The sequence below is a fragment of the Dyella acidiphila genome (genome assembly GCF_014863405.1).
GTDB lineage: Bacteria > Pseudomonadota > Gammaproteobacteria > Xanthomonadales > Rhodanobacteraceae > Dyella_B > Dyella_B acidiphila.
This window is the reverse complement of the sequence record NZ_JACZZA010000010.1, coordinates 1-57,671: the sequence shown is the minus strand read 5'-3', so window position 1 is coordinate 57,671 and position 57,671 is coordinate 1. Positions and strand designations below refer to the sequence as shown.

At 61.8% G+C, this 57,671-nt stretch carries 41 protein-coding genes and 1 pseudogene (1 of these 42 running past the window's edge); 23 read left to right on the top strand and 19 right to left on the bottom strand.

Annotation, left to right across the window (positions count from 1 at the left end):
• From IGX34_RS15655 to glgA, 9 genes are all read right to left on the bottom strand, one after another.
• Positions 1-217, bottom strand: the 5' end (the start) of a protein-coding gene (locus IGX34_RS15655) for a potassium transporter Kup (protein WP_192556662.1). Its footprint begins 1,679 nt before the window's first position; only the first 217 of its 1,896 coding nucleotides appear in the window; the start codon lies at positions 215-217; its stop codon lies beyond the left edge, outside the window.
• Positions 218-391: 174 nt separating this feature from the next.
• Entirely contained in the window at positions 392-1,213 is an 822-nt protein-coding gene (locus tag IGX34_RS15650; protein WP_192556661.1) for a YihY/virulence factor BrkB family protein, read from the bottom strand.
• Between the two features lie 20 nt (positions 1,214-1,233).
• Positions 1,234-3,375, bottom strand: coding sequence for a glycogen debranching protein GlgX (gene glgX / locus IGX34_RS15645; protein ID WP_192556660.1), 2,142 nt, complete (start codon positions 3,373-3,375; stop codon positions 1,234-1,236).
• Positions 3,376-3,407: 32 nt separating this feature from the next.
• Positions 3,408-3,602, bottom strand: a complete 195-nt coding sequence (locus IGX34_RS15640) for a DUF2934 domain-containing protein (protein WP_192556659.1) — start codon at positions 3,600-3,602, stop codon at positions 3,408-3,410.
• Complete coding sequence (treY, locus tag IGX34_RS15635) at positions 3,556-6,294, bottom strand: malto-oligosyltrehalose synthase (protein ID WP_192556658.1); 2,739 nt, start codon at positions 6,292-6,294, stop codon at positions 3,556-3,558. Before treY ends, IGX34_RS15640 begins: the two co-directional genes overlap by 47 nt.
• The gene (gene malQ, locus IGX34_RS15630; protein ID WP_192556657.1) at positions 6,291-8,258 is read right to left on the bottom strand and encodes a 4-alpha-glucanotransferase; all 1,968 of its coding nucleotides are present in this window, start codon (positions 8,256-8,258) and stop codon (positions 6,291-6,293) included. Before malQ ends, treY begins: the two co-directional genes overlap by 4 nt.
• The gene (treZ, locus tag IGX34_RS15625) at positions 8,242-10,008 is read right to left on the bottom strand and encodes a malto-oligosyltrehalose trehalohydrolase (protein ID WP_192556656.1); all 1,767 of its coding nucleotides are present in this window, start codon (positions 10,006-10,008) and stop codon (positions 8,242-8,244) included. The genes malQ and treZ overlap by 17 nt, the downstream gene beginning before the upstream one ends.
• 53 nt (positions 10,009-10,061) lie before the next feature.
• Positions 10,062-12,296, bottom strand: a complete 2,235-nt coding sequence (glgB, locus tag IGX34_RS15620; protein ID WP_338015491.1) for a 1,4-alpha-glucan branching protein GlgB — start codon at positions 12,294-12,296, stop codon at positions 10,062-10,064.
• Complete coding sequence (glgA, locus tag IGX34_RS15615) at positions 12,293-13,843, bottom strand: glycogen synthase GlgA (protein WP_192556655.1); 1,551 nt, start codon at positions 13,841-13,843, stop codon at positions 12,293-12,295. Before glgA ends, glgB begins: the two co-directional genes overlap by 4 nt.
• Before the next feature lie 453 nt (positions 13,844-14,296).
• On the opposite strand from glgA, the gene IGX34_RS22450 reads away from it, so the two are divergent.
• Genes IGX34_RS22450 through IGX34_RS15600 form a run of 3 tightly spaced genes read left to right on the top strand, consistent with a single transcriptional unit; the run spans position 14,297 to position 17,815 of the window.
• Entirely contained in the window at positions 14,297-16,663 is a 2,367-nt protein-coding gene (locus IGX34_RS22450) for a mechanosensitive ion channel family protein (protein WP_338015490.1), read from the top strand.
• Between the two features lie 34 nt (positions 16,664-16,697).
• On the top strand, positions 16,698-17,567 hold the full coding sequence (locus tag IGX34_RS15605) for an alpha/beta fold hydrolase (RefSeq protein WP_192556653.1): 870 nt from the start codon (positions 16,698-16,700) through the stop codon (positions 17,565-17,567).
• A gap of 5 nt (positions 17,568-17,572) precedes the next feature.
• Positions 17,573-17,815, top strand: a complete 243-nt coding sequence (locus IGX34_RS15600) for a hypothetical protein (RefSeq protein WP_192556652.1) — start codon at positions 17,573-17,575, stop codon at positions 17,813-17,815.
• 29 nt (positions 17,816-17,844) lie between these two features.
• Here the strand turns inward: IGX34_RS15600 and IGX34_RS15595 are convergent, their stop codons facing one another.
• Entirely contained in the window at positions 17,845-18,699 is an 855-nt protein-coding gene (locus IGX34_RS15595) for an SDR family oxidoreductase (protein ID WP_192556651.1), read from the bottom strand.
• Between the two features lie 84 nt (positions 18,700-18,783).
• A complete protein-coding gene (gene treF / locus IGX34_RS15590) occupies positions 18,784-20,409 on the bottom strand; it encodes an alpha,alpha-trehalase TreF (protein WP_338015493.1) in 1,626 nt (541 codons plus the stop codon).
• 146 nt (positions 20,410-20,555) lie between these two features.
• Here treF and IGX34_RS15585 point away from each other — a divergent pair, with 146 nt between their 5' ends.
• The 7 genes and pseudogenes from IGX34_RS15585 to IGX34_RS15555 all read left to right on the top strand — a co-directional run bounded on the left by IGX34_RS15585 (position 20,556) and on the right by IGX34_RS15555 (position 27,112).
• The gene (locus IGX34_RS15585; protein ID WP_192556649.1) at positions 20,556-20,729 is read left to right on the top strand and encodes a DUF1328 family protein; all 174 of its coding nucleotides are present in this window, start codon (positions 20,556-20,558) and stop codon (positions 20,727-20,729) included.
• Positions 20,730-20,742: 13 nt separating this feature from the next.
• Complete coding sequence (locus IGX34_RS15580; protein WP_192556648.1) at positions 20,743-21,051, top strand: DUF3247 family protein; 309 nt, start codon at positions 20,743-20,745, stop codon at positions 21,049-21,051.
• A 3-nt stretch (positions 21,052-21,054) separates the two neighbouring features.
• Positions 21,055-21,135, top strand: a pseudogene (locus tag IGX34_RS22515) (catalase); the annotation flags it as partial.
• A gap of 226 nt (positions 21,136-21,361) precedes the next feature.
• A complete protein-coding gene (locus tag IGX34_RS15570; RefSeq protein WP_192556647.1) occupies positions 21,362-25,882 on the top strand; it encodes a DUF6531 domain-containing protein in 4,521 nt (1,506 codons plus the stop codon).
• A complete protein-coding gene (locus IGX34_RS15565) occupies positions 25,879-26,166 on the top strand; it encodes a hypothetical protein (protein WP_192556646.1) in 288 nt (95 codons plus the stop codon). The genes IGX34_RS15570 and IGX34_RS15565 overlap by 4 nt, the downstream gene beginning before the upstream one ends.
• 54 nt (positions 26,167-26,220) lie before the next feature.
• Entirely contained in the window at positions 26,221-26,517 is a 297-nt protein-coding gene (locus IGX34_RS22510) for an RHS repeat domain-containing protein (protein WP_192556645.1), read from the top strand.
• A 217-nt stretch (positions 26,518-26,734) separates the two neighbouring features.
• Entirely contained in the window at positions 26,735-27,112 is a 378-nt protein-coding gene (locus IGX34_RS15555) for a hypothetical protein (RefSeq protein ID WP_225737509.1), read from the top strand.
• A gap of 147 nt (positions 27,113-27,259) precedes the next feature.
• On the opposite strand, the gene IGX34_RS15550 is transcribed toward IGX34_RS15555, so the two are convergent.
• Positions 27,260-28,255 carry a YVTN family beta-propeller repeat protein gene (locus IGX34_RS15550; RefSeq protein WP_192556644.1) on the bottom strand — a complete coding sequence of 332 codons (996 nt, stop codon included), beginning with the start codon at positions 28,253-28,255 and terminating at the stop codon, positions 27,260-27,262.
• Positions 28,256-29,093: 838 nt separating this feature from the next.
• Here IGX34_RS15550 and IGX34_RS15545 point away from each other — a divergent pair.
• The 3 genes from IGX34_RS15545 to IGX34_RS15535 all read left to right on the top strand — a co-directional run bounded on the left by IGX34_RS15545 (position 29,094) and on the right by IGX34_RS15535 (position 34,652).
• On the top strand, positions 29,094-31,136 hold the full coding sequence (locus IGX34_RS15545) for a putative bifunctional diguanylate cyclase/phosphodiesterase (protein WP_192556643.1): 2,043 nt from the start codon (positions 29,094-29,096) through the stop codon (positions 31,134-31,136).
• Between the two features lie 167 nt (positions 31,137-31,303).
• Positions 31,304-33,844 carry a beta-galactosidase GalA gene (gene galA / locus IGX34_RS15540; protein ID WP_192556642.1) on the top strand — a complete coding sequence of 847 codons (2,541 nt, stop codon included), beginning with the start codon at positions 31,304-31,306 and terminating at the stop codon, positions 33,842-33,844.
• Positions 33,845-33,962: 118 nt separating this feature from the next.
• Positions 33,963-34,652, top strand: coding sequence for a hypothetical protein (locus IGX34_RS15535; RefSeq protein ID WP_192556641.1), 690 nt, complete (start codon positions 33,963-33,965; stop codon positions 34,650-34,652).
• 83 nt (positions 34,653-34,735) lie between these two features.
• Here the strand turns inward: IGX34_RS15535 and IGX34_RS15530 are convergent, their stop codons facing one another.
• Entirely contained in the window at positions 34,736-35,734 is a 999-nt protein-coding gene (locus IGX34_RS15530; RefSeq protein WP_225737508.1) for a VOC family protein, read from the bottom strand.
• Positions 35,735-36,273: 539 nt separating this feature from the next.
• Between IGX34_RS15530 and IGX34_RS15525 the strand changes: the two genes are divergently transcribed.
• The 6 genes from IGX34_RS15525 to IGX34_RS15500 all read left to right on the top strand — a co-directional run bounded on the left by IGX34_RS15525 (position 36,274) and on the right by IGX34_RS15500 (position 47,324).
• Positions 36,274-37,338: a glucokinase gene (locus IGX34_RS15525; protein WP_338015489.1), complete on the top strand. Its 1,065-nt coding sequence runs from the start codon at positions 36,274-36,276 to the stop codon at positions 37,336-37,338.
• A gap of 254 nt (positions 37,339-37,592) precedes the next feature.
• Entirely contained in the window at positions 37,593-40,820 is a 3,228-nt protein-coding gene (locus tag IGX34_RS15520; RefSeq protein WP_192556639.1) for a TonB-dependent receptor, read from the top strand.
• 424 nt (positions 40,821-41,244) lie between these two features.
• Positions 41,245-42,633 (top strand): APC family permease, encoded by a 1,389-nt coding sequence (locus IGX34_RS15515; protein WP_192556638.1) that lies wholly within the window; start codon positions 41,245-41,247, stop codon positions 42,631-42,633.
• A gap of 37 nt (positions 42,634-42,670) precedes the next feature.
• Complete coding sequence (locus IGX34_RS15510) at positions 42,671-45,367, top strand: glycoside hydrolase family 2 protein (protein ID WP_225737507.1); 2,697 nt, start codon at positions 42,671-42,673, stop codon at positions 45,365-45,367.
• Positions 45,368-45,383: 16 nt separating this feature from the next.
• Positions 45,384-46,397, top strand: coding sequence for a LacI family DNA-binding transcriptional regulator (locus IGX34_RS15505; protein ID WP_192556636.1), 1,014 nt, complete (start codon positions 45,384-45,386; stop codon positions 46,395-46,397).
• 81 nt (positions 46,398-46,478) lie between these two features.
• Positions 46,479-47,324, top strand: a complete 846-nt coding sequence (locus IGX34_RS15500) for a sulfotransferase family protein (protein WP_192556635.1) — start codon at positions 46,479-46,481, stop codon at positions 47,322-47,324.
• Positions 47,325-47,355: 31 nt separating this feature from the next.
• On the opposite strand, the gene IGX34_RS15495 is transcribed toward IGX34_RS15500, so the two are convergent.
• From IGX34_RS15495 to IGX34_RS15480, 4 genes are all read right to left on the bottom strand, one after another.
• A complete protein-coding gene (locus tag IGX34_RS15495) occupies positions 47,356-50,175 on the bottom strand; it encodes a type 2 lanthipeptide synthetase LanM family protein (protein WP_192556634.1) in 2,820 nt (939 codons plus the stop codon).
• A 94-nt stretch (positions 50,176-50,269) separates the two neighbouring features.
• Positions 50,270-50,461 (bottom strand): DUF6229 family protein, encoded by a 192-nt coding sequence (locus IGX34_RS15490; RefSeq protein WP_192556633.1) that lies wholly within the window; start codon positions 50,459-50,461, stop codon positions 50,270-50,272.
• A 77-nt stretch (positions 50,462-50,538) separates the two neighbouring features.
• Positions 50,539-50,733, bottom strand: a complete 195-nt coding sequence (locus IGX34_RS15485; protein WP_192556632.1) for a DUF6229 family protein — start codon at positions 50,731-50,733, stop codon at positions 50,539-50,541.
• Between the two features lie 408 nt (positions 50,734-51,141).
• Complete coding sequence (locus IGX34_RS15480; RefSeq protein ID WP_192556631.1) at positions 51,142-51,645, bottom strand: hypothetical protein; 504 nt, start codon at positions 51,643-51,645, stop codon at positions 51,142-51,144.
• A 354-nt stretch (positions 51,646-51,999) separates the two neighbouring features.
• Between IGX34_RS15480 and IGX34_RS15475 the strand changes: the two genes are divergently transcribed.
• From IGX34_RS15475 to IGX34_RS15460, 4 genes are all read left to right on the top strand, one after another.
• The gene (locus IGX34_RS15475; protein WP_192556630.1) at positions 52,000-52,839 is read left to right on the top strand and encodes an SAM-dependent methyltransferase; all 840 of its coding nucleotides are present in this window, start codon (positions 52,000-52,002) and stop codon (positions 52,837-52,839) included.
• A gap of 189 nt (positions 52,840-53,028) precedes the next feature.
• A complete protein-coding gene (locus IGX34_RS15470) occupies positions 53,029-53,334 on the top strand; it encodes a hypothetical protein (RefSeq protein ID WP_192556629.1) in 306 nt (101 codons plus the stop codon).
• A 56-nt stretch (positions 53,335-53,390) separates the two neighbouring features.
• The gene (locus IGX34_RS15465) at positions 53,391-55,139 is read left to right on the top strand and encodes a sensor domain-containing diguanylate cyclase (protein ID WP_192556628.1); all 1,749 of its coding nucleotides are present in this window, start codon (positions 53,391-53,393) and stop codon (positions 55,137-55,139) included.
• A gap of 421 nt (positions 55,140-55,560) precedes the next feature.
• Positions 55,561-56,439 (top strand): hypothetical protein, encoded by an 879-nt coding sequence (locus IGX34_RS15460; RefSeq protein WP_338015488.1) that lies wholly within the window; start codon positions 55,561-55,563, stop codon positions 56,437-56,439.
• 98 nt (positions 56,440-56,537) lie between these two features.
• On the opposite strand, the gene IGX34_RS15455 is transcribed toward IGX34_RS15460, so the two are convergent.
• Together IGX34_RS15455 and IGX34_RS15450 are read right to left on the bottom strand one after the other, a co-directional pair.
• Complete coding sequence (locus IGX34_RS15455) at positions 56,538-56,816, bottom strand: helix-turn-helix transcriptional regulator (RefSeq protein ID WP_274380832.1); 279 nt, start codon at positions 56,814-56,816, stop codon at positions 56,538-56,540.
• 26 nt (positions 56,817-56,842) lie between these two features.
• Positions 56,843-57,454: a hypothetical protein gene (locus IGX34_RS15450; RefSeq protein WP_192556627.1), complete on the bottom strand. Its 612-nt coding sequence runs from the start codon at positions 57,452-57,454 to the stop codon at positions 56,843-56,845.
• Positions 57,455-57,671: the final 217 nt, after the last annotated feature.

Here is a 57,671-nt window from a genome sequence, read left to right as displayed (position 1 = left end):
TGCCGGTCACCACGATCAGCAGGGCATACAGGCATAGCGACAACAAACCCAGCACGCTGTCGTGATCGGGCTTGATGCCCTGTTCGCCGAAGGCCTGCTGCAATGAATACAGCGGGCTGGTGGCGATATCGCCGAACACCACGCCGGTGGCGGCCAGGGCGAGGGCCGGCAGCGATTTCTTTGGTTTGCCATCTGCTGCTGATGTTTTTTCGACCATGTCGTCGACGCCATCAAGCTCGCACGTGACCGGACACGCCCCGTCTCAGGCATGAAGGTGAGGCGAAAATGGTGTCATCGCGCATGGCCGCAACCTCTCGCACAGCGTGCCCGATGCTAGGCTGAAAATAGGTTGGCAGAAGGTCGAGGAATGGCGAAAGCAGAGTCGATGCATTCAGTTCGGCGATCTGTTCCGCGCCTGCGCCAGCCCATGCGTCAGCTCCGCACCCAGCAGCACCACAAACGAGGCGTAGTACACCCAGGTAAGCATCACCACCAGGCCGCCGGCCGAGCCGTAGGCGCCGCCGATGCTGGCGTGCTGGATATACAGTTCGATGCCGAACTTGCCGAGGATGAACAGCAGCGTGGTCAACAGGCCGCCCCAGCCGGCATCGCTCCAGGCGATATGCGTATCGGGCAGTACGCGGTACATGGCGGCGAAGGCGGTGGCGAAAATCGCCAACGACACCACGTATTCGGCCGAGGCCCAGGCGGCCACGGCACGCGGTATCAATAGATGGATCACCGCGCTGGCGGCGAACGATACGATCATCAGGAAGGCGATGCCGACCAGCAAGCCGAACGCACGCGCACGCGCCTTCAGCCAGTGACTGATCATGTGATGTTCGGCGCTCTGGATATGCCAGATGCGATTGAGCGTGGACTGCAGTTGCGCAAACACCGCCGAGGCGCTGAACAAGGTCACGGCAATGCCGATCAGGCCGGCGATATTGCCGGTTTCCGGCCGCGATTTGGCACTGTTGACCACGCTGACGATGGTGGCGGCAGCCTTGCTGCCCATCATGCCGGTCAGGGCGCCGGCCAGTTCCGGTTGCCATTGCGGGCCCAGCCAGGACAAGCCCCACAGCATCAGCAGCACGATCGGCGCCATCGACAGGGCCGAATAAAACGCGATCGCGGCGGCGTGCGTCGACAAGTCGTCGTCGCCAATGCCGGCGATGGCGAAGCGGAAAGCAGGGCGGAAGGGACGGTCCATGCACGGCAGCCTCACTGCGCTCAGGGCAGTACGGGCGGATGCGCCTTGTACAGCATCAGGCTGCGGCCTTCGAGCGTCACGCTGCTGCGATCCAGCGATGCCGACTTGCGCGAGCCCGCGGCACTGCTCAGCAGCAGTCGCCATTCCGAGCGTGCGGGCAATTTCGGCAGCTGGAACGGCACCGGTTCGTGATGCGAATTGATCAACAGCAGCAAGGTGCTGTCGGCCCCGGGCTTCTTTACGCCGGTTGGCTTGGCGCGCCCGTCCAGCAGCATGCCCAGGCAACGCGCCTGCGGATCGTTCCAGCGCTCCTCGGTGAATTCCTGGCCGTCGGGCGTGACCCAGGTAACGTCCTTGACGCCGGTTTCCTCGTCGGCATGGCCATGCAGGAAGCGATTGCGCCGCAGCAACGAATGGTGCTGGCGCAGGCGGGTCAGGCGCCGCACGAAATCGATCAGCGGACGCCGGTCATTGACCGCTTCCCAGTTGAACCAGGTGACCTCGTTATCCTGGCAATACGCATTGTTGTTGCCGCCCTGGCTGCGCGCGAATTCATCGCCGGCCAGCAGCATCGGCGTGCCTTGCGACAGCAGCAGACTGGCCAGCATGTTGCGCATCTGGCGATTGCGCAGGCTGAGAATATCGGGATTTTCGGTGTCGCCTTCTTCGCCGCAGTTCCAGCTGAGGTTGTTATTGGAGCCGTCGCGGTTGTCTTCGCCGTTGGCTTCGTTGTGCTTGTCGTTGTAGCTGACCAGGTCGTGCAGGGTGAAGCCGTCGTGCGCGGTGACGAAATTGACCGATGCATACGGGCGTCGGCCACGCTGGTCGAAGATATCCGCCGAGCCGTTCAGGCGGGTGGCGAAGTCCGGCAGGCGGCCTTCGTCGCCGCGCCAGAAGGCGCGTGTGGCATCGCGGAAGCGGTCGTTCCATTCAGCCCAGCCGGGCGAAAACTTGCCGGACTGATAGCCGCCCGGTCCGATGTCCCACGGTTCGGCGATCAGCTTTACGCGCCCCAGTACCGGATCCTGCCGGCAGGCATCGAGAAAACCGCCGCCCTGGTCGAAGCCGTGCGATTCGCGGCCGAGGATGGTGGCCAGGTCGAAGCGAAAGCCATCCACGCGCATGTCGGTGGTCCAATAGCGCAGCGAGTCCATCACCGTCTGCAAAACGCGTGAATGACTCAGGTCAAGCGTGTTGCCGGTACCGGTATCGTTGATATACAGACGCGGATTGTCGGCCAGGCGATAGTAAGTGGCGTTGTCGATGCCGCGTAGCGACAGCGTCGGTCCGAGGTGGTTGCCTTCGGCGGTGTGGTTGTAGACCACATCGAGGATCACCTCCAGCCCGGCATCGTGGAAATGCGCCACCATTTCCTTGAACTCTGCCACCGTGTTGCTGGCCATGTAGTGCGGATGCGGCGCGAAGAAGCTCAGCGTGTTGTAGCCCCAGTAATTGCGCAGACCCATGTCAAGCAGGTGCTTGTCATCGATGAACGCGTGCACCGGCATCAGCTCCACCGAGGTGACGCCAAGCGAGCGGATGTAGTCGGCCACCTCCTGATGCGCCAATCCGGCAAAGGTGCCGCGCAAGGCTTGTGGTACGCGCGGATGCAGCATGGTGTAGCCGCGCACGTGCATCTCGTAAAGAATGGTGCGGTCCCACGGTACGCCTGGCCAATAGTGGTTGCCCCAGGTAAAGGCCGGGTCGATGACGCGCGATTTGGGCATGTAGGGCGCGCTGTCGCGTTCGTCGAAACTCAGGTCTTTGTCCGGATGGCCAATGGTGTAGCCGAACAGCGCATCGTTCCATTCCAGCTTGCCGACGATCTGCTTGGCATAGGGGTCGAGCAGCAGCTTGTTCGGGTTGAAGCGATGGCCGGCATCCGGTTCGTACGGGCCGTGCACGCGATAGCCGTACAACTGTCCGGGGCGTGCATCCGGCAGGTAGCCGTGCCAGACCTCGTCGGTGAATTCGGGCAGGGTGATGCGTTCGGTTTCCTGGCAGTGCTCATCGAACAGGCACAGCTCCACGCGCGTGGCGTGCGCGGAAAACAGCGCAAAGTTCACGCCAAGGCCATCCCAGGTGGCGCCCAGCGGGAAGGGCAATCCCTCCCTCAGGCTTGCAGCATGTGATGTGGCGGCGCTTCCACGACTTGCACGCATAGACTTGCTCATCGTTGTTTATGAGTCACACGTTATGGAGAAGGTGGTACGTCTTGCTTTTGCTTGCTGCGGAACGCGGTTTGCCGTTCCTCGGCGATCACTAATTTCTCGGCCATCTGCCAATGCCGCAGCGCCTGGCCCTGCGGACGGCCTTCCGACTCCCAGATACGATGGGCGATCTCACTGATCTTGCGTTGGCGTTCGGCGGGGGAAGGTTGGGCAGTCATCGGCCTGGCTCGCGGGAATCAGCACGGCAAGCGGCCAATCGGCCAGCAGTTCGGCGATGTTCCAGCCCATCGGCTCGAGGCCATGCTTCTTGTATGTAAATAGATCAATGAAGGTGCAGGCGGCGTCATCATCGACCGTCCTCGCACGCGTGTTTTTCCAAAAACTTACATTTGGCAGCGGCAGGCCGCTGCCGTCCATGTGCCGGGCGCACAGGCGCGGCGCTACTACCAATAGCCGCCGCTCGCCGTGCTGCCGCACGAAGGCCACCACGTGCTTGCGCTGCGCTCCAGTCACGGCCACCGGCAGGTAGGCGCCATGGCTGAATAGTTCAGGCCACGCTTTGCGCAGCTGCAGCAGGCGATAGATCAATTGCTGCTTCACGGCGCCGCTGCGGTAATCGCACAGCAGTTCCACCGGCTCGGCAGCCTGTTCCAGGCTGGCTGCGCGCGCGGCGTAATCGGGGGTGTGGCGATTGTCCGGATCCACCAGCGACTGGTCCCAGTATTCGGTGCCCTGGTAGAGATCGGGCACACCCGGTACGGTCAGGCGCAAGGCGGTCGCCACCAGGCCATTCATGGCGCCGGGTGCGTCCAGTTCATGCGCGGCGTGGCGCAGTTTGCGGCGCAATGAAACATAGGGCGCCGACAGCAGCAGATCCTCGACCAGTTCGGCGCAGGCGGCTTCATAGGACGTGTCCGGGCAGGTCCAGCGGGTGTGCAGCTTGGCTTCGCGCTGCGCCTTGCGCAGCCACTCGGTGATGCGGTCGGCGAACTGGCGCATCGCCGGCAGATCGTCCTCGGCCAGTTCCAAGGGCCACGCGGCGAGCACCGTCTGCAGCAGCATCCATAGCACCCCATAGGGCAGCCGCGAGCGTTCGCCCAGTTCGTTCGACCAGGCGTGCACTCGGTCGGCGAATTCGCGCGGCTTTTCACCCAGTGCCTGCAGCCGCGCGCGCACATCTTCGCCGCGCTTGTGATCGTGCGTCGCCGTGGCCAGCAGGGAACGTGGCCAGCGGATCGCCCGCTGGCGCATGGCGGCATGCCAGCTCATCGGCTCCGGCTGTTTGTGCCCTGGCGCACCACCCACTTCATTGCGCGAAAGCAAAGGACCGTAGCGATAGAACGCCGTATCTTCCACCGCCTTGGCGGCCAGTACGGTGGAAAGCTGCTCGAAGCGCTGGCGTGCGAGATGCAAGTGTTCCGCCTGCGCCGGTGGCAGGCTGTGCTCGTCGGCATCCAGCAATGGCTGCTGTAGCAGGGCGCGTATCGGTGCGTAATGCGGCTCGCCATCCAGTTCGGCCTGCGCAAACGCATGTTGCAGCACGCGGCGGTCGATGCCGGTGAAGTGGCCGTCGCCCAGATAGCTGCGATACACCGGCATGCCGGCCAGCACATCGGTCAGCGCATAGTGGAGTGCCTGCGCCGTGATGTCGCCGTGCGCAGCGGTGTCAGCGAAATAGCGGCAGAAGGCACGCGTGCAGCGCGCCAGTTCGCTGACCAGCGAAGTACGCAGCAATTGGCGCCGCGCTGCGTTTTCTTCGGCGGCGAAGTCGGCCGGCCGACCGGTGCTGCGTGCCCATGCGCGGCACAGCACGGCATAGCTGCCGGGATCGAGCTGCAGGCTTTCCACCTGGCGCATGAAGTCGTAGCCGGTGCTGCCGTCCACCGGCCAGTCCAGCGGCAGGCTTTCGTCGGCCGCCAGGATTTTTTCCACGTACAGGCTGACGTGCCGCTGAGGACCGTGCTGCGCAGCCTGGTCCATGCGTTCGCGCAGCCGTCGCAAATAGTGGCCGGGCTGGCTGAGGCCGTCGATATGATCGATGCGCAGTCCGTCGATGGAGCCGTTTTCGATCAGGCGCAGCGGCAATGCATGCACTGCCTCGAATACCTCGTCACGTTCCATGCGCAAGGCCGCCAGACCGTCGATATCGAAGAAGCGGCGATAGTTGAGCAACTGATCGCCGCTGCGCCACCAGGCCAGCCGGTAGTGTTGCTGCTCGAGCAGCTGATGCATCAGCGCAGGGTCGTGATCGACTTCGCGCAGCGCGCGATCGAAGGCATGTTGTGCGGCTGCATTCTGCAGGGCGTGGCGTATGCGCTCGAAACGGGTGTGCCCGGCATCCGGCGGCGGCAGCGCGATACCGCCGCGCTGGCATAGCCATTCGAGGCTGCCGGCGGAGAGCGGCAACACGTTGCCATCCAGCGCCACGCCCGCAGCATTGCCGTCTACGCGCCGCTCCAGCGTCAGGCGCCGGTGGTCGAGCGCCTGTTGCAGCGGCTGCTCCAGCCACGGCAGCCACAGCTTGCCGCCGGTATCGGGCGCATCCCATTCGATATCGAAATACGTGGCATAGGCGCTGCTTTCGCCGTTGGCCAGCACATCCGCCCACCAGACATTGCCGAGATCGGCGGCCATATGATTGGGCACGATATCCAGGATCGCTCCCATAGCGTGCGCATGCAGAGCATCCACCAGCGCAGCCAGGCCGGTTTCGCCGCCCAACTCCGGATTAACCGTGAGCGGATCGATGACGTCATAGCCATGGGTGGAGCCGGGCCGGGCGGTGGCGATCGGCGACATATAGATGTGGCTGAGGCCGAGTGCAGCGAAGTAGGGCACTTGCGCCGTTGCCGCGGCGAAATCGAATTCGCGCCGCAATTGCAGGCGCACGGTGGCGCGCAGTGCCGTCATGGCAGCGTCGTCCCGTGCTGCTGGCGATTCATCTGGCGCAGGATCGGCGACAAGCCGGCAACGCCGCTGGCCGGCAGGCGATGCCGCCAGTTCGGATAACCCTGCACCGTGCCGGGCAGGTTGGGTTGTTCCTGGCGATCCAGCGCATCTTCCAGCGGTATCAGCACCAGCTGGGCAGGGCTGTCGAACACGTAGTCGACACTGAGTTGGTTGGCATAGGCCGGCGCAACACCGGCTTCCGGTCGATCCGCATGCCAGCGCGCCAGGGCCTGATCGAGTTTTTCCACGCTGGCCCGGCGCTCTTGTTGCTGTTCGCTGCGCAGGTGTTCCGGCCACGCCTGCACCTGCGCGCGCTGCTGGATATCCAGCGCGGCGCGCCAGCCCAGCAGGGGCGGCAGATCGTGTGTGGTGGTGGTGGCGACCGCCTCGCGACGCCATTGCGCAGGTGGCAGGAATTGGCCCTGCGCATCGCGCATGAACAGCAATACGTCGGTGCCGAGCACGCCGCGCGCAGTCAGCCGCTCGCGCATGCCCGCCGGTACGGTGCCGAGGTCTTCGCCGATCACGATGCAGCGATGGCGCCACGATTCCAGCGCCAGGATGCGCAACAGGTCGTCGCAGGGATAATGCAGATAGCCGCCCTGTTGCGCCGATTCACCCTGCGGCACCACCCACAGGCGATACAAGCCCATCACGTGATCGATGCGCAGACCGCCGCCGCGACTCATATTGGCGCGCAGCAGGTCGATGTAATGGCGAAAGCCGGTGGCCTGCAGGCCCCATGGCGACCAGGTGGTGATGCCCCAGCACTGGCCGTCGGCATTGAAGGCATCCGGCGGTGCGCCCAGTTCCAGCCCTTTCAATACGCTGTCGCGATAGCTCCACGCTTCACTGCCGCCGGCATCGCAGCCTACGGCGAGGTCGTTGATCAGGCCGATGCGCTGCCCGGCATCCAGTGCCATGTTCTGCGTATCGCGCCAGCAGCGTGCGGCCAGCCACTGCGCGAAAATTTCAAATTCCAGCTCCACGCGAAAGGCTTCCGGCACGTCGCTGCGCGGGGTGGCCTGCGTCTGCAGGATGTCGCGCGCCACCATGCGCGCATGCGTACGCAGCGACTCGCCATGATGCTGGGCGAACGCAAGCAGGTCGTCGTGCAATTGCCCGGGATGCCGCAGAAAGCGCGTATGCAGTTGCTGCCACAGCGTACGTCGCAGCGCATAGGCCTGCGGCCAGTCGACCAGGCTGTCGCATTGCGCCTGTTCCCATCCCGCGCCGATACCGGCATCGGCCAGTGCTGCACGCACTGCCTCGGCGCCCAGCACTTGTGCCGGATCGGCATACATCCAGTCCAGCCAGCCGCGATGCCAGGGCGTATAGGGGCTATAGATCGCCGCCGTGCGGCGTGCCGCATGCAAGGGACTCAGCGCCACGGCGTCGCCGCCGGCCTGCGCCAGCGACCTGGCCAGTTCGGCTACCGCGCCGCTATCGCCCATGCCGCCGTCGCCAGCGCGCCGCAACGAGTACACCTGCGCGCTGAGGCCCCAGCTGGGCGGCAGCTCGGGCTCGAGGCGATCGGCCACGCTGTAGCAGCGCGCCGGCGCTACGGCGAGCCGCCATTGTTCGGCGCCGCAATGCAGCTCGTAGTAGCCATGTCGTTGCGGCGCCTGAAAGCGGCCATCCGCATCGATGCGCAGGGACTGTTCCGCGCCGGCTTCGTCGCGCAGCTTGGCCGGCATGGCGCGACGGTCCGTTACAGCAAGCTGCACCGTGCCGCCGGCATCGACCGTAATCAGCGGAACATTCGCACGCTTGCCGCGACCCTGCCGCGGTGATTGCGGCCATGGCAGCCGTTCCAGCAGCTGCTGCAAGTTGCGTTCGGCCAGCCGGCGCGGCTGGCCATAGGCATCGATCCAGTCCAGCTCGATACCGGCTGCGCGCGCGCTATCCTCAAGCGTCGAACGCATGATCGCGGTCGCGTGCCGTGCTGGCCGATACGATCACCGAATGCGCGGGCAGGATGTCCGGATGCTGGATCGCATCCGGCGGCTCGGACCAGATCGTCTCAGCTTCCGGGTCGCGGCTCCAGGCCACGTCGCGCGGCGACACATTCAAGGCAATTTCCCAGATACAGCCATCAGCCAGGCGCCAGCGTGCCAGCAAGGCGCGTTCGGCCAGCACCGTACAGCCCATCGCATGGCACTGTTGCATGCGGCTGCTCAACTGGGTCTTGCGCAGATACAGCAGATGGCTGAACCAGCTTTTCCAGATGCGCGCCAGGGCCGGGTTGTCCACGCGCGGGATCGAGGCTTCGAAGGTATCTTCGGCATTCGGATCGGGAATGCGCTGGCGGCTGGCCGGATCGGTAAAGCCGGAAAAATGCGCGAATTCCTTGCTCCGGCCCTCGCGCACTTTTTCGGCGAGTTCGTCCTGGTAGTCAGTGAAATAGTAGAACGGGGTCTGGCAGCCCCATTCTTCGCCCATGAAGAACAGCGGAATCATCGGACACAGCGCCACCAGCACCTGCACCGCACGCAGGTCCGCTTCCGGCACCAGGCTGGCCAGCCGTTCGCCCAGTGGGCGGTTTCCAATTTGATCGTGATTCTGCAAAAACAGTACGAACGAGGTCGGCGGCAGACCATGGCCCGGCTCGCCGCGCCGGATGCCGCGCCGGTCGGGCTGGCCCTGGAAGATAAAGCCTTCGCACAGCATGCCGGCCACCTTGGCCGTAGGATCGTCGATGAAATCGGCGTAGTAGCCCTCGTGTTCATGGGTCAGCATGACGTGCAAGGCGTTGTGGCCGTCGTCGTTCCACTGCGCGTCATAGTCGCCGCGCAATAGCGAAGCACGGTTGTCTTCGTTCTCCACCACCAGGAACACCTCGCGGCCGGTGGCGCAGGAGGCACGCACGGCCGCAGCCAGTTCATCCAGGAAGCTGCTCGGCTTGATCGCATGCACCGCATCCAGGCGCAGGCCGTCGAAGCGGTATTCGTGCAGCCACATCAGCGCGTTGTCGATGAAATAGCGCGCCACCTGCGGCCGGCGAAAATCGATCGCGTCGCCCCAGGGCGTGTGCACGTCGTGGCGGAAGAAGCTGCTGGCGTAGTAGGCCAGGTAATTGCCGACCGGGCCAAAGTGGTTGTAGACCACGTCCAGCATCACCGCCATGCCCAGCCGGTGGGCTTCGTCGATCATCGCTTTCAGCGAGGCCGGGGTGCCGTAGCTGGCCTCCGGCGCATACGGCAGCACGCCGTCATAGCCCCAGTTGCGCTCACCTTCGAAGGAACCGATCGGCATCAGCTCGATCACGTTGTAGCCGCTGGCCGCCAGTTCCGGCAGCGCCTTGCACACGCCATCGAAGCCGCCCATTGCGCCGACGTGCACTTCACAGATCACCGCGGTATGCCAGGATAGCCCTTGCCAGTCGTTCTGCTGCCAGGCGTAGTCGGCCGGATCGGCCACTACGCTTGTGCAATGCACACCGGCCGGTTGCAGGCGCGAAGCCGGATCGGGTACGCGATGCTGGTCGTTGATCAGGTAGTTGTAGCGCGTGCCGGGCTTGGCCGTGAGGGTGAGCGTAAAGTCGCCGCCATCTTCGCGCAGCATCGGATGGGCGATGTTGCCGACCACCAGATCCACGCTTTTCGCATCCGGTGCCCACAGGCAGAAACGCACGTGGCCATTGCCAAGCAGGGTGGCGCCATAGGCCGATTCCATTGGCTTGCCGCGTAAGGGCGGCCGTGCCGCCGGGGCTGTTTCACTCAATACATTCATGCGCTATTGCCCTCCGCCCGCAGGATCAGCGTCGCCAGTGGCGGCAGGCGCAGATTGAGCGATTGCCGGTGACCGCGGCTGGGAATGTCTTGCGCGCGCACTTCGCCGCCATTGCCTACGTTGGAACCGCCGTAATAATCGCTGTCGGTATTGCAGACCTCATGCCACACGCCGCCCTCGGGTACGCCGATACGGTAGTCATTGCGCACTTCCGGAGTGAAATTGCACACCACCAGCATCGGCGCCGTGCCTTCGCCGCCGTAGCGCAGAAAGGCATAGACCGAAGCATGCGTATCGTCGCCGACCACCCAGGAAAAACCGTCCGGCTGATGATCGCGCCGATGCAGCGCCGGCTCGTGATAGAGCAGGCGATTAAGATCGCTGACCAGCCGCTGCACGCCCAGGTGCAGCGGATCTTCCAGCAGTTCCCAATCCAGTGCGCGATCGTGATGCCATTCATTGCGCTGGGCGAATTCGCCACCCATGAACAGCAGCTTCTTGCCCGGATGGCCCCACATGAAACCGTAGAACGCACGCAGGTTGGCGAACTGCCGCCAGCGATCGCCGGGCATGCGCGACAGCAGCGAGCCCTTGCCGTGCACCACTTCGTCGTGCGACAGCGGCAGCACGAACCGCTCCGAATACGCGTACACCAGGCCGAAGGTGAGGTCGTCATGGTGATAGCGGCGGTATAGCGGATCGTGCTGCATGTAGTGCAGGCAATCGTGCATCCAGCCCATGTTCCACTTGAAGCTGAAACCCAGGCCGCCATGCTCTGGCGATCCGGTTACCCCGGGCCATGCAGTGGACTCCTCGGCCATCACCATCACGCCCGGATGCTCGCGCGCGATCAGGCTGTTGAGGTCCTTCAAGAAGGCCACCGCTTCGAGATTTTCGCGGCCGCCGTGCTTGTTCGGGATCCATTCGCCTTCGGCGCGGCTGTAGTCGCGGTACAACATGCTGGCGACCGCATCCACGCGCAGCCCGTCGATATGGAAACGATCCAGCCAGGCCAGCGCGCTGCCGAGCAGGTATTGGCGTACCTGCGGCTTGCCGTAGTTGTAGATCAGGGTGTGCCAGTCCTGATGGAAGCCCTCGCGCGGATCGCCGTGCTCGTACAGCGGCGTGCCGTCGAACTGGCGCAGGCCGTGCGCGTCGGCAGGAAAGTGGCCACTGACCCAGTCCAGGATCACGCCGATACCTGCCACGTGACAGGAATCGACAAAGCGCGCAAACGCATCCAGATCGCCCATGCGTGCGGTGGGCGCATACATGGCGATGGGCTGATAGCCCCACGAGCCGCCGAACGGGTATTCGTTGACCGGCAGAAATTCGATATGGGTGAAGTTTTGTGCCTGCACATACGGAATCAGCTGTGCGGCCAGTGCATCCCAGTCCAGCCAGCGGCCTTCGGCATCGCGCTGCCAGGAGGTGGCCTGTACTTCGTAGATGCTCAGCGGCGCGGCTTCGAAATGCATGCTGCGGCGACGCGCCATCCACGAGGCATCGTGCCAGGCATGCCACAGCGGGGGTGCCACCATGGAGGCCGAAGCGGGCGGACATTCCGTTTGCCGGGCATGCGGATCGGCTTTCAGCGGCAATAGGTAGCCATGCTGGTCGAGCAGCTCGAATTTATATACCGCGCCGATATCCACCTCGGGAATGAAGATTTCCCACACGCCCGCCTCGGCATGCCGGCGCATCACATGGCGGCGCCCGTCCCACTGGTTGAAGTCGCCCACTACGGAGACGCGTTGCGCATGCGGCGCCCAGACGGAGAAGTGCACGCCCTCGAGATTGTTCACCACGCGTACCTGCGCGCCGAAGACATCGGCCGGCCGCCGCAGTTCGCCGCGGTTGAAGGCGTCCAATTGCTCCGGCGCAAGCAACGGATCGAAGCCATAGGGGTCGGCGATGGTTTCGCTATGGCGCGGCCAATGCAGGCGCAGCGCATAGCTGGCCGGCTTCGCCGCCAGGTGCGCCACGAACACCCCTTCGCCGATCCGTGTCGCGGTGACGGCCTGTTCGCTGCCGTCCACCACTACTTCGATCGAGCGTGCGCCATGCGCTACTGCAACGACTTGCCAGCGCCCGTTGTATTCGTGCAACCCCAGCCATTCGAATGGCGCCGCACAGCGGCCATGATCCAGCTGCGCCAACACGTCGGGTGGAAGGTGGTGGTCCTGGCGAGTAGCTGAAGCGAGCGAATGCGTGTCAATGGCGAGCCTCACGCAACCGCCTTTTGCGTGCACAGCTGGCGGTACAAACGGGTGTATTGCTGGCCGGAACGGCTCCAGTCGTGCCGCTCGAGCATGGCCGCGCCGCGCATGGCTTCCAGCAGCAGGGGCTCGGCATAAATGCGGAAGGCGCGCTGCAGGCAGCCGCGCAAATCCGATACGCGCGCACTCTGGAACAGCAGGCCGGAAACGCCATCCTCGATGGTGTCGTTCAAGCCACCGGTGGCGTGCGCGATCGGCAGGCAGCCATACGCCTGCGCATACATCTGGCTCAGCCCGCAAGGCTCATAGCGCGAAGGCATCAACAGGAAATCCGCGCCGGCGAACATGCGGTGCGCCACATCTTCCTTGAAGCCGATGTGCGCGGCGATGCGTCCCGGGAAACGCTTGGCCAGCATGCTCGCCATGCGCTCGAACATCGGTTCGCCGCGCCCGATCAGGATCAGCTGGCCGCCGGCGGCGATGATCTGCGGCGCGGCCTCATACACCAGGTCCAGGCCTTTCTGATGCACCATGCGCGAGACGAAGATAAACAACGGTCCGTGGATCGGCTCCAGCCCGAATTCCTCGCGCAGCGCCGAGGTATTGCACTGGCGCTGCTCCCATTCGCCGACCGAAAAAGTGGTGTCGAGTGCTTCGTCGTGCTGCGGATGCCAGCTGTCGTCGATGCCGTTGAGGATGCCGACTAGCCGCCCTTCGTTGCGGCGACGCGCCAGCAGGCGGTCCATGCCGCAGCCGTAGACCGGATCGACGATCTGCTGCGCATAGCTTTCGCTGACCGTGATCAGGCAGTCGGAGCGCACGATGCCGCCGCGCAGATACGACACCTGGCCGTGAAAATCCAGCTCCGTGGCATGTTCCGGTGCGCCGATGCGGCGGGTGGTGGTGGCCGGAAACACACCTTGATAAGCGAGGTTGTGGATAGTCAGCACGGTCGGCGTGGATTGATGGCGCCAGCGCGTGTAGCAGGCGGCGAGGGCGCAAGTCCAGTCATTCAGATGCAACAACTCCGGCTGCCACGCCAGCCCGGCCTGACCGGCGGCGATATCGGCAGCCACCGACGAAAACGTGGCGAAGCGGATATCGTTGTCCGCCCAGCCAAGGCCTTTCGCGTTCACATACGGCGAACCTTCGCGGTCGAACAGTTCCTGGTTGCATACGGCCAGCACGCGCAGGCCGTCATCGGTTTGTAATTCATAGATCTCGCACGGCGGCAGTTCACCCCGGCGGCGTGTGGCGCCGACCTTGCGTAGCGGCCGTCCAGATTGCAGCACGGCGCGATAGCCTGGAATCAACACGCGTACATCGTGTTCATGCGCCAGCACGCGCGGTAACGCGGCTGACACATCGCCGAGGCCACCGGCCTTGACGAAGTCACGCATTTCCGACGTAACAAATAATACTTTTTCGCCGACGGAACGATCGGTGGTCGAGGTTTGTTCGGCTGGGTTGATGCCGGCACGAGGCTGCTCGCGGCGCGCCACGGATGCGGCGGTGCGGGGACGGGAGGGAGTGCTGCGGAGGGGTTTGGCGTAATTCATCCTGTTTTCTCGCAAATATTTCGCGCGATGTCCGTGCGCATGGGATAAGAAAGCGGCGATCTATGCAAAAGATATGCGCGCATCCATCAAGCATTCGTACAGTGAATGATGGAACAAAGTGAAATCGTCATTGGAGCGCCGCTAGCGCGCCTCGCTGCACGGGCGCAGCAGCGCACGCAGTGCAATGCATATTCACTTGATGGTCATGTATGAAGCGCGCCACTACTTTTATTCAACACAAACTTCACGGTGCTCCGCGCAACGATAGACGACCATGACCGCAAGATGCTTCATGCATTGAGACCTTTGTTACCGGCGCTGCGTAAGGACAAAACCTTGGCTGCGTGCAGGTGGTGTACCGCCCTGGCATCACTGTTGCTGGCCGTGGCGCTGGCGCACGCGCAGGCTGCGCCGCATACAGCGGCAACTTCAACAGCATCGGCATGCGCGGCAGTGCCTGCGCATGCGGCGGCTTCCGGCACAGGGCCGACAGCACAGGGAGTATCGGCTGTCGCTGCCAAGCCGGCGGCGCCGGCCAGCAAGCCAGGCACGCTGCAGGCCAACGGCCTGATCGCACGCACGCTGCGCGATATCGATCAATGGGTCGATGGGCTGGGCACGCAGCTGGCTGAATTGCGCAGTGCCTTGCTCGCCCTGCTGGCCTTGTTCGCACGCTCCGGCGGACGTATCAGCGATACCAATCGGCAATTGTTGCTGCAGGCGGCGGTTGTGCTGATCGGCAGCTTTGCCTGCGGCCTTGCACTGGAATGGTGCGTGCATCGCCTGTTGAAGCATCCGCTGGCCTGGCTGGTGGAGCGCGCGGATCGCGGCGAAGCACGCGGTGCGGCGGATGATGCGCGCCAGGAGCGTGAACAGGCGCGGCAACAGCAGTCGGCGTCGAATGCCGTGCCTGATGCCGACCAAGTGCTGGCCGGTACACGTCCTTCGCGCGACGACGTGGCGATGGTCAGCACGGTCGAGAACGGCGTCGAAAAAGTGGAAGAGGTGCCAGTTGGCGAGCGCAATACCGGCAACGATGCGCCGTCCGCTCCGGGCGCGCAGCCCTCCGGCAAGGCCGGTGCCGGCGCCAACCGCCATCAGCCGTCGCGCTATGTGCATGCCTTGCGCCGCCTGATGTATGCACTCGGCAGCTGGCTGCTGGACCTGCTGCCGCTGGCGGTATTCCTGCCGGTCTCGGCGCTGTTGCTGCACTGGCTGGCCGACGACGATGCCCGTATTCACGCCATCGGCAGCGATTTTGTCGAGGCTTATGTCAGTACGCGTGTGATCATGGCCACGCTGCGCCTGCTGGTTTCGCCGCTGAGCAGCGGCATGCGCATCCTGCAGACCGGCAAGGGTACTGCACTGATATTGCAGCGCTGGGTGCGCTGCATCGTGGCGCTGGTGGCATTCGGCAATGCGATCGGTGCTTCCGCGCAGACGCTGGGTGCGACCGGGCAGGCCCGTTTCGCCTTTATCAAGATCATTGCCTTGTTTGTGCATATCGCCGCGGTCACGCTGGTGTTCCGCCTGCGCCGGCCGGTACGCCGCGCCATCGCGGCCAAGTCGGGGCAGCACGGCTTGGTGGCGGCATCGCGCAACTGGCTGGCGCGCATGTGGGTGCCGTTCGCCTTCACCTTGATCCTGGGCGAGTGGGTGGTCTGGGCGCTGGGCGTGGAGGATGGCTTCCCCAAGCTCATTCACGTGATCCTGATCACCGCCGCCATCCTGATCGCTGCGCGGCTCGCCACGGTCCTGCTGCAGGGCATGCTCGGCCGCGCCTTTCATGCCGATGCGGATGCCAGTGCCAAGGCCGATGTGCGCGTGCGCCTCACGCGTACCTATTACCCCTTCATCAAGACGCTGGTGTCGTTGCTGATCACCGTCTGCGCGCTGATTGCACTGTTCCAGGCCTGGGGCCTGGATGCCTTCGGCTGGTTCTCCAACGGCGCGATCGGCCGCAGCCTGACCTCGGCGGCGATGACCATCCTGGTGGCCAGCATCATCGCCATCGTGATCTGGGAAGCGGCCAGCATCAGCATCGAGCGGCGCATCGACGTATGGTCGCAACGCGGCGACGTGATGCGCGCGGCACGCCTGCGCACCTTGCTGCCAATGCTGCGCACCAGCCTGCTGGTCGGCGTAGTGCTGGTGGTAGGGCTGACCGCGCTCAACGAGATCGGCATCAACACCACGCCCTTGCTGGCCAGCGCCAGCATTGTCGGCGTGGCGCTGGGCTTCGGGTCGCAGAAGTTGGTGCAGGATTTCATCACCGGCATCTTTCTGCTGATGGAAAACGCCATGCAGGTCGGTGACTGGGTCACCGTGGCAGGCGTCTCCGGCACGGTGGAAAACCTTTCGGTACGCACGGTGCGCCTGCGCGGCGGCGACGGCTCGCTGTATACCGTGCCGTTCAGTTCCGTCACCACGGTCAACAACACGCATCGCGGGCTCGGCAACGCGGCGGTGAGCGTCAGCGTCAGTCAGGAAAACGACATCGAGCGTGCCATTGCCGAACTCAAAAGCATCGGTGCCGAGCTGCGCCAGGACAAGGATTATCGCGACCTGATCCTCAAGGACATCGAGGTCTGGGGGGTGGACGCGATGGACGGCTCCAAGATCACCCTGATCGGCCAGATGCAATGCACCGACAGCGGCCGCTGGGGCGTGCAGCGCGAGATCAACGCGCGCATCGTCAAGCGCTTCCGCGAAAAAGGCATCGAGCTGGCCAATCCGCGCATGAACCTGCTGCTGACGCCGGAGGCCCTGCGTTCGTCGGGCGGCGGCGAGCGGGAACCGGAGCAGGGCAGCCATCCTTGAGCGGAATTATTCGAGATTGCAACGGAGAAACATCATGAGCATGCTTGAAGTCGAGACCGATACGCTGGGCCGCCCGGTCGAGCTCTACTACGAAGATGTCGGCTACGGTTTTCCAGTGGTGCTGACCCATGGCTGGCCGCTCGACCATGCCATGTGGGAAGCGCAGGCGGCCGAATTGCTAGACCGCGGCTGCCGCGTGATCACCTTCGACCGCCGCGGCTTCGGCCGCTCCTCGCAGTCGCAGGGCAGCTACAACTACAACCGCTTCGCCGACGACCTGGCCATGCTGCTGGACGCGCTGGATCTGCGCGACGTCACCTTGGTGGGCTATTCCATGGGCGTGGGTGAAATCATCCGCTATATGGCGCGCCATCTCGGCCAGCGGGTGGGCCGGCTGGCCCTGATCAGCGGAGTGGCGCCATCGCTGGCCAAATCGTCCACTGACGTGGGCGGTGTCGACGAGGCAACCTTCGATCGCATGGACACGGAGCTGCGCGAGGACCGCTTTGCATTCACTGCCTGGTACGCCAACGAATTGTTCGAAGGCTGCCAGGAGCCCACGGTGAGCCGCGCCACCAAGGACTGGATCCAGTCGCAGATCCATCGCGCCGCTACTGAAAGCATGCTGGCCGGTATCCAGCTGTTGCGCGAGACCGACTTCAGCGAGGACCTGCGCGCCATCGTGAATATGCCTACGCTGGTCGTGCACGGCCATGCCGATCGCATCGCGCCGATCGCCGCCACCAGCGCACGCCTGGCCGATGCGCTGCCCAATTGCGTATTCAAGGCGTATGACGATGCGCCGCATGGATTGTTCGTCACACACGCGCGGGAACTGGCTGCCGACCTGCTGGAGCTGGTGAAGTCGCCGCCGAACGTGACCTTGCCGGCGGCGAAGGTATAGCCGCCGTGCGCGTCATACCTGTGCAGGATCTGGTGGTGGAGATCACCGCGGAGAAGGTGGCGCTTAGCGAAGGCGATCGCTGGCGCGGGCATTGGTCGGTGCATCCCGGACAGCAATTCCGCGAGCAGTCGGCGGTGGCGGAGGGCGATACCGATCTGCAGGTTACGGAGGAGAACGCGTATCTGTTTGCCGGAACGCAAGGGGTGGCGATGGCCAAGGACATTGCTGCCAGGCGGCCGGGGCACTGAGCAGGCGCGCGTGGCGGCTGCGCACCGGCTCAGCCGCCGGTGGCGAAGCCGGGATACAGCGTCATGCCGCCGTCCACGAAAATGGTAGTGCCCAGCACGTAGTCCGACAGATCCGAGGCCAGCCATACCGCCACGCGCGCAATATCTTCCGGCTCGCCGATGCGCCCGTACGGCACCAGCGTCATCAGCGCGTCGTACGCCGACTGCGTGGACCAGGCCGTGGTATTGATCGGCGTGCGGATCGCGCCCGGCGCAATCGCATTGACGCGGATGCGCTTGGGCGCCACTTCCTGCGCCAGGCTTTCCATCAGCAGTTTGATGCCGCCCTTGGAGCTGGCGTAATTGGCATGCCCGGCCCAGGGAATTTCCTGGTGCACCGAACTCATGCAGATGATCTTGCCGGCGGCGCAAGACACCTGCGGCACCACGCCCTGGCGCTCAAACAGGCGGATCGCTTCGCGCGCACACAGGAACTGCCCGGTGAGATTGATGCCGATCACCGTATTCCATTGTTCCAGTGTCATCGCCTCGAAGTGGGCGTCGCGCTGTAGCCCGGCATTGTTGACCAGGATATCCAGCGAGCCGAACTCCTCCACGATCTGGCGAAACATCGCCGCCACCTCGGTTTCCGAAGAAACGTCGGCCTTGCAGGCGATCGCTTTGCTGCCGCCCTGGCGAATCTCCTCCACTGCGGCCTGCGCCGCCTCATCGCCGCTGACATAATTGATGATCACATCGGCGCCAGCCTGACCCATCGCGATCGCCACGGCGCGGCCGATGCCGGAGTTGGCGCCGGTCACCAAGGCCTTTTGTCCGGTCAAAAGGCGCGGCAATGACAGCGGTGGGGCGGTGCTGCGGGTTTGCGCGGCGGGGTTTGCACTCATGGTTGTTACCTCCGGCAGCCATTTACCGACCAAGCCTCTACAGGCGGGTGTCAGGGCTGCGTGACATTGGCCAACAGATTTTGTCTACGCCGATGCGGCGCGCGCGTGATTGGCGGCGTGTGCGGGGCGCTCATGCAGCAGGCGGCGCGTGACGCCATTGGTCCAGCCGAAACCGTCCTGCAGCGGATACTCGCCGCCACCGCCGCCGACAGCGCCATGCGGGGTCGATTCCAGTACGTACTTTTCCACTAGCTTGCTCTCGCGCTGATACAGGCTGCTTACCGTGCACAGCCAGCGATGCGCGATATCTTCGGAAAGATCCTCCAGCCCGTAGTGGCGCAGACCGCCGATCGCCAGCCATTGCAGCGGCGCCCAGCCATTGGGCTTGTCCCACTGCTGACTGGTGAGCATCGAGGTGGTTTCGATGCCGCCGGCACTCAGCAGGCGGGTACGCAAGGCTTCGGCCGTCAGCCCGGCCTGCTGCTTGCTGGCCATGCGCACATATAAAGGTGTGCTGATCGCTGCATTGAGCATCCCGCGCGAACGCTGGCGCTGCCAGTCGTAATCGCGGTACACGCCATCGGCGTTATCCCATAGCACTCGGTCCACCGCTTCGCGCCGCGCATGCTCGCGCCGCTGGAACAGGCGTGACTGCTCGGTCAGCCCGGCCTTGCGGCTGAGCAGGGCGATCTGCTGCTCCAGCTTCCACAGAAAGCTGTTCAGATCCACCGGCAAGATCGCCGTGGTGCGAATGCTGGACAGATTGCCGTCATCGCACCAGCGCGAACTGAAATCCCAGCCTGATGCGGCCGCGGCGCGCAGGTCGCGATACACCTCGGCCGCCGGGCGGGTGGTCTGCCGTGCGGTCACCACATCCTCCAGGTAAGCCTCTTCGCGCGGCGTATCGCGCGCATCCCAGTAGCGATTGAGCAGGGTGCCATCTTCCAGCCGCACCACATGGCGGTGCGCGGTGCCGGGCTGCAGCGTGTCGGCACCGTCCATCCACCACGCGTATTCCTTGCACAGCTGCGGCAGGTAGCCGATGGCCTCGCAGATGCTGTGCCGCTCGAACAGCTCCACCATCAGCGCGAACACCGGCGGTTGCGAACGGCTGAGGTAATAGGTGCGGTTGCCGTTGGGAATATGGCCGTAGGTGTCGATCAGATAGGCGAAGTTGTCCGCCATCGCACGCAACAGGTCGTGCCGGCCGCTTTCGGCCAGGCCCATCATGGTGAAGTACGAATCCCAGTAATACAGCTCGGCGAAGCGTCCGCCCGGCACCACGTAGTTGCGGGGCAGGGCCAGTAGCGAACAGCGTGGAGGATGTTGCTGCGGCTGCCGCGACAGCACATCCCACAGGCCATCGATATGCTCGCGCATCGGCTGCCCGGCCACCGACACGTAGTGACTGGCATACACCTCGGGAACGGCGAAATTGGCGTGTACAAAACCCGAAAGGTCGAAACCGGGCCGCGTACATTGTTCACGGTAGGCCGCAAGAATCTGCGCGGGATCTTCTTCGGGTACGCAGTCGACAAAGGTCTTGCTGTCCGGGAACACGCGCTGCAACTGCACAGCCTGAAACAGTTCCTGGTAGCGATCTGCCGGTGTCTGCAGATCCTGCGGCTGCGGCGCGGCGTGCGCCTGGTCGTGAGACATCATGGATAAGTTCATCGTGCTCGCAAAGCGGGTTCGGGCAACGAGACGTATAGCTAACTTTCCCGCCGTTCAACTGCGGTGAACAGCTTGTGATATGCGCATTTCAGGCAAGTGCACAGCCATGATTCGGATACGGCGCTTTAACCGCAAAGGTGCGATCTATCCAGACACGCCAACACAGGACAAAGGAGCAACCTATGCTGTATTGGGCGCTGGTGTTTTTGGTCATTGCCATCGTGGCAGCCATCTTCGGCTTTGCCGGCATCGCTGCCGGCGCCGCTAGTATCGCGAAGATCATCTTCTTTATTTTCGTAGTGCTGTTCGTGCTGTCGCTGATCTTCGGCAATATCCGCCGCGGACCGCGGCCGTAACCGGAGTGTCACGATGGGCCAGATGGCAGATCGCGTCTATACGCGCACGGAAGACGTGCAGCGGCTGGAGCAGTTGGTGGACGAGCTGGCCGTGAATGCATTGGTAGCCCTGCATCTTCGCGGCGGCCGCGTTACCGAAGGCGTGGTGGCGGTAACGCCTACCGTGCAGGTCTTCCGTGATCCGCAGCAACAGGAAGGCAGCAACGGCGTGGTAAAGCTGATCGATCCCGAGCGGCCGGACTGGAGCGAACTGGTCTGGCTGTGCGAGATCGAGCGCCTGGTGCACCTGGATTCGGTCACTAAAGGGTCCAGCAAGGCCTGACAGCCGCGCGGGCCGACCCTGCTGGAAAATTTCATCCTGCGCGAGAAAATCACCCACTTCGACCACGAGCGCATTCCCGAACGCACCAAATTATTGTGCCTATATCGTGCGCTTCGTCTCATTGCTTGTGGTCATAAAGCGTCTACTTTGCACGCACTCTTCACGGATTGCGTGATGTGATCCCTTCACATCCTTTTCATCGAGAAGAGGGTTGCCCGGTTTGAAAGGGGATTTGATTCGCCACCCATGACGCGCCCTCAGGCGATGATCATTCGTGCGCGACACACTACTAAGGGATTAGGAGGGCAACATGCTTCATTCGGCATCTCTTGGGCTGCGCAAGAGCGGGCAGACCGCAGCTTCGGCAATGGCGCGTCCATGGCGCCATCCCCATGCGCTGGTTTGGGCGGCGCTTTTATTTCTAGCGCTTTTCCTCGTGCCCCAGGCTCCGGCTCATGCGCAGTCCACAGACCCCTCGCCACCCTCCTATTGGTGCGTGGGCGGGATCTGCGTTGGCTCGGAAGTGAATGATGTCTGGTATCACGCGCCATGCCCGAACGGCAGTATCGCTTCACTGAGGGCATGTTCCGAGGCGTCCTACAACTCCTACCTGCTGGGGTGGTGGGGAACCCTCACTTTTACCGGCATGACCTTCAGTAACAACACCATCAATTTATGGTGGATGTCGCAATACAACGGCAGCTACACCGCCATCATCGCGCCGAACACGTTTACTGCCGCGCCCGCCATCGACCGAAATCTCGGAAACAAGGGCTGCCAGGCCTGCGGCGCCCCCATGGCGGGCAATCCGATCAATTTTTCGATCGGGAATAAATACCAGGAAGAAGATGATTACACTGGCAGCGGTACGTTTCCGCTGCAATTTGCGCGCTATTACAACAGCGACGGCAATGGCGATGGGACGATCGGCGCCCGCTGGAACCACAGCTACAGTCGCTTCCTGACGCTGTCGGAACAGCAGAGCGTGGTGACGGCCATGCTTTACCGGGACGACGGTGAAGTAAGGTATTTCAACCAATGCGGCAGCCTGTGGTGCGCGACCGCCGATGAAACGGGGACACTGACCGCAACCACCAATAGCAGCGGCTATGTGGTGGCGTGGACATATGTCGATGAGCGTGACGTCACCGAAAACTACGACGGCTCGGGGCGCTTGCTGTCCGAAACCGCCGTTGGCGGCTTCAGCCATCAGCTCTCCTACAATGCAGCCGGGCAACTCACGTCAGTCAAGGATTCCTACGGCCACGTTCTCAGCCTCACCTATAACTCGTCCGGGCAAATCGGGCAGTTGCTTGAGCCCGATGGCCAGGCGGTTACCTACGCTTACGATGCTTCCGGAAATCTCACCTCCGCGGCTTACCCCACCGGCGCCCCAAGGACGTATTTTTATAACGAGTCGGCGTATGTGGTTGCGGGGGATAACAACGATCTCCTCACCGGCATCCAGGACGAGGCCGCGCAGCGCTATGCGACGTATCAATACGATGGGCAGTCGCGCGCGGTAGCAAGTCAGCATGCGGGCGGCGCCGGGGCTACGGAGGTTGCCTACAATTCCGATGGCAGCGCCAACGTCAGTGACGCTTGGGGTGCAACCCGCAGCTTTACCATCCAATCCGTCCTCAGCGTCAATCACATCGCGAACGTGAGCGGCGGCTCATGTGCTTCGTGTGGCCTGTCTGCGGCCTATACTTACGATACAAGCGGTAATCTCGCCACCACAACGGACTTCAACGGCAATAAAACCAGCTATACCTTTGATGCGGCACATCTGGAAACCCAGCGTATTGACGCGGTGGGTGCTGCCCAGCAGCGCACTGTCAATACGCAGTGGAACGATACGCTGCGAGTGCCGCTGACCCGCAAGACATTGGATGCCGGCGGCAATGTCGTGGCATCCGAAGCATGGGCATACAACGCGGCGGGACAGGTTACGGCGCACTGCCTGATCGACCCGTCTTCCGCCAATGCCGGTTACAGCTGCGGCAGCAGTGGTTCGGCGCCGGTCGGCGTACGGCAATGGGCTTATACCTACTGCGCCAGCATTGATCCGGCGCAGTGTCCGCTGACTGGCTTGCTGCTCACCGCTAGCGGCCCCCGCACCGACCTCACCCAAACCACCACCTACAGCTATTACACCAGCAGCAGCGCGACGAATTGCGGCACGCCTGGTGCACCTTGCTTTCAGGCCGGCGACCTGTACAGCATCACCGACGCCTTGGGCCATCTCACCAGCATCAACTCCTACGACGCCGATGGCCGCATCACCCGCATCACCGACCCCAATGGCGTCAACACCGACCTGACCTACACCCCGCGCGGCTGGCTGGCATCGCGCAGCGTGGGCGGCGCCACCACCAGTTTCACCTATACGGCCTATGGCGCTGTGCAGACCAGCACCGACCCCGATGGCGTCACCACCACCTACGGCTACGATGCCGCCCACCGCCTCACCAAGGTCACCGATGCCCTGGGTAATTACATCCAGTACACGCTCGATGCCGCCGGTGACAAAACCGCGGAGCAGGTCTACGACGCCAACGGCAACTTGCATAAGCAGCTCACCCGCACCTACAACACTCTGGGCCAGCTCACCACGGTGATCGATGGTCTCAACCAGACCGTATTCAACGCCAGCAATAACGGCAGCTACGACGCCAACGGCAACTTGCTGATCAACAGCGACGGCCGCGGCATCCTGCGCCAGCAGGGCTACGACGCACTCAATCGTCTGGTGCAGACGCTGGACAACTACCTCGGTAGCGATCCCGCCACCCACAACACCACTACCGCCTACCAATACGACAGCCTGGACCGCCTCGCTCAGGTCACCGATCCCAGCAGTCTCAATACCACTTACAGTTACGATGGCTTGAGCGATGCGACCGGGCAGGTGAGTCCGGATACGGGTACCACTAGCCGTACCTTTGATGCCGCGGGCAATGTGCTTACCAGCACCGATGCCAAGGGCGTTACCGCCACCAACACCTACGACGCGCTGGACCGCCTGGCTAGCACCAGCTATTCGGACAGCACGCAGAACGTCACCTATAGCTACGACGATCAAAACGGTACGACCGGCTGCAGCGGTGGTTACCCGGTTGGGCGACTGACCCGCATCATCGAAAACACCGTCACCACGATCTATTGCTACGACGCGCGCGGCAACGTGATCGAGAAGCAGCAGGTCCTCAACGGCACCACCGACACTACCGGCTACGGCGTCAGCGCGGCAGGGCGGCGGAGCAGCATTGTGTATCCTAGCGGCACCCAGGTGACCTACGCCCGGGACGGCGATGGCCGGATCCAGTCGATATCCGTTACACCGCCCAACGGCGTTGCCAGCGCAGCGGTGAGCTATGTTGCCTATCAGCCGTTCGGTCCGGTGGGTGCCTACACGCTGGGTAACGGGCAGCAAATCACCCGGACTTTCGATGCGAACTACCGGCTCACGGATTTGACGAGCCCGGCGTTCAATCTGCATGTGGTGCGGGATGCGATGGGGGATATCACGGCGATCGGGAATACGCCGGGGGCGAATCCCGCTTCTGAAACCTACAGCTATGACCCGCTGTATCGACTGACGATGATCACGGAAGCCAATGGTTCCCTGTTGGAAAGTGTGACGTACAACCCGTCGGGAGATCGCCTGACCAAAACCGGTAGCGGCCTTGCGACCGGTGCGTACAGTTACAACGCAAATACCCACCAGCTCATTGGGACAGGTAGCGCGGCCAGGGCTGTTGATGCCGACGGCAATACGACCGCAATCAGCGAGGCGGGCAGCACCTATGGCTTTGGATACAGCGCCCGTAATCGCATGACGGTGGCGCAGCTTGCGGGAAGCACGATTGCCAATTACACGTACAACGCGCTGAACCAGCGGATTCAGAAATCGGTGGGAGGCGGTGCGGAGCGTTATGGCTATAACGAAGATAGCCAGATGTTGGATGAGTATGGAGCGACCAACCGGGATTACGTTTGGATGGATGGAATTCCGGTGGCGAACGTGGACATCATCGGCACCACGAACACACTTGCCTACGTTACCGCTGATCAGTTGGGTACGCCCAGAGTCATCTCAGATGCTAATGGCAACGCCGAGTGGCATAATGCCTATCAGGGAAATTCGTGGAACGAGGTCGCGCCGATCAGTAGTGGATACATCTATAACCTCGGATTTTCTGGGCAATACTTCGACTCGGAGACAGGCCTCTTCTACAACGGTCATCGCGATTACGATTCATCTACTGGGCGCGAAATAGAGAGCGATCTAAAGGGTTTGTTTGGCGGCCAGATCAGCACATATGCCTACGGCAATAATAGCCCGTTGAGCTATGTGGACCCGAGTGGATTGCAGTCAACTGTGCTCTGCGCCAATCCAGTAAACGCTGCCGCTTGTGCGGCAGCAGGTATGTCGCCGGCCACGGGTGGCGGAGTGAGTGCCACGGCTATTGGCGGGGCGGCTGCCGCAGCCGCGGCAGGAAGTTTGTCTAGTGACAGTAAAACGTGCCCGGATGATGACTGTGCCGCGCTTATTGCAAAGATCGAAGCGCAAGTTAAAGGTCTTGAAACGAAATACAACAACATGCTTGAAGACGAACATGGCCTTTACACAAAGGCTTACGATACAAGAATGGCCCCTCCTGACGATGTTTGGGGTACATGGGAAGGACATGTGACCTACTATGAGGGCCTTCAGGCTGGGCTAAATAAAATGATTAGCCAAGCAGAGGCCAAAGGATGTCCGGTGCCCGCGGACGCATACGATTGGGCCCAGCGGCCAGCTCCTATCCAGCCAAATAATTTATGAAGAACCAAGCTGAGAAACTGGCGATATTGGAACGACTCGTTGTTGAGTTGGGGGGCAAATTTTCTCCCAAGGTCAGCGCGGTGGACTATGAAATTCAGGACGGATTTCAGTGCGTGCTAATTCGCGCTAAGGTCGTTGGTTCATACTTTTTAGTTAGTGAAGTGCAGGCGTCGGAGACTCTCACGCTATTGCGAGAGTTAGATGAGCAAGAAGTTTCATGGGTTTTGGTATTCCTTGATAGCTCAGGAAAAGTGTTGGATGCCTTGAATGGCGAAAAGCAGTAATTGTCGTGATCAAAATGCGAAAAGGATCATGGTTCCTACGATCATCAATATAAGTTGTCAGGTGATTGCGGAATTGAGGCGTGTCGCCTTAGTGGTCATGAAAAAAGCGCCGGAACGGCGCTTTTTTTTGAGCACATCCGGCTTCCAGGGCAGTACTTCGATGCGGAGACCGGACTGTTCCAAAACGACTTTCGTGACTACGGTTCTGGTTCGGGTCATTACATCGAGAGTGATCCGTCGGGAATCGAAGCTGGAGTTAACACCTACACATATGTACTCTATAGGCAATCGATCCTGCCGGTCTTCAAGAGGTGCTGCCCATGCCTTGGTATCTCCCTGGGTCGGCGCTGACGCCAATTATCCTGTGCTCACTCCAATGTCACCTGCGGACTCTGATGCGTTCCGTCGGTTGATTACACAGATCCATCGACTTCCGGCTTTACGGTCAGTACTTCGGTCAAGAAGCCGGCTTGGTTTACAGCCAGGCGCTACTACCGTGTCGTCTGTTTGGCGGAAGGGGCTTAGTACTGCGGTGTTACTTCTCGCGTGCACGTGCATATCAGATGTAATGGCATCGCAGCAGCAATGCACTCGCGAGCAGGCTATTCAGGCCGAAACGGAAGCCTCAACCCTCAAAACATGGGCGAGCGTTTTTACCTCCTATCAGCACTACAAACAGTGCGACGACGGCGCTATTGCCGAAGGCTACAGTGATTCCATCGCAGATCTGCTCGCGGCGCACTGGGATCAAGTCGGCGAGCTGAATAAGTTGGCCATTGCGCACCCGGAATTCGAAGGTTTCGTGATACGGCATCTCGACGACCTGATGACGCCAGTCCAGTCCACGGTTATACGGACGCAGGCCAAGTCCAGTTGTCCCGCATCCGCCAGTAAACTTTGCGAGGCAATCGAAAAGCAATTTTCAGATCTTGAGCGTATGCGCTGAACAAGCAGACCCTGGAGGGTTGGGCTGGCCTCTGCCTCGCGCCTTGTTCATCAGGACGAATCAATCGACCGAAGAATAGCCATCGCTTAAGCGATGGCTATTCTGTTTTTCTTGTACGCACTCATGCCGCCTGATTCGGCCGCTATCTCACCATTCTGGCTGCGTCGCCACCGCGATCGGCTGGTTGCCTACGTTAATGGTGGCAATGACCTTTTGAGTGAGTGGGCTGATCACCGAGACGCTATTGGAAGACGTATTGGCCACATATACACGGCCGGAATCGCGGCTTACGGCAACGGCTCCCGGCGCGGAGCCGACGGGCGTCGTGGCCACTACGCTATTGTTGAGCGTATTGATGACCGAGACGGTGTTGTCGGTATTGTTCGCCACGTATACCCGTGCGCCGAGAACTCCCGTGGCAATGGCGGCGGGGCTATTGCCCGTGGCCACCGTCGCGCCGACCGTGTTGGTGGACGTATCGATCACGGAGACGTCATTGTCGCCCAAGTTGGCGACATAAACGCGCGCGCCGAAGGGGCCTGCAGCTACGCCGAAAGGGCTGTTTCCAACGGGCACGGTGGCACTCACCGTGTTGGTGCCTGTGTCGATAACGGAGACCGTGTTGTCGACGACGTTGCCCACATACACATGGGCGCCATTGGGGCTGGCGGTGATGGAGAGGGGGATGGTGCCGACAGGCACGGTGGCGATGACGGTGCCGGAGGCCGTATCAATGACTGAGACGGTAGCGGCATTGGCATTGGCGACATACGCATCGGCGCCGTTCGGGCTGACCACGATCGCGCCGGGCGTATTTCCCACCGTAATCGTACCGGTTACGGTGTTGCTGGCAGCGTCGATCACGGAGACGGTGTTGTCATTGGCGTTGGCCACATATACGCGGCCGCCATTGGGGCTTACTGCGAGCGACAGTGGCGCATTGCCGACCGGCACCGTCGCGGTGACGGCATTGGTGGCCAGGTCGATCACTGAAACGGTATTGTCGTTTTCATTCGCCACATATGCGTGGTTGTTGTCGGCAAAAGCCGGCAATGCCGTCAGCGCCACCAGCAAGGGGAGGGTGCATCGAGCGAAGCGGTGTGCCGTGAGTTGCTTTTTCAACGCCGGTTGTTCATTCGTCATGGAATACCTCGATAGAAGATAGGGGCGCGGCAAGGCGCCGTTCCTGAAGCTATTCGCAGCCTGAAACCTGACGGAGTTAATGGGGGTGGCGGTTTCTCTCCTGTTTTCGTGACCAAGGACCGGGGCCGGTATTCGTCACGCAAAACCTCCTTGGAGTGCAATAGGTCAAACGTCCTTGAGTCGACGCGAGCGCGGCTGCTGCGAAATAGCTGTTCGCAGCATCATTCCAAGGATTTGCCTGTTGATTGCCCCTGGTCGCTCTGGTCGATTTTCGCCCCAGCGCCTTCTATCGCAGTCTATTAATACGGGTTTTGTCAAGCGAGCCAGTGGGCCGTCCATTGATGCATGACATTTCCAATCGCGTGGCTGTCATTCCCGCAAAAGCAGGAATCCATTTGGCTCTGATGCAAAGGTCAACTTGGATCCCCGTTTTCACGGGAATGACGGCCTTGCGGCATCGGTGCACGTAGGCGAAACCGGGGGAATCCCAAGCGTTCGGTTCTATTGCCGAATGTCCTGAAATGACGGCCACATGGCCCGCAAGGCCAGCCTCGCTTCGTCCCGTTGCCCTGAGGGCTCGCCATGGGCACCCATGCGACAGTTGGCCGAAAGCCTATATGCCGCAAGATGCGCCTTATCCAAGGTCGATTTGCAGCACCGGGATGGCTGAAAGGCCTCCTCGGGAGCTCCTTCGGGCTGCATCCTGCTTCAGGTTTACCCCCTTTTACCGATATAAATGCATGACGGCCTGCTTTTGCGCCGGAATTTAAAGGCGTAGTCTCGCCGGGACGATTGGCGCGTCGACTGCCACAACGGAAGTTGCCCCTGCGAGCCGCTCATGGTGATGGTTTTTTCGTGCCTAGTGCACGAACACAATATTGGCCTGGTCCTTGCCGCCATCCTGTTGTGCATCGTGGGCTCGTGGGTCACTGCGCGGCTGCTGCATCGCACCCTGGAAGCACAAGGCGTGCAGCGTATTGGCTGGTATTTCCTGACGGCTCTGGCGGCGGGCGTAGCCATCTGGTGCACGCATTTCGTAGCCATGCTCGGCTACCGGGCAACAGCGCCAGTGAGCTTCGATGCCAGCCTTACGGTTATCTCCCTGCTGATCGCCATTGCCGGCAGCACGGCGGGTTTCGTGCTGGCCAGCAGCAAACGGATTCGCTGGGCGCCGATCTGGGGTGGGGCGTTGGTTGGGCTGGCCATTTCCGCCATGCACTACATCGGCATGCTCGCCTATCAGGTGCAGGCGTCTGTAAGCTGGGACCGCGATTATCTGCTGGCCTCGGTGGCGGCTTCGGTGCTGCTTTCCGCCTGGGCCTTGCAGCTGGGCATGCGGCATAGCCATCGGGCCAGCAACCAGATGGCTGCCGTGCTGGCGTTGGCCATCGTCATACTGCATTTCACGGGCATGGCGGCTTTCCGCATGACGCCGTGGCCCGGTCAGCCGGTGCTCGATCACCCCTCTCAATTCAATACGCTGGCCTGGGTGATCGCCGGCATGGCGGTGCTGGTCATCATTGCCGGCCTGGTCAGTTACCTGCTCGATAATCGCGCTCGCGTGGAGACCATGGAGCGTTTGCGCCGCATGGCCTTGCAGGATGCTCTGACTGAATTGCCCAATCGCGTGGCATTCGCCGAGTGGCTGGAGCAGGAGATTGCGCTCGCCGGCAGCCAGGTGCGTTATCTGGCCTTGATCGTGATCGACTTGAATGGCTTCAAGGAAATCAACGACGCACAAGGCCACCGTGCCGGCGACGAAGTGCTGCGCGTGCTGGGTTTACGCCTGCGCAATGCGCTGCGCCGCGATCGCGGCGAGTTTATTGCGCGCGTGGGCGGCGATGAATTCATGGCCACTTGCCGCGCCGGCCAGCACGAAGAGGTGCTGCAGTTTGTCGAGCGCCTGCGGGCCGTGATCGTCAAGCCGATTCATAGCGGAAGCTTCGATATCGATGCCGGCGCGAGTTTTGGCGTGGCGTTTTATCCCAGTGACGCCAATGATTCCGAACAGCTGATCAGCAATGCCGACCTGGCGATGTACCGCGCCAAGGCGCAGCTGGCCCAGCATGTGTGCTTCTACGAGCCCGGCATGGACGAGCTGGTGCGCAAGCGCCGCAACGTGGCCACCGAATTGCGCAAGGCGCTGGATACCGGACAGCTGTCGATTCACTACCAGGTGCAAACCTCCGTGGCCACCGGCGGCATTCTGGGATACGAGGCGCTGGTGCGCTGGCTCCATCCGGTGCGCGGGGCAGTGCCGCCGGCCGAGTTCATTCCCATTGCGGAAGAAAGCGGGCTGATCCTGCAGCTAGGCGAATGGGTGCTGCGCCAGGCCTGCGCGGCGGCCGCCACCTGGGACAGCCCGTGCAAGGTGGCGGTCAACCTGTCGCCCATGCAGTTCTCGCAAGTGAGCCTGCTGGCGCTGTTGAAAGCCGTGCTGGAAGAAACGGGACTTGCGCCGACCCGTCTGGAATTGGAACTGACCGAGTCCACTATCTTTATGGATCGCAAACATGCGCTGGAGTTGCTGGCGGACATCAAGGCGCTGGGCGTAAGCATCGCCCTGGACGATTTCGGCACCGGCTATTCCTCGCTCGACATCCTGCGCAGCTTTTCCTTCGACCGGATCAAGATCGACGCATCGTTCGTGCAGGATGCGGAAAGCGATCTGCAGACCTTCTCGGTGATTCGCGCGGTGTTGTCACTGGGCAAGAGCCTCAATATCCCCGTGATGGCCGAAGGCATCGAGACGCCGAGCCAGTTTTCGATGCTGAAAGAGGCCGGCTGCGATGAATTCCAGGGCTTCCTGCTCGGCCGGCCGTTGCCGCTGGAGCACATCGTGCAGTCCGGCCAGATGGGCCTTGTTTCGCGCGCGGTCTAGCGCAGGCCAATACACAATCCGTTAGGCCGTATGGGCATATGCAAGCAGTCGCGAGAGTCTTGCCGTCATGGCGTGACTTCAATCCGCTTTTAAGTCTTTTGCGAATAGGCGGCTTCAACTTAAGATCGGGGAGTACCTCCTTGTTCCCTGACAGGTTGCATGCGCTTATGGCTGACATCACTCGTCGCACCTTCATTCTCTCCAGCGCCGGGTTGCTCGGCTCCTGCCTGTTGCCGCGAGCCATCTGGGCCGCCGGCATCGGCGCGCCACGCGGACCCGCATGGGCGGCTTCCCCTGGCGATGAGGCGCTTGCGCCGCGTGAGCAGCTGCTGTTCGATTTCGGCTGGCGTTTTTCGCTGGGTAACGGCGCCGATCCCAACAAGGATTTTGGCTACGGCTTCGGCCAGGGCGATTTTTCCAAGACCGGCAGCTTCAAGATCGCCACATCCGCCTTCAATGACAGTGGCTGGCATGCACTGGATCTGCCGCACGACTGGGCCGTGGAGCTGCCGTTCGTCCACGATGACAGCGGCGATGACGATACGCGCCTGACCTCGCACGGTTACAAGCCGCTGGGGCGGCGCTTTCCCGACACCAGCGTGGGCTGGTATCGGCGCGAATTCGAGATCCCCGAAAGCGATCGTGGACGCCGCATCTGGATCGAGTTTGACGGTGCGATGCGCAACGTGGCCCTGTTCGTCAATGGCTGCTTTATCGGGCAGCACGACGATGGCTATACGCCATTCCGCTTCGACCTTTCCGATTTCCTCAACTACGGCGGCAAGAACTACGTGGTGCTGCGCGTGGACGCCAGCTTCGGCGACGGCTGGTTCTACGAAGGCGCAGGCATCTATCGCCATGTCTGGCTGACCAAGATGGACCCCGTGCACCTGGGGCGGTGGGAGAGCGTGGTGCGCTCGACCATCAAGGACCAGTCCGCCGCACTTGAGCTGGCCACCATCGTGCAGAACGACGGCGAGCAGCCGGCGGATGCATCGCTCGAATGGACCATTATCGATGCCGAAGGCCGCACCGTCGCGCAAGCGACCTCGCCGGCGCAGTCGATCGCAGCGAATGCATCGGGCCACTACCAAGCTACAGCGTCGATCAGCAATCCCGCGCTGTGGTCGCCGGATGAGCCTCATCTTTATGCCGCCATCGTGAAGGTCGTTGTCGGTGGCAGCGTGCGCGATGGCGAGCGGGTGCCATTCGGTATCCGCACCGCGGTATTCGATCCTGACCACGGCTTTTTCCTCAATGGCAAGCCGCTCAAGATCCAGGGCACCTGCAACCACCAGGATCATGCCGGCGTAGGCGCGGCACTGCCGGACCGGCTGCAGTCCTTCCGCGTGTCGGTGCTGCAGGGCATGGGCTGCAACGCGGTGCGTACTTCGCACAATATGCCCACGCCCGAATGGGTCGAAGCCTGCGATCGCATGGGCATGCTGATGATGTGCGAAACACGCCACATGAGCTCCAGCCCGAGCGGCCTGCAGCAGCTTGAGACGATGGTGAAGCGCTACCGCAACTCGCCCTCGATCATCATCTGGTCGATCGGCAACGAGGAGTGGATATTGCAGGAAGGTGAGATGGCGAAAGAGGGCGAGCGTATCGCCGCGACCATGGTCGAGCGTTGCCACGAACTCGACCCCACCCGCGTCGTTTCGGCTGCCGTCAATGGCAATAATGAGCAAGGCGTTTCGAATTCGCTGGATATCATCGGTTTCAATTACCACCTGGAATTTCCCGACAAGTTCCACGCCGAGCATCCGAAGCGCGCGGTATTCGGTTCGGAGACCTCCAGCGCCATCGCTACGCGTGGCGAGTACAAAACCGACAAGACCAAATACACCGTCAGCAGCTATGACGGCGTCGTGCCGTGGGGCGAGAGTCCGGAGCAGTGGTGGACTTTCTACGGCAGTCGCGACTGGCTGGCCGGCGGCTTCGCGTGGACGGGCTTCGATTATCGCGGTGAGCCCACACCGTATGGCTGGCCGTCTATCAGCTCGCAGTTCGGTATCGTCGACCTGTGCGGTTTCCCCAAGGATTATTACTACTACTACAAAGCCTGGTGGACCAAAGCCCCCAGCCTGCATGTGTTTCCGCACTGGAACTGGGCCGGCAAGGAAGGGCAGCAGATTCCGGTATGGGTGTACACCAATCTGGATGAGGTCGAGCTGCTGCTCAACGGCAAGAGCCTGGGCATCAAGCAAGTGCCGCGCCTGGGGCATGTGCAATGGGATGTCACTTACGCGCCCGGCGTGATCGAGGCACGTGGCCGCCGTAACGGCCAGACCGTGCTGGTCGAGCGCCGCGAAACCACAGGCCCCGCCCGGAAGCTGCGGCTCGCTGCCGACCGCGCGGAAATCGATGCGGATGGGCAGGACGTGAGCATGATCACCGTCGATGTGCTGGACGACCATGGCCGTCCGGTACCGACCGCCAACCATGCGCTCAGCTTCCGCGTCTCCGGCGCGGGCAAGCTGATCGGCGTGGGCAATGGCGATCCCAATAGCCACGAGAGCGACAAGGGTTCCAAGCGTGCCCTGTTCAATGGGCTGGCGCAGCTGATCGTTCAATCGACCGGGCAGGCCGGGGCGATTCATATCGAGGCGGTGTCGGAGGATTCCGCGGCGCCGTCGATCAGCTCTGCTTCGCTGGTGGTGAAGACGAAGAAAACTTCTGCTGCGGTGAAGCGGGTCAGCTAGGCAACGCGCTTTTTCCGCCATATAGGAATGGCTTCGTGCCTCATGCAAGCACGCCAGGATCCCGTTACTGTAGAGACAGGAACGGGAGCTGGGGAAGCGTATGGATGGGGTGGAGCATGTGACTGAAATGGCCCCGCGGCCATTTAATTTCTCTTGGCTGGAAGAGAAGATCGCTGAATACGCGGCGGATATGGATGATCCGCCCGCGACCAAAATCGAAGGCTACGGCATGATTGCCGTAGTCGTCATCGGTGGTCTGGCGATACTTTTCCACCTGCTATTACGCAATCAGCTTGGGCTGTATATTTTCCAGCTTAGTGTATTGCTGCAATGGCTATGCGTTGTGGCTGTTTACGTCCGAACAGGTTATCGAGCATGGCGTGCATACAAGCGTCAATATATCGATATTGCTCACGACCTCGACAATGGTTACGTGCGTTATAGGGAAATTATCGACGGCTTGCGGACATATCCGGCTGCAGAGATCGCTAAACATCTTCGCTATATCCGTGATCGGAAAGCGGTATTGATGTATCGCCACGGCCTCTTAAGCGGAGGCATGGAAAAAATTGGCGTTCTGCCCTTGGTCGCGTTGCTGTATCTACAGCTAAAGGACTGGTCTTTCGGTGATTGGAAAGGCCTGCTTGCTCATTTTCATTGGATCGGCAGCATCTTGCTATCGCTGCTCATCGTCACTTATGCAATTTCCTGGTGGGTCGTCCGTACCAAAGGGCGCCTGGATGCTTATGAGACTGTGCTGACAGAGGTGGGCGTTGCAGAGGCGGAGCAGGCCACTCCGGCGTTGTGATTGGCTTTGTTACAAAAAAGTCCGCCTCGGAGAGAGGCGGACTTTTCGATCCAGGCAATCAAATGTGTTGTGCGCTGTGACTTTTAGTCGAGCTTGTTACCGCAAACGCCAACTGACGCTTTCGCCGACAACGCATGAAATTCCAGCAAAATCCCTAAATCCGCCTGCGTCGGCGCAAGAAAGGATTCGCCAAAGACACCCTTGTAAGAGCTAATCGTCTGCTCATATCCACGCGCAACACGCCGTTGTGCACGATCGAGATCCGCCACGCCGACGCTGACGCCCAATATCTCCGGGCCTTGCTTGTGCAGCGTATCGGCAGCAATGCCAGGGCCATCCGGCTCCAGCGCCAACACGCCGGTACCGCCCACTGGGATGCAATAGCCACGCGCAGCTATCTGAGGCAGGTGTACCGCTTTCGCGCCGCTGAAACCCATGCGCTCGAATTGCGTCTTGTTGGCCGCTGCATCGGCCGATAGCAGCCAGATGGCGGATAGGGCGCGTGCCCCATTCGGCTGTTCGCGGCCGATGCGGTCATCCATGACGCTCGCCGGGTCGCTCTTCAGCGGCGCATAGTCGATCAGGAAGGTGCCGCTCGACAGCGGTGAGGGCTGCAGCACAAACAGCTGCCAGCGACGCGGCCCCTGCGGTCCGGTGCCATCGGGATCATTGGCTGCGGCGGAGAAGATCGGCGTTACGCCGAAGCCGCGTTGCTGCAACAGCGTGCGCGCCTGGTCTAGTTCCGTTGTGTGCAGCCCAAACTGACGTGCGCCGGCACCGCCATGCAGCGAGGCCTGGTCGGCTTGCTCGCCGGGATCCATTTCCGGATTGGGCTTGGTCATGCCCAGCAATTCGATATAACCGAGATCGGCAAAGCGCACGAATCGATTGGCTACGCCGCTCGGATCGCGCCCAGGTTTTACCTGGAAACCCAGTTTGGTCGTCATGATCGACGTGACTTCGTCGATATTGCGACCCCACAGCAGGATGTGGTCGATTTTGTTTGCAGGGGCAGAGGGCTCCGCTGCATAGGCGGAATCCTGGGCAATGCCTGATATCAGGCACAGGGCAAGCAGGAGCATCACAGTTCGCACAGCGGCTTTACTCCTAGGAACCAGATTTTTGGGGAGAGCCTGCGCTGCGCCGATAAAAGCTCACGCTCCGGTCTTGCAGCTAAAGCCAGGCTTTATGGGGTTCGACATATCCGCCTGCGCGTGGCTTTGATCGCCAGTGCGGCCGGACGCAGCAATTTGCGAATCAGCGTAATTTCTGTCAAGGACCACAAGTAATACCGAACCGGCGTCGCTTTGTTTGCTCTTTGGGGTACTGGTGGTATGGCGGTAACGCACGTCTCTCGAATGGCCGCGCCGGCGCCCGGGATGGGGCGATCCACGGGCGTGCCTATTTTCAGTTGTCCCTTAGGTCAATCCAGAGCTAATTTTCTCTCAATTGATGCATAGCATCATATAATCTAGAAATGGCATGACATTTCTATAATTAAATATATATTTGTCGAGTACTTATAAAACTTGCCTGCGGCAAAATATCTATTTTGCGTCGCAAGTTGACACCGGTGACAATGACTCGCAAGCTGATGCCGTTCCCGGTGCGGGGAGGCACAGTGAACGCAGTCATCGACCCTCTGGATCGTCCAGCGAGTGTCCCGGCGAGGCCGTTTCTGGCGGCGGATGTCGGCGGTACCTATGCGCGCGTCGCCTTGATGCAGGCCCCGCAAGACGGCGGCGGCGAGGCCGAGGTGCTGGCTTATCGCAAGTTCGTGTGCGCAGATTTCCGCGGATTGGCGGAACTGCTGCAGGCCTTTCTCGATACCGACGTGCGGGTTCCGGTGCGGCATTGCGTGATCGCCTGCGCCGGCCAGGTGGTGGGCGACGAGGTCTTGAACGACAACTCCGCATGGCCAATCCACTTGTCGCAGCTGCGCCAAGTGCTGGGCCTGGACGATATTGCCGTTCTCAACGATTTCGAGGCATTGGGCTACGCGCTCGACCATCGTGTCGACAGCAACGCCAGGCGGTTGTGCGGACCCGATGTGCAGGTCGATGGCCCGATCCTGGTGATTGGTCCGGGAACCGGACTGGGCGCGGCGGTGCGCTTGCATGACGCCGCCGGCGGCCATGTGCTGACGACCGAAGCCGGCCAGATGGACTTCGCACCGAATTCGCTGCGCGAACGCGAAGTGCTGGCGCAACTCGCCCCGCAGGGCGGCTATGTGGCGTACGAACGCATCGTGTCCGGCCCAGGCTTGCTGACGGTGTATGCGGCGCTGTGTGCATCGCGCGGCGATACACCCGTGTTTTCCACGCCGGAGGCCATCAGCGCTGCGGCCGCTGCGCGCAGCGACGCGCAGGCGGTGGAAGCGGTGGAGATCTTCTGCGCATCGCTGGGAAGTTTTGCCGGCAGCCTGGCCATGACCTTCATGGCCGTGGGCGGTGTGTATCTGGCCGGCGGCTTTCTGTATTCGCTGTTCGCGCTGCTCGAGCGCAGCGCCTTCGAAGAGCGATTCCTGCATGGGCGCAGTGCGCGGGCACTGTTGTCGCGAGTGCCGGTGTGGGTCACCGAGCACGGTCGCAAAGGTGTACTGGGGGCAGCCAGCTGGTACCTGCGGCGCAACCTGTCTGGGGAGACAGGGCCGGGGGATCTGTTGGCGGCCGGATTGAGTCGATGAAGCGCATGACGGCATCGACAGCGATGCAATGTGGGCAGCCCAGGGGAGGGTTGCAGCGGTTGGCCAGCGCGCATGCAAGGCATGTGCGCGGCGCCTGAGCAGTACGCGGAATAGGGATTCCGCGGGGGAGTACCTGACGGTCGCGGCACGCAATGCCATGGCCGGATGCACCGAAGTCGGCATTACACGACACGCCAGGCAACTGGCGTCAGCTGAGCGCACGCGTTGAAAACATCAACCACGAGGTAAAGCTCATGTCCGCCCTACAACGCAAGCATCCCTTGTCATTTGCCATCTCGATGTCGTTGCTCGCCGTCATGGCGACATCGGCCGTGGCAGCGCAAAGTACGGGTGCCCAGGTGGATACGCCGCAGACACAGGCCGCGGCGTCGCAAAACGCGCCGGCGACACCGTCGGCCGCGGCAACGAAAGCCAAGCCCGCGGCCGCCGCGCCGGGGTCGGATACCACCGCCAAGAACGCCTCGCAGAATGCGGCAACCTTGTCGGCCGTCAACGTCGTCGGCGTACGCGCGTCGCAGATGCGCGCGATCGAAGTGAAACGCGAGGCGCCGAATATCCAGGACAGCATCACGGCCGAAAGCATCGGCCAGCTACCCGACGTCACCATCACCGACGCCTTGCAGCGCGTTACCGGCGTGCAGATCAATCGCGACGCAGGCGTGGGCACCACGGTGGACGTACGCGGCCTGCCTGAAGTCGGCACCATGCTGAATGGCGAGGCTTTCATTACCGCCGACCAGATCGATTCACAGCAGCCCGATTTCACCATGCTGCCGGCCACGCTGTTCCATAGCGTGGATGTGATCAAGTCGCCCACGGCCAGTACTACCGACGGCGGCATCAGTGGCGCGCTCGACCTGCATACGTATCGCCCCTGGGATTTGCCCACCGGTTTCACTTACAGCTATTCCGCCGACGGCGAGCGCGGCCAGACCAGCAAGCAGTGGGGGCCGGAGGCAAACGGGCTTATTTCGTATAACTCGAACGGCCATTGGGGCCTGCTGGTTTCAGCCGATTATTCCGATACCACGCGCACCAACTCCAACGAAGGCCTCGATCAATATGGCGTGGTTCTGAACGGCGAGAACGCGGCCAGTGCCGGTGGCTACAACGGCTTCCTGACACCGTGGAACGGCGCGCCGATTCCGTCGAAGATCGTGCAGAATCCCGACGGCAGCGTGGACGTGAACGGGGACGGCAAGTCCAACGGCGTATTCATGGGCAGCCAGGACATCAGCCTGTACGACATCACCACCGAGCGTAAGCGCAAGTCCGGCAATGCGTCTTTCCAGATGGATCTGGGCAGCGGACTCAGCTTGACCAGCGATTACTTTTACGCGCACCAGGCGCAGTTCGATCGCAACTACGGCATCCAGTTCAACTCCACCAACTGGCAGGGCGCTACCTATGTGCCGCTGAAATCGCGCGACACCGGCAGCCCCATTGCCGGTTCGTACGGCACGCCGGAGCCGGGCTGGGGCGGCTCGCAGCTGTATACCACCCAGGTCTACGAAAAGTGGCCCGGCGATGTGGAGTCGTTTTCGCAGATCACGCGCAAGGAATCCACCGCGGAGAATTTCAATCTGCAGGTGGATTTCGATAACGGCGGCCCCTTCACCGGCAGCGTGCGCGGCATCCGCGATACGGCGCGCCAATCGAATGTGGAAACCGACATCAACGTGTCCGATTCCGATGGTGTCTTGTGGCCGAATGTGCTGATGCCGGGCGTGCCGGATAACGCCGTGGCGCCTGGCACGTTTATTTATCCCAGCCAGCTGGGCGGCAACCGCGTCTTCAATGCCAATGGCACGCCACAAAATACGGTGCCGATCATCGCGAATTTCGGCGGCCGTTACCTCACGGTGAGCATGCCCTCGTCGCTCGCCAGCCAATTCGCCAATCCCGATGGCTGGACCATGAAGACGCTGGAATCTTCCGGCGACTACGACCGCTCGGTGGGGCTCAATGCGCTGCGCTTCGACGGACACTACGATTTCGGCGACGGTATCAAGCTCGATTTCGGTTTGCGCAATGCCATCCGCAGTGCGGACAATATCGGCTTCACCCTGGTTACACCGGTCTACGCCGGCATGGGCGCCAGCGATCCGAATGGCTGCCTGGTGCGTTACGTGGGTGCCGACGTGGTGCTGAATAGCGGCAGTTGTACCGCCGGCAATTCGCTGGGTTACTTCCGCGCCGGTCCGCTGTCGGCATTGCAGGTGCCGAATACGCCGGGGCCGCTGGCCAACAACTGGAAGGAATACGCCAACCTGCTCGGTTCGGGGATTACTTTCTGGGCGATCGATCCGCGCGCTATGGACGACCCAGAGGGCTACTGGAAATCGCTTTACCCCGATACCACGCGGCAGGGCGAGCCGGGCACCACCTGGGGCGTGAGCCTGAAAGAAACCACGGGCTATGCGCAGGCCGATTTCGACGGCATGCTCGGCAGCATGCCTTATAGCGGCAATGTCGGCGTGCGCGTGATCCGCACCAACCTGGACGTTACCCAGCATTTGAGCGGTGCGCCGGGTGCCTACGGTACGGAGGCTGCCGATGCCGGCACCGAAGTGACGAAGCGCGATTATCGCGACGTGCTGCCGGCTGCCAACTTTGCGCTGGATCTTACCGACGATCTGAAATTCCGCCTCGCTTACTCCAAAAACATGATGCCGCTCGATCTCAGCACCTGGGGCGGCGGTCTGCAGCTGAACTACTCGCTGGTGGAAACGCCGCAAGGTCCGCTGTTCCGTGTGTCGGAAGGTACCTCCACCGGCAACCCGAACCTCAATCCATGGCGTTCCACCAACTACGGCGCGTCGCTGGAGTACTACATCAATCCCACCAGCATGATCAGCCTTGCCGGGTTCCGCATCGATGTGCAGAGCTTTATCAAGACCGGCAGCGTGATCAATTGCGCGTTGCCGGACGAAGATGGCGTGGTGCGCGATCATTGCATCACCATCACCGAGCCGATCCAGGGCACCGGCAACAGCATTCAGGGCGCGGAGTTCGATTATCGCCAGGGCTTCACTTTCCTGCCTGGGTTCCTGTCCAAGACCGGTATCGAAGTCAACGCCACTTATGCGCCGAGCAATACCGGGGAAACCGACCTGGCCGGGCACAAGATTCCGTTCCAGGACAACTCCACCGAATCGGGCAACTTCATCCTGTGGTATCAGAACGATCGCTTCCAGGCGCGCCTTGCATACAACTACCGATCCCGGCGTGCGGTATCGGAAGACGTCGGCGGCATTACCGGCATGGAAATGTACGAAGCGCCGCAGAAGTATCTCGACGCGTCGGTGTCCTACAAGCTCGACAAATACTTCGAGGTGTTCCTGGACGGCACCAACCTTACCAACGAGTACCAGCATTACTACCTGGTATGGCCCGACCAGCCGGCGCACTCGACTTTCTCGGAGCGCATGGTCATGGTTGGCGTGCGCGGGCAGTGGTAATGCCCAGCACACAGGCGCAGGCCGACGCCCGGCGACTTGGCGCTCAGCGCGTCACCGCGGTGAAAGCGGAGTTCAGTGCCTCGATGCTCAGCTCGTCACCCCGGCGAAAGCCGGAGTCCAGTGCCTCGATGCTCAGCTCGTCACCCCGGCGAAAGCGGAGTCCAGTGCCTCGATGCTCAGCGCGTCACCTCGGCGAAATCCGGAGTCCAGTGCCTCGATGTTCAGCTCGTCACCCCGGCGAAAGCCGGGGTCCAGTGACTTGAGGTTCTTGAAGTTGCTGGGTCCCGGCCTGCGCCGGGACGACGGGGAAGGGGTGAGGTGTTGCTCTTGAGCAGCCGTGCTTCAATCAGCAACGCAGCAACGCAGCAACGCAGCAACGCAGTTCCGCACCATTCCAACCGTGCATCATTAAAGCAAGGCTGACATGCAGCATCCCCAAACCACTCGATCCGCCCGCGACGGCCACTTCCACCGCTCCATTGGCCTGTTCTCAGCCACGGCGATCAACATGACCCAGATGTGCGGCATCGGGCCGTTCATCACCATCCCGATCATGCTGGCCACCATGGGCGGTCCGCAGGCGGTGCTCGGCTGGATCGCCGGGGCTATTCTCGCAGTGGCCGACGGCATGGTCTGGGCCGAACTGGGCGCGGCCATGCCCGGTTCCGGCGGCACTTATGTCTATCTGCGCGAAGCCTTCCAGTACCGCACCGGCAAGCTGATGCCGTTCCTGTTTATCTGGACAGTGCTGCTGACGATTCCGCTGCTGATGTCGACCGGCATCATCGGCATGGTCGAGTACCTGGAGTTCTTTTTCCCGCACATGGGCTGGTGGCCGGTACACCTGGTCAGCGTGGCCGCGACCGGCCTGGTCACCTTGCTGCTGTACCGGCGGATCGAATCGATTCGCACCATCACCATCGCGCTGTGGGTGATCATGCTGCTGTCGGTCATCGGTGTTACCGCAGCGGGCTTTTCGGATTTCCATGCGAGCTATGCCTTCAGCTATCCGCACGGCATGTTCGGCGGGCACTTTTTCATAGGGCTGGGCGCGGGGCTGATTCTCGGTATCTACGATTACCTGGGCTATTCCACCACCGCCTACATGGGCGACGAACTGCGCAATCCGGGCCGCACCATGCCAGGCTCCATCATCGTGTCAGTGATCGCGATGATGTGCGTATACCTCGCGCTCAATATCAGCGTGCTCGGCGTGGCGCCGTGGCAGGACATCGCCAAGTCGCAATCGGTGGCCTCATTAGTGGTGGAGCGCAGCTGGGGACATACGGCGGCGGCGCTGATGACCGTCCTGATCATCATCACCGCCTTCGCCTCGGTATTTGCCGGCCTGCTGGGCGGCTCGCGCGTGCCGTTCCAGGCGGCGCACGAAAAGGTGTTCCTGTCGGTATTCGGCAAGCTGCATACGAAGCACGGCTTTCCCCATGTGGCGCTGCTCACCATGGGCGTGGTGACGGCGATCGGCACGTTCTTCGACTTGACTGAAGTGATCAATATGCTGCTGGCCGCGAGCATCATCGTGCAGTCCGTTGCGCAGATCGCGGCGCTGGCGGTGTTGCGCAGGCGCCAGCCCATGCTCGAGCGGCCGTATAAGCAGTGGCTATATCCGGTGCCGTGCGCGATCGCGCTGCTGGGCTGGATCTACGTGTACGTATCGGCTTCTGTCTTGTCGCTGCTGCTGTCCGGCGCCTGGATCGTCGCCGGCCTGGTGGTGTTTGCGATCTGGGCCAAGGTCAATCGATCCTGGCCGTTCGCACCCGTGGAAATTCGCGAAGCCTATCTTGAGAATCACTGACGCCATGCGAATCCTCACTCAATCCATGCTCCTGACGATGGCGGCGCTCGCAGCTTCGGCAGGCCTGTCGCCCGCTCATGCCGCAAACGCTTACGCGCCAACCCAGGTACATGGCGGCGCGGGTTCGATCACGGCCGTCGCCAATTGGCAGATCCAGTCCAGCGACAAGGCGCAGCAAGCCGGTGCCGAGATCTCCCGTGCCGGCTTTTCCACCGATGGCTGGTATCCGGTCAGCGGCCGCGCCACGGTGATGGCAGGTTTGCTGGAGAATGGCGTTTACAAAGATGTGTTCTACAGCGACAACCTGCGCGCGGTGCAGGTACCCGATGCCAGCGGCAACCTGTTCGTGAATCCGTGGTGGTATCGCAGCGAGTTCGCGCTTGCCGACGGTGCTCGCTCGCTGCACACCTTGCTGCGCACCAACGGCATGATCGCGAGTGCCGACCTGTGGGTGAACGGGCATCTCGTCGCCGATCATGCGAACGTCGCCGGTGCTTATCCGGTGCAGGAATTCGACGTAACGCCGTGGGTGCACGCCGGCGGTAACGTTCTTGCGCTGAATGTGCATCCGGGGGATCCGCGCCGGAGTCTTTCGATCGGCTGGGTCGATTGGAACCCCACGCCGCCGGACAACAATATGGGCCCGTGGCGGGGCGTGGATATCGTGCAGACCGGCCCGGTGGAGCTGCGCTTCCCGCAGGTAAGCTCGGCGCTGTCGCTCCCCGATCTTGCCCACGCCGCCCTGACCGTCAAAGTGGAAGTACGCAATCTCGATACGGTAGCGCACGAAGCAACGGTTAGCGGCGTGGTGGCCGGTGTTTCATTGCGCAAGACGATCCAGCTCGCTCCCAATCAGACGCAGACCGTATCGTTTACGCCCAGCACCGATCCGGGCCTGGACCTGAGCCATCCGAAAGTGTGGTGGCCGATCGGCATGGGCGAGCACCCGCTGTATACCTTGCAGATGACCGCCACGGTCGATGGCGCAACCTCCGATCAGGCCGATGCAACATTCGGCATACGCAGCGTCAGCTCCAAGCTCACCGCGCAGGGCTATCGCCTGTTCTTCGTCAATGGCAAGCCGGTCTTGATTCGCGGTGGCGGCTGGGCGCCGGATATGTTTCTGCGCGACGATCCGCAGCGCATGGAGACTGAATTCAGCTACGTGCAGAACCTCGGGCTGAACACGATCCGCAGCGAAGGCAAGCTGGAAAACGCGCGCTTCTACGATCTCGCCGACCGTTACGGCATCATGATCCTGGCCGGCTGGGAGTGCTGCGACAAGTGGGAATCGGCGGCCAAGACCGGCGGCGCACCGTGGGATGCCGCGGATGAAGCCGTGGCGCAAGCCTCCATGGCCAGCGAAGCGCGCCTGCTGCGCAATCATCCGTCGATAATCGGCTTCCTGATCGGTAGCGATAATGCACCGCCCGCTGCGCTCGCCAAGATGTATGTGGATACCTTGCAGGCACAGGACTGGCAGACACCGATCGTCGCTGCCGCCTCCGACCAGGGCACGGCCGAGACCGGTTCCTCCGGTATGAAGATGGCCGGACCTTACGACTGGATTCCGCCGGTGTACTGGTATGCGGACAAGCTGGGTGGCGCTTTTGGCTTCGATTCGGAAGTAAGCGCCGGTGCCGATATCCCGCGGCTGGAAGACCTGACCCAGATGCTGTCACCACCGGAACTGGAAACCTTGTGGAAATACCCGCAGCTGCGGCAATACCACGCTTCTGCGGACTGGTCGCCGTTCGCACGCATCGAGCCGTTCGATACGGCGCTGGCTGCACGCTATGGCGCCGTGAAAAATCTTGCGGATTACGTGGCCAAGGCCCAGCTCGACAATTACGACAACGTTCGCGCCCAGTTCGAAGCATTCAATGCGCACATGGATGCCGCCAAGCCATCCACCGGCGTGATCTACTGGATGCTCAACAATGCGTGGCCGTCGCTGCACTGGCATCTGTACGACTACTTCTTGAATCCGGCCGGCGCCTACTTCGGCGCGAAGAAGGCCAACGAGCCGCTGCATATTCAATATTCCTATGACACCGGCGCGATCGTGCTGGTCAACCAGACCCTTACCGATGAGCATGGCTTGCAGGCGAATATCCATGTGCGCAACCTGGATGGCAGCGTGCAATACGAGAAGCACCTGCAAGACATCGACCTCGAAGGCAACCACACGCAGCAGCTGACCGTGCTGCCGGCGCTCCCGCGTTTGTCACGGACCTATTTCGTCGAACTCGAACTGGCTTCCGCCGACGGCAAGCCGCTCAGCCGCAACGTGTATTGGCTTTCCACCCAGGCCGACCAGCTCGACTGGCCGCATTCGAACTGGTATCTCACGCCGGTGACGCACTATGCAGACCTGACCGCCTTGCAATCCTTGCCCGCCACGGCAAGCGAGGTTCACGCCACGCTGCAGCAAGCGGGCGGCGAGAACACGGTGAGCGTGACGCTTACGCTGCCGGCGTCATCCAAAGCCGTGGCGCTGTTCCAGCATCTTGCGATCCGGCGCGCCGCCGGCGGCCAGCTGGCGCTGCCGGTGCTGTGGAGTGACAATGATGTAACGCTATGGCCCGGCGAATCGCTGACCCTGACCGCGCATTACGCCGGGCAGGGGAGTGCGCCGCCGGTCATCGAAGTGAGCGGATGGAACGTTCCCACCCGGAACGTACCGGTAGCCGTCGAGCACCGGACCGATGCTGCGCAGGAACCGACGCATTGAACCAGGCCAGACTTGCATGACGCGTGTGACCATCAGCGACGTCGCCCGCACCGTGGGGACGTCGAAAAAAACCATTTCGCGGGTGCTCAATAACGATCCCAACGTGAGTGAGTCCCTGCGCCAGCGGGTGCTTTCCGTCGTGGCGGAGCTCAACTATCGGCCGCTCACCTCGGCACGCAGCCTGGCGGCCAATCGCTCCTTCATGATCGGCCTGCTGTACGACAACCGCTCGCCCAGCTACATCATGGAAGTACAGGCCGGCGTGCTGGAAGCCTGCGAGGCCCAGCACTACAGCATGATGGTGCAGCCGCTGGTCTCCACCGCCGCCGACTTCGTCGAGCGAGTCGAGGACATCCTCACGCGGCACCAGCCCGACGGCCTGATCCTGACGCCGCCGCTCACCGACCATCCACAGCTGCTGGCCTGCCTGCACAAGCACGACCTGCCGTTCGCCTCGATCGCACCGCGCCAGCCGGAAAACTGCATCGGCGTGATGCTGCGCGAGCGCGAGGCGGCCGCGGCCATGGTGGAGCACCTGGTATCGCTCGGTCATCGCCGCATCGCGCACATTCTGGGCGATCCGGAGCATGGCGCCGGTATCTGGCGCATGGCCGGCTATCGCGATGGGCTCAAGCGGGCAGGGCTGGAAGAAGACTCCACTTATATGGTGCAGGGCCGCTTTTCCTTCGAATCGGGCGTGGACGCCATGCGCCAGCTGCTGGCCTTGCCGCAGCGGCCAACCGCGATCTTTGCAGCCGACGACGATATGGCGGTGGGCGCGATCTGGGCCGCGGCCGAAGCGGGCGTGGCGGTGCCGCGCGATATTTCCATTTGCGGCTTCGACGATACGACCATCGCCACGCAGGTGTGGCCGCCGCTCACCACCATCCACCAGCCGGTGCGCGAGATGGGCCGGCGCGCCACCCAGGAACTGCTGTTGCGCGTACTCAACAAGGGCGAGGCCAGGATGGTCGAGGTCGACTACAAGATGTGCATCCGCGCCTCCACTGCGCCTACCGCACAGCCCTGATCGCGTACCATCCGGCATAGCCCCCAAAGAGGGCGCCGCGTTTTAGCCATTTGCCGTATCGACCCAGAGGAGAGTGCCCGCATGCCAGCCGCACCGGAGGTCGCCAAGCCAGGCCGGAAGTTCCATTTCATTTCGGGGCTGCCACGCTCGGGCAGCACGCTGCTGGCCGCCATCCTCAACCAGAACCCGCGCTTTCGCGCCGGCATGACCAGCCCGCTGGCCGACATCATGGGCATGGTGATCGCCGAGGCCAGCAGCAAAAACGACTTTTCCTTCGACGTCTCCGACGAACAGCGCGTTGCCATGCTGCGCGGCCTGGTCCACAACTTCTACGAAGGCTATGGCGACGCCGATCTCGTATTCGACACCAGCCGGCTGTGGTGCAGCCGCATGTCTCTGCTCGATACCTTGTTCCCGCAGGCCAAGGTCATCGCCTGCGTGCGGCAGTTGTCATGGGTGCTGGACAGCATGGAGCGGCTTGTGCGCAAACAGCCGGTCGGCGTCAGCAAGGTGTTCCGCTTCGATACCAATACCACCGTGTATTCGCGCATCGAGGCGCTGACCGATCCGCGCGGCATGGTGGGCTTCGCCTTCCAGGCCACCAAGGATGCGTTCTATGGCCAGTACGCGCCGGGGCATTTATTGCTGCTGACCTATGAAAGCCTGGTGCGCAACCCGGCTGCGGCGATGCGCGCGGTATACCAGTTTATCGGCGAGCCCTGGTTCGAGCACGACTTCGACCATATTGCCTATAACGCCGATGAATTCGATGCGCGGGTGGGCATGCCTGGGCTGCATACCGTAAGGCCGAAGGTCGAGCCGGTGGAGCGGGCTTCGATCCTGCCGCGGGAAATCTTCGGACGTTTCGTCAATGAATCGTTCTGGATGGATCCGAAGAACAATATCAGCCAGGTGCCGATTGTGTAGGACGGGGGCGGCAGGCCATCGCGCCCAGCCGTCATTCCAATAGCAGTGGCGAGGGCAGCGTACATTCCGGATGCAATCGGCTCAGTCCGTGCACGGCGCCCGCAAGCCCGTTCATCAAGCCCGGTGTAAACGCGGCGCGCGCTCTGCCGGTGACAATGCCGCGCTGCTCTTCGATCGACGAAATAACATGCGCCGCCGATTCGGTCAGGTCTTCGGCGCAAGCAACGGGATCGAGCGCAGCAGCGCGCATTTGTAGTTCCCACAGCGAAAAATCGCCATGGCACAAGGTGTGGCTGATGCCCCACTTGCCACGCGCTGCCACTGTTGCACGCCGCAGCCGCTGCAGATGGCGCGCATCGCCGCTGCGCGCATAGAGATCCGCCGCCGCAAGGCCGATGCCGACGCTGCCGTTGCACCAGGTATCGTGGCTCTTGTTGAGTTCCGGGTGACGCTTGTCGATCCAGTTGCCGCAGCTTTCTTCGTAGAGCGAATCCTCGAACGCGAACGCGGCGTCGGCCAGCGCACTCCAGCGGCTGCGGTCGGCCGCGCTGCCTGCTGCGGACGCAGCAAGGCGAGCAAGGGCCCAGCCGATGCCGGTGGCGCCATGGGAAAATCCGCCAATTGCCTGCTCGAATCGAGTCATCCAGCGTGCGCCGAGGGCGTCGATTACCGCGGTGTTCTCCAGATGCTCAGCCGCCCGCGCAGCCAATGCCAGCCAGCGTGCATCGCCCGTGGCGTCTGCCAGGCCCAGTAAAGGCACGATGACACCGGCGGCACCGTCGATGATGTCGAAGCCGTCGTCGCCGTGCAGGCCTTTCGCTTCCAGTGCTTCGGCGCTGGCCACGGCGCGCTCGATCAATTCGGGGCGCTGCAGCAGCTCGCGCAATGTCAGCCAGGTCCAGATCTGGGCGCCGTAGCCGGCAAAACCGCCGATATTTCGGGGCGGCTGGATTGCTTCAAGCGCCGTGAGGGTATGCAGGGCGCCATTCAATGCTGCCTCAATGCCTGGCACCGGGTTGGCGCGGCCATCGTGCACTTCGCGCAGGTAGCCGGCGAGCGCGACGGTAACGCCGCCGAGCCCGAAGTAGATATCGCCCTGCAGCGGTTGGATAAACCAGCCTTCCGTCGTGGTTTCCGGCGTAATCCAGGTCACCGAGCCGTCGGCGCCGGACACGGAAAGTTTCAGCAGGCGCTCGACCACATCTGCGGCCAGCTTGCGGCGGCGTGCATCCAACTGCTCGGCATGCGGTGCTTGTGCACGGCAAAGACGGCCATCGCTGACCGGGTCGGGCAGGTTGCCGCGCCGGTTGAGTTCGGTGGTGACCAGCGCGCAGCGAATGGTCAGCTCTTCCAGGTCGATCCGCATCGCGCGCCAGTCCGCCAGGGCGGCATCGATGCGTGAGCGCTTCAATGGAGCCACGAAAACCGGAATATCGCCATACAACAGATCGTCGATCGTGCCGCTGATTTCCGCGGGCGTGGATGCGGTTACCGCAGTAATGGCGGCATTGCGGGAGAAAAGATCGCGGGCGCGCTCGATCGCCTTGGCCTCATCGTGCAGCGATGCCGGATGCCACAGCATGCGGCCAAGCTCCACATACGTCTGCGTGGGCAGCCGAAGATCGCGTACCGGGCAGCCTTCAAAATCCCGCAGCCATGCTTCGAGCACGCCGCTTGCGTCGAGGTCGCGCAGGATATGGGAGGCCGCCAGGAATCCCTCGCTTATCTGGCTCCAATAAGCGGAAACCTGGGGAAGGGCACTCGGATGATTCTGGGCATGGACGATATCGGTATCGACCAGCTTTAACCGCGCCTCGGTGGTGCCCGCATCGACGATTACGGGAATCTGCACCTTCGGCTGCTGATTGGGCAGCGCGCCGGCCGCCGAAAGATCGGCGCCGTCGAAGCCCGCATCCGAGGCACGGAAGGGCACTATGCCAGTGCGCAAAACAGAGCCGGCGATCAGCATCTGCGCAGCATCGTGCGCCAGGCCGCCACCGGAAGCGGCCGGTTTCGGAATTACGGCGAACAGGCTTTCGGCATCGATAACCACCGGCATCGGGCCGGCAGCAATCAGGTTTTCGTGATGAATATCGGTACCACCGAGCAAGCGCAGTACTGCCAGCCAATGGCCGAGCCGCAGATAAAACGCCTGCAGCTCCTGCTCGCCTTCGCAATAGCGATGGACGACGAAAGAAACCCAGCCGTAATGGCCCCGGTCAATGACCTCGGGCACGCGGATGCGCTCGTTGATTTCGCCGAATACGCGCTGCAAAAAGCTATCCAGCGCCATATCGACACGCAGCGAGCGCGGCTTGTACATAATCTCGCCGGCTTCCAGCGACAGCCGTGCCACCGTGTGGCCACCGGCATGGAGATCGCCTTGCCCCAGGCTCAGCGCCATGAGGCGCCCGGCCGCACGACCGAAGAAGTGCGTCAGCAAGGCGCGATCGGTGGCCAGGCGAGAGGCGAGGGCCTCGATCGCGCCGGCTTGCTGTTCGAGAGATCGCTGCAGGCGCCGATGCAAGGCCGGATAACGTTGATCCAGGTGATCGGTAAATTCGGCTTGCTGCGCATAGTCGACAAATTGATCGTGGCGATCCGTATCGCTTTCCGCAGTCAGCTGGCCGCATCGATTGGCCGCATGCAATTCCAGCAGCAGTACGCGATTTAGCTTGAGTCGTGCGTTGGCACGCAGCGCTTCGTCGGCAGCCTTGCGGATCAGCAATACTTCCCCGGCATCGAGTCCCGCCATCGCAGCCAGGCGTTTGCCCAACGCAGTGCGCACGGTAGCGGTGAAATGCTCGAACACGGGCGCGAAGGCATCGGGTGTAAGGGTCTCGGCCATCATGTGCTTCGAATCGCCTTCCTGCGATGACGCAATGGGAATAGGGAGCGGCCAGCACACAGCGCGGATCCAGCTGTGTGCTGGCCCGGATGCAAGATCAGCAGCAAATGCAACCCGATGCGCAGGATTGCGTCGTCTTCTGGGTCGTGAAAATCGCGGCCGCCGACTGGCCGGTCATCTTTTCTTCGGCGGAACTATCAAGGTAAAGCGGGCCGGCCGGATTATCCTGGCCGCCGCAGTTATCCGAACCATCGAGCCAACCGGAAACAACATCATCATGCTGTTGCATGGCTGAAAACTCCTGTGCAGGTCACGGAAAAGCCAACACACAGCCAGAACTGGCTGTGCGTTGGCCCGATCGGAAAATCAGCAACAAGCGCAGCCGGAAGCGCAGGACTGCGTGGTCTTCAGCATGGTGTCGATCATTTCGGCACCCGCTTGAGCCGTCATCTTTTGCTCCGTGGCGTTATCCACGTAGAGCGAGCCGGCCGGGTTGTCATAACCGGCGACGCAATCGTCGCCATTAAGCCAGCCGGAAACTACCTCATCATTCTGTTGCATAGCTGAACTCCTTTGCAGGTCATAGAGAAAGGAATTCGGTAACAGTTTCGATACCCGCGGGCACCGACAAGCTGCCCCGAATGCTAGCGTTCAAAATGTACGCGGCGGGCTATATCCCAAGCAGGGATCCATGACTCTCACGCATTTGTTTCCCCCGGGCGGACGCCGCCTGATTACCATGAGCCGGGATATGTGTAGACGGCGTATAGATACGGCCGAAACTCATAAGCGGGACGCAAAGAGTTGCCGGGTGGGACGTGCGTGTACCAGGTTGGGGCCTGAAATTGCCGGTCACCGGGCTGAAACCTTGCCTGTCTTAATAGAGGATCCGCCGGCCAGAGACATCGGTAGGGAGGCATGCTGAGTCGCAGTCCTGGGGATGCCCCGCCCGGAAAGTGCGCGCCGGAATCAGGACCACCATTTCAGTTCGCGCGATGTGCGGTCGCCGGGAATGCCAGAGAACCAATCCCAGAACGCGTCGTCGTAGTTCATAAATGGAAGGATGATTGGCTTCGCCTTCGGATGGCGGGAGCGTATGGCGATGTAAAGCCACTTGACCCTTCCTATGCTGCATTCGGCGATGTCTTTGCGGTACGTGGATTGCGTGCTGGAGAACATTTGGGTAATGGTGAGCTTGGTTGCCGTCAGCGTCACGCGCTTGGGCGCTATGACGGACTTGACTGCAGCAACCAGGCAAGCCAGCAGCACCAGGGCGATCAGCACAAACGCAATCCGTTGCCCGGTGTCGTGCTGTGACGCGCCTATTTGGATGATGCCGCGAAACATGAAAAGAAAGGCGATGGCTAAACCCGCCCGCCACAAACGAAAGGAAATGGGCGTGGCGTAGCTTCGCGGATACGTGCCTGGGTTGAGCGCGCTCGTGCCGGGCGGCAGATAAGCTTTTTCTTCCACAATGCGCCCCCCGGTTCATCGCTGATGAGCGCGCATTATGTAGCGGCTTTTCTGCCAGCAGAACTTCTGAAAGTGCGTTGAGCTACTAAGGATATGCTTACTTTTTAGTCATAAGTAATTGATTTTTATATATTACATAATGCGGCGATTTGTTTCCCCATAAGGCTCCTGCTGCCTTGGAACGGCCGCATCCGCTGGCGTGCGTAGATGACGGGTTATGCAGGGCGGTGGAAAAACCCAGATAGCAGCGATGCGGGTCGGTGAAACGGTATATTCGCCGTTCGCCAGCGCCGAAACGGAATATCGGCGCGCGGCCGCGGGCGCCATTCCACATTAACTTCCTGGATATCTGCTATGACATCTGTATCACCGGCCAAACCCGCAGACGCCGAAACACGCGGCAGCATCGCCTGTGTGGGGCTGGGCATGACGCTGGGTTCGCATCTCTCGCCGTTGTCGCGCAGCTATATCCAGCAGGCCGACGTGGTGTTCGCGGCGCTTTCCGACGCCATTGTGGAGGTGTGGCTGGAACACATGCACCCGGATGTGCGCAGCTTGCAGCCGTATTATGGCGATGGCAAAAACAAGTCGCGCGCAGTGACCTATCGCGAATGGGTCGAGGTGATGATGGACGAGATACGGGCCGGCAAACGGGTTTGCGCCGTGTTTTATGGCCATCCCGGCATCTTCGCCTGGTCGCCGCATGAAGTGATCAAAGTGGCCCGTGCGGAGGGTTTCCAGGCCCATATGGAGCCAGGTATCTCAGCCGAGGACTGCCTCTATGCGGACCTGGGCATCGATCCCGGCCGCCTCGGCTGCCAGCATTACGAGGCCGGCCAGTTGCTGTTCTACGACACGCCGATCAATCCCAGTGCCTGCCTGGTGCTGTGGCAGGTGGGCCTGGTCGGCGACCGCTCAATGGCGCGTTTTTCCACCGGCCCCGAGTACCGGCAAGTGCTGGTGGATGTGCTGAGCCGGGATTACCCGCTGGACCATGAGGTCATCATTTATCGCGGCGCCACCTTGCCGATCGAGCAGCCGCGCATTCGCCATGTGACCCTGCGTGACCTGCCCGCGGTGGACGTGAGCGCCGAGGAAACCGTGGTGCTGCAGCCGGCATCGCCGCTGCGCCCCAATCATGCGGTACGCAAGCGGCTGGCTGCGCTGGATCAGGCCATGGCGTCGGCTAGCTAGCGCCGCGGGGGTGCCGTCATGCGCCTTGCCGATCGGTGGTAGGCTATATAGCGGTGTTTGGGGGCGCCGCGTTGTGATGAGATTCCGAGCTGTGCGCCCACTTGCATGCGGCGACCTCGCCCTTGGAGATGCATTTCATCGCCTCCAGCGGGGTGAATGATTCATCCACAACAGGAGCAGGGGATAAATATGTCCAAGACGATTGAGCTGCTGGAGCGCATCGGGCAGGACGCATCGTTGCGTCACGCTTCGCCGGAAGATCTGGCGCAGGTGCTCGGCGAATTGAATGCCAGCGAAGGCCTGAAAGTGGCAGCGGCATCCGGTGACAAGGATGGCCTCATCCATGAGCTCGGGCCCAAGCATCACCCGATGAACCCCCCTAACAACCCCGGTCATGGCGGCTGCGATCCCTGCGAAGACGATCCGGATAACGTGCCGCAGCATGACGAAGACGAAGCGGATAAGGCGCATTCGCCTCCGGACCATAAGCGATAACCGATTAGCCTTCGATGGTACGTGGTGTGTCGCTTGGCCTGGCAGTAGCCGCCGTTATGGCGGCTCTCCTGCTGTGCATGGATGCAAAGTCGGGAACGGCGTCGGTCGATAACGCCCAAGCCGAGGCATGGCTGACGCAGGCTGACGATGCGTGGTCGAATAATATTTCCCGTTTTCGGGTTATTTTGGCGCAATTGCAGCAGCACGAAGATCAGCTCACTTCCACCCAGCGCTGGCATTTCCGACTGCTGAATGCGCAGTTGCTTGCAGACAAGGGTGACTACGCCAAGGCCGAGCCCATCCTGCACGACATCATCGATCACTCGGGCGACTTGCCCTTGTCGATCCGTGCGATGGCGGCGTTGATCCGCGACAAGTTCCTCAATCGCGATTACGTGAGCGCTTATGCGCTGGCCAACACCTTGATGGCTGAACTCCCCAGGGTCGATAACCCGCAGGCGCGCCTGGAAGGCATGGAGGAGGTCATCCTGATGCTGGATCAGACCCCTGTGGGGCAGCACGATCTGGCGTTGGAGTATGCCCGTCAGATGAAGGCATTGCTTCCTTCGGCCAAAGGCCAGTGTTACGCCAACGCGCTCGAAACGCAGTCCATGCTCTATGCGGGCAATTTGGCCTCGACCAGCCCCGCGTTTCAGGCTGCGATTGACCGATGCCTTGCCGCGGGGGAGTCCCTTCAAGCCGATGCGCTGCGCCTGGATCAGGCCTACCAAATGGTCGACGAAGGCCATGCCGATCAGGCCATCGCCTTCTTGCACAGCATTGCCCCCGAGATTGAGGGCACTGACTACACGCCTTATCTTGCCTCGCTGCCCGTTACCCAGGCCCGGGCCTATCTGCGCCTGGGCGACGCAGTCAGGGCGCGAAAATTCGCCCTGGACAGCATTGCCATCACGGGCCCGAACAGTCCGTTGTGGACACTGCAGGACGCCTATGAGGTTCTCTATCAGGCGGAAAAGAAGCAGGGCCATGATGCCGCCGCGCTGGCCTATTACGAAAAGTACGCGGCCCAGAAAACCGCCGCCATGGACAATGCCAAGGCGATTGCCTTGGCCTACCAGACAGTCAGGCAGCAGGTCTTGGCCGCGAAGATGAAGGCGGAGACCCTGGGCAAAGAGAACAAAATTCTCCAGCTTAGCCAGGCCCTGGCGAGCCAGGCGCAGAAAAGCAGCCGGTTGTTCAACGCACTACTGCTGGCGGTGATCGCCTTCTTCGTTCTGGCCATGCTGTGGCTGTGGCGTTCCTGGCGGCGTTTTCGCTGGATGGCGCGACACGACGGCCTGACCCGGGCGTACAACCGCGAACACTTTTTCGCCGAAGCGAGGCGAGCGCTACGGCAGCTGCACAAGGCTGGCGGCGATGCCTGCCTGATCGTGCTGGACCTGGATCATTTCAAACGGGTCAATGACACGCACGGACATGCCGCGGGTGACCAGGTATTACGTTCTGCCGCGATGATTGTTGCCCGCGAACTGCGCCCCACGGATCTACTCGGCCGCTTGGGTGGTGAGGAGTTCGGTATCCTGATATCGGGCTGTTTGCGCGACCAAGGGTTGGAGGCGGCAAATCGCATCCGCAATGCCTTGGCCACGACGCCAGTGATGCTGGATTCCCAGGTGGCCGTCATGGTGTCCGCCAGCTTGGGAATGGCCTGTACCGCCAACTCGAGCTTCACGCTGCGCCAGTTGCTGATCGACGCCGACGCCGCGCTTTATCGGGCCAAGGAGAGTGGCCGCAACCAGGTCTCGATAGATACTTCAGAGATGAAGTCCGCGCTGCCCAGCTAATGGGAGCCGGTGAGCACGCGTCGCCCACAAATTTAGGGGCGCACCCGTTTACGAGCTTCTGACACTCCATACGCATGAAGGCTGTGGGATTTGCACCGGTGGCCCATGGCTCCCGATCGCAAATTAAAACGATTGGCCGAATGCGTTGCGCATTGAATCTGGCCTGATGGGCCCTGATTTCGTTCCAGGCGTTTATTCGAGGAACCTCGGTGAATACGACAGGTCTACTGGGCTGGCTGCAATACGCGCGTGGCTAGTAGCGTTAGTGTTGTGAGAGTAATTAGCGTGAATGAGGCGGGTTATCGAAGCTCCTGGACAGGATCTCGATCAAGTACATGCGCAAGATGCTGCGCGTTGCAAGATTGATACGTACAAAAATCAGGCGCCCTGGTCCACGCGGTCCTTGAATCCGCGGGGTAGGGTGCTGGTGCTGGCCGTAGTGCTGGCGCTACACGCGCTTTTCGCACTGATGATCTGGAATACGATGCGACCGCCCTTGGAGGTTAGAGAGCAGTCGCTAAGCGTGCGTTTGATCGACGTGGCAACACCCGCGAAACAGTTGCCGCCGCCCGCGACTCCCGTCATGGTGTCGCTGGCATCGGCGCCATCGGTGAAACCCAAGCCCACTGAAAAGCCGCATAAAGCGTCGATCGACGCATCGGCTGCAAAGCCCGCGCCAACGCAGACCCCGCCTGACGACAACCCGGATGCCAGCCAGATATTTTCCGCCGACGGCTCGATCCGCCTGCCGCCCGAACATATCCAGTACTCGGCCAACACACCCTCCGAGGTAAAGGCGAGCAAGCCGAAAGACGATCGCCAGATCATGGAGCATACCGACTTCACGCATTACAAGCCGACGCGCTTCAATAAGTATTTCCCGCCGCCGAACGAAACCCTTGGCGGCGCGGTAGGCCGGCATATCGACGATGTGATCAAGGAAATAGCCAAGGACATGTGCGACCCGGAAAAGGCCAGCACGGCTAGTAACTTGTTGTGCGGCGCGCCGCCGATTCCGCCTGATCCGAAGAACACCGACGAACGCCTCAATTTGCCGCCATCGGCATTGGCTGGAGGCGGCACGCCAGCCAAGCCAGTACCGCTTTCAACCTGCATCGATGAATACGGCCAAGGCAAGGGCCTGTCGCAAGGCTGCCCGGTCAATACGGCTGAAATTATTTTCCAGGCGCAAGTGCGCGAGTGCATCGATCTCTATCGGGATGGCAAGCGTCTCAAGACCTGGTGTCCGATCGATACTCCCAAGCGCGCTGCGGCGGAGGCAAGCGCCGGCTCGCATTGATAACCGGTAAGCTCGGGATGCAAGAGTGGGGCCCAGCTGTTGGTTCGTAGCCAGCATCAGTGCAGGGCGATTAGCGCGCCAACAGCGGCAGGCTGATCTCAAGCCACCACTGCCAGGCCCTGCGACGCGCGCAAGCGAGCTATGTCACGCGCCGGCGGTTCTCCAAAGTGGCGGCGATATTCACGACTGAACTGCGTTGGGCTTTCGTAACCCACGCGGAAGGCGGCAGTCGTAGCGTCGATGTCCTGCACCAGCATCAGGCTGCGCGCGTCCTGCAGCCTGAGCTGCTTCTGAAATTGAAGCGGCGTCATCGCCGTCACCGCACGAAAATGCTCGTACAGGCTCGACGTGCTCATGCCCGCTTCCGCGGCAAGCAACTTGCTGAAACGGCGGACCTGATTCGCTATGGGCTTGGCGCAGACGTTTCCTGGCGGACGACATCGAAACGCAATCCAGACCAGCCCGGGCCTTTGCCTGCTCCTGATTTACGCGCGAGCCATAGAAGCGTATTTCCATCGGCGGATCGTGCACGACGGAAATAGCGATCGGCGAGTACGCCGGATCGCGGAACCACATGATCGAGCAGGAAAAACGGCGTGCCCGGGTCGAGCAATTCCGCACGGGCGGTAACGGTATACGGTCCGCTGGTGGTGGGAATGATCATGGTGCCTCGGCGTAGATACAAAGCGCCGTCGGGGGCCTGTTCGGGCACCATGGGAATCCAGTTGTTGGGTGCGGGTATTTCCAGCGTGTAGTAGATCTGTGGTCCATTTGCGGTGGCTTGCGGTGGCGGCGGCACGGGATTGGCTTTCAGCCAGCGCAAATAAGCTTCTTGGCCATCGACCGCTTTATCCAGATCGCCTTGCAGTTGATTTTCAACGGCCCATGCCATCGCCGCCATGTCGTCGCGCAGGAACTGCACTTCTTCAATGGCATCGGCTTCCTCGGCCACGCCAAGCGTGGGCGCGAGCACGATGAAATCGGAGCGCACGCCGTTGCCCGAAAGCTTGAACATCGACCACGGCGTGTCGCCTGCGTTGACGGTGGTGTCTTCCGAAGGGCGAATCAGCGTACGAATGCCGAACGTGTCGGTTGAGTGGCCTGCACTAACTGGTCCAGATGTAGGGTTAGTTTAAGCAGCGAGCTTCAGATGTACATCCTGGATGGCTGGCAGGACAGCTTCAGGAGCCGGTGGCCGATAATTCAACGCGCTATGCGGCCGAACCGTGTTG

Bases quoted from the DNA above. Each gene is read 5' to 3' on its own strand.
- IGX34_RS15500 (WP_192556635.1), top strand. From the start codon at position 46,479: ATGCCAGCCGCACCGGAGGTCGCCAAGCCAGGCCGGAAGTTCCATTTC.
- IGX34_RS15605 (WP_192556653.1), top strand. From the start codon at position 16,698: ATGAGCATGCTTGAAGTCGAGACCGATACGCTGGGCCGCCCGGTCGAG.
- IGX34_RS15545 (WP_192556643.1), top strand. From the start codon at position 29,094: ATGGTGATGGTTTTTTCGTGCCTAGTGCACGAACACAATATTGGCCTG.
- IGX34_RS15595 (WP_192556651.1), bottom strand. From the start codon at position 18,699: ATGAGTGCAAACCCCGCCGCGCAAACCCGCAGCACCGCCCCACCGCTG.
- IGX34_RS15550 (WP_192556644.1), bottom strand. From the start codon at position 28,255: ATGACGAATGAACAACCGGCGTTGAAAAAGCAACTCACGGCACACCGC.
- IGX34_RS15490 (WP_192556633.1), bottom strand. From the start codon at position 50,461: ATGCAACAGCATGATGATGTTGTTTCCGGTTGGCTCGATGGTTCGGAT.
- IGX34_RS15470 (WP_192556629.1), top strand. From the start codon at position 53,029: ATGTCCAAGACGATTGAGCTGCTGGAGCGCATCGGGCAGGACGCATCG.
- IGX34_RS15555 (WP_225737509.1), top strand. From the start codon at position 26,735: ATGGCATCGCAGCAGCAATGCACTCGCGAGCAGGCTATTCAGGCCGAA.
- IGX34_RS15565 (WP_192556646.1), top strand. From the start codon at position 25,879: ATGAAGAACCAAGCTGAGAAACTGGCGATATTGGAACGACTCGTTGTT.
- IGX34_RS15510 (WP_225737507.1), top strand. From the start codon at position 42,671: ATGGCGGCGCTCGCAGCTTCGGCAGGCCTGTCGCCCGCTCATGCCGCA.
- IGX34_RS15475 (WP_192556630.1), top strand. From the start codon at position 52,000: ATGACATCTGTATCACCGGCCAAACCCGCAGACGCCGAAACACGCGGC.
- IGX34_RS15640 (WP_192556659.1), bottom strand. From the start codon at position 3,602: ATGACTGCCCAACCTTCCCCCGCCGAACGCCAACGCAAGATCAGTGAG.
- glgX (WP_192556660.1), bottom strand. From the start codon at position 3,375: ATGCGTGCAAGTCGTGGAAGCGCCGCCACATCACATGCTGCAAGCCTG.
- IGX34_RS15530 (WP_225737508.1), bottom strand. From the start codon at position 35,734: ATGCTCCTGCTTGCCCTGTGCCTGATATCAGGCATTGCCCAGGATTCC.
- galA (WP_192556642.1), top strand. From the start codon at position 31,304: ATGGCTGACATCACTCGTCGCACCTTCATTCTCTCCAGCGCCGGGTTG.
- IGX34_RS15520 (WP_192556639.1), top strand. From the start codon at position 37,593: ATGTCCGCCCTACAACGCAAGCATCCCTTGTCATTTGCCATCTCGATG.
- IGX34_RS15495 (WP_192556634.1), bottom strand. From the start codon at position 50,175: ATGATGGCCGAGACCCTTACACCCGATGCCTTCGCGCCCGTGTTCGAG.
- IGX34_RS15485 (WP_192556632.1), bottom strand. From the start codon at position 50,733: ATGCAACAGAATGATGAGGTAGTTTCCGGCTGGCTTAATGGCGACGAT.
- IGX34_RS15450 (WP_192556627.1), bottom strand. From the start codon at position 57,454: ATGTTCAAGCTTTCGGGCAACGGCGTGCGCTCCGATTTCATCGTGCTC.
- treZ (WP_192556656.1), bottom strand. From the start codon at position 10,008: ATGGAATCGGCCTATGGCGCCACCCTGCTTGGCAATGGCCACGTGCGT.
- malQ (WP_192556657.1), bottom strand. From the start codon at position 8,258: ATGCGTTCGACGCTTGAGGATAGCGCGCGCGCAGCCGGTATCGAGCTG.
- IGX34_RS15650 (WP_192556661.1), bottom strand. From the start codon at position 1,213: ATGGACCGTCCCTTCCGCCCTGCTTTCCGCTTCGCCATCGCCGGCATT.
- IGX34_RS15465 (WP_192556628.1), top strand. From the start codon at position 53,391: ATGGCGGCTCTCCTGCTGTGCATGGATGCAAAGTCGGGAACGGCGTCG.
- IGX34_RS15570 (WP_192556647.1), top strand. From the start codon at position 21,362: ATGCTTCATTCGGCATCTCTTGGGCTGCGCAAGAGCGGGCAGACCGCA.
- IGX34_RS15505 (WP_192556636.1), top strand. From the start codon at position 45,384: ATGACGCGTGTGACCATCAGCGACGTCGCCCGCACCGTGGGGACGTCG.
- IGX34_RS15585 (WP_192556649.1), top strand. From the start codon at position 20,556: ATGCTGTATTGGGCGCTGGTGTTTTTGGTCATTGCCATCGTGGCAGCC.
- treY (WP_192556658.1), bottom strand. From the start codon at position 6,294: ATGACGGCACTGCGCGCCACCGTGCGCCTGCAATTGCGGCGCGAATTC.
- IGX34_RS15515 (WP_192556638.1), top strand. From the start codon at position 41,245: ATGCAGCATCCCCAAACCACTCGATCCGCCCGCGACGGCCACTTCCAC.
- glgA (WP_192556655.1), bottom strand. From the start codon at position 13,843: ATGAATTACGCCAAACCCCTCCGCAGCACTCCCTCCCGTCCCCGCACC.
- IGX34_RS15580 (WP_192556648.1), top strand. From the start codon at position 20,743: ATGGGCCAGATGGCAGATCGCGTCTATACGCGCACGGAAGACGTGCAG.